The 57231-nt window shown below is 66.5% G+C and carries 49 protein-coding genes and 1 riboswitch (1 of these 50 only partly in view); of the genes, 31 read left to right on the top strand and 18 right to left on the bottom strand.

What is annotated here, in order from left to right; translation table 11 throughout:
- Together rplS and leuC are read left to right on the top strand one after the other, a co-directional pair.
- Positions 1 to 487, top strand: partial view of a 50S ribosomal protein L19 gene (gene rplS / locus CH339_RS06320; protein WP_111433493.1) — the 3' portion only. Its footprint begins 38 nt before the window's first position; 487 of the gene's 525 nt are visible here — the last part of the coding sequence; its start codon lies off the left edge, out of view; its stop codon occupies positions 485 to 487.
- A gap of 296 nt (positions 488 to 783) precedes the next feature.
- Positions 784 to 2190 (top strand): 3-isopropylmalate dehydratase large subunit, encoded by a 1407-nt coding sequence (gene leuC, locus CH339_RS06315; RefSeq protein ID WP_111433492.1) that lies wholly within the window; start codon positions 784 to 786, stop codon positions 2188 to 2190.
- An 89-nt stretch (positions 2191 to 2279) separates the two neighbouring features.
- Here leuC and CH339_RS06310 read toward each other — a convergent pair whose 3' ends face one another.
- The 3 genes from CH339_RS06310 to CH339_RS06300 form a co-directional block, all read right to left on the bottom strand.
- Positions 2280 to 4031, bottom strand: a complete 1752-nt coding sequence (locus CH339_RS06310; protein ID WP_111433491.1) for a methyl-accepting chemotaxis protein — start codon at positions 4029 to 4031, stop codon at positions 2280 to 2282.
- 196 nt (positions 4032 to 4227) lie between these two features.
- Positions 4228 to 4869 (bottom strand): LysE family translocator, encoded by a 642-nt coding sequence (locus CH339_RS06305; RefSeq protein ID WP_111433490.1) that lies wholly within the window; start codon positions 4867 to 4869, stop codon positions 4228 to 4230.
- A gap of 97 nt (positions 4870 to 4966) precedes the next feature.
- Complete coding sequence (locus CH339_RS06300; protein ID WP_111433489.1) at positions 4967 to 5605, bottom strand: 2-hydroxychromene-2-carboxylate isomerase; 639 nt, start codon at positions 5603 to 5605, stop codon at positions 4967 to 4969.
- A gap of 143 nt (positions 5606 to 5748) precedes the next feature.
- Here CH339_RS06300 and CH339_RS06295 point away from each other — a divergent pair, with 143 nt between their 5' ends.
- The 4 genes from CH339_RS06295 (at position 5749) to CH339_RS06280 (ending at position 9967) form a co-directional block, all read left to right on the top strand.
- A complete protein-coding gene (locus tag CH339_RS06295) occupies positions 5749 to 6570 on the top strand; it encodes a phosphatase PAP2 family protein (RefSeq protein ID WP_111433488.1) in 822 nt (273 codons plus the stop codon).
- A 139-nt stretch (positions 6571 to 6709) separates the two neighbouring features.
- Entirely contained in the window at positions 6710 to 7924 is a 1215-nt protein-coding gene (locus CH339_RS06290; RefSeq protein WP_111433487.1) for an argininosuccinate synthase, read from the top strand.
- Between the two features lie 76 nt (positions 7925 to 8000).
- The gene (locus tag CH339_RS06285; RefSeq protein ID WP_111433486.1) at positions 8001 to 9371 is read left to right on the top strand and encodes a TAXI family TRAP transporter solute-binding subunit; all 1371 of its coding nucleotides are present in this window, start codon (positions 8001 to 8003) and stop codon (positions 9369 to 9371) included.
- Positions 9372 to 9457: 86 nt separating this feature from the next.
- A complete protein-coding gene (locus CH339_RS06280; protein WP_111433485.1) occupies positions 9458 to 9967 on the top strand; it encodes a DUF1499 domain-containing protein in 510 nt (169 codons plus the stop codon).
- Between the two features lie 48 nt (positions 9968 to 10015).
- Here CH339_RS06280 and CH339_RS06275 read toward each other — a convergent pair whose 3' ends face one another.
- Positions 10016 to 10966 carry a helix-turn-helix domain-containing protein gene (locus CH339_RS06275; protein WP_111433484.1) on the bottom strand — a complete coding sequence of 317 codons (951 nt, stop codon included), beginning with the start codon at positions 10964 to 10966 and terminating at the stop codon, positions 10016 to 10018.
- A gap of 439 nt (positions 10967 to 11405) precedes the next feature.
- Between CH339_RS06275 and CH339_RS06270 the strand changes: the two genes are divergently transcribed.
- The 3 genes from CH339_RS06270 (at position 11406) to CH339_RS06260 (ending at position 14564) form a co-directional block, all read left to right on the top strand.
- Positions 11406 to 11927 carry a hypothetical protein gene (locus CH339_RS06270; RefSeq protein WP_111433483.1) on the top strand — a complete coding sequence of 174 codons (522 nt, stop codon included), beginning with the start codon at positions 11406 to 11408 and terminating at the stop codon, positions 11925 to 11927.
- Between the two features lie 206 nt (positions 11928 to 12133).
- Entirely contained in the window at positions 12134 to 13957 is a 1824-nt protein-coding gene (typA, locus tag CH339_RS06265; protein ID WP_111433482.1) for a translational GTPase TypA, read from the top strand.
- An 88-nt stretch (positions 13958 to 14045) separates the two neighbouring features.
- Positions 14046 to 14564: a GNAT family N-acetyltransferase gene (locus CH339_RS06260; protein WP_111433481.1), complete on the top strand. Its 519-nt coding sequence runs from the start codon at positions 14046 to 14048 to the stop codon at positions 14562 to 14564.
- A gap of 244 nt (positions 14565 to 14808) precedes the next feature.
- Here CH339_RS06260 and CH339_RS06255 read toward each other — a convergent pair whose 3' ends face one another.
- Complete coding sequence (locus CH339_RS06255) at positions 14809 to 15402, bottom strand: hypothetical protein (protein WP_201241077.1); 594 nt, start codon at positions 15400 to 15402, stop codon at positions 14809 to 14811.
- Between the two features lie 220 nt (positions 15403 to 15622).
- On the opposite strand from CH339_RS06255, the gene ppa reads away from it, so the two are divergent.
- A complete protein-coding gene (gene ppa / locus CH339_RS06250; RefSeq protein ID WP_111433480.1) occupies positions 15623 to 16156 on the top strand; it encodes an inorganic diphosphatase in 534 nt (177 codons plus the stop codon).
- Between the two features lie 10 nt (positions 16157 to 16166).
- On the opposite strand, the gene CH339_RS06245 is transcribed toward ppa, so the two are convergent.
- Entirely contained in the window at positions 16167 to 17081 is a 915-nt protein-coding gene (locus tag CH339_RS06245) for a polyprenyl synthetase family protein (protein ID WP_420825911.1), read from the bottom strand.
- A 119-nt stretch (positions 17082 to 17200) separates the two neighbouring features.
- Between CH339_RS06245 and mtgA the strand changes: the two genes are divergently transcribed.
- The 5 genes from mtgA to CH339_RS06220 all read left to right on the top strand — a co-directional run bounded on the left by mtgA (position 17201) and on the right by CH339_RS06220 (position 21694).
- Entirely contained in the window at positions 17201 to 17908 is a 708-nt protein-coding gene (gene mtgA, locus CH339_RS06240; RefSeq protein WP_245408103.1) for a monofunctional biosynthetic peptidoglycan transglycosylase, read from the top strand.
- Positions 17909 to 18061: 153 nt separating this feature from the next.
- Complete coding sequence (gene rpmF / locus CH339_RS06235) at positions 18062 to 18247, top strand: 50S ribosomal protein L32 (protein WP_111433478.1); 186 nt, start codon at positions 18062 to 18064, stop codon at positions 18245 to 18247.
- Positions 18248 to 18459: 212 nt separating this feature from the next.
- Positions 18460 to 18882, top strand: coding sequence for a hypothetical protein (locus tag CH339_RS06230; RefSeq protein ID WP_111433477.1), 423 nt, complete (start codon positions 18460 to 18462; stop codon positions 18880 to 18882).
- A 64-nt stretch (positions 18883 to 18946) separates the two neighbouring features.
- The gene (gene ggt, locus CH339_RS06225; RefSeq protein ID WP_244669189.1) at positions 18947 to 20554 is read left to right on the top strand and encodes a gamma-glutamyltransferase; all 1608 of its coding nucleotides are present in this window, start codon (positions 18947 to 18949) and stop codon (positions 20552 to 20554) included.
- Positions 20555 to 20701: 147 nt separating this feature from the next.
- Entirely contained in the window at positions 20702 to 21694 is a 993-nt protein-coding gene (locus tag CH339_RS06220; RefSeq protein ID WP_111433476.1) for an alpha/beta hydrolase family protein, read from the top strand.
- A 27-nt stretch (positions 21695 to 21721) separates the two neighbouring features.
- On the opposite strand, the gene CH339_RS06215 is transcribed toward CH339_RS06220, so the two are convergent.
- Complete coding sequence (locus CH339_RS06215) at positions 21722 to 22090, bottom strand: hypothetical protein (protein ID WP_111433475.1); 369 nt, start codon at positions 22088 to 22090, stop codon at positions 21722 to 21724.
- Between the two features lie 203 nt (positions 22091 to 22293).
- Between CH339_RS06215 and CH339_RS06210 the strand changes: the two genes are divergently transcribed.
- Positions 22294 to 24075, top strand: coding sequence for a putative bifunctional diguanylate cyclase/phosphodiesterase (locus CH339_RS06210; protein WP_170138423.1), 1782 nt, complete (start codon positions 22294 to 22296; stop codon positions 24073 to 24075).
- Positions 24076 to 24092: 17 nt separating this feature from the next.
- Here the strand turns inward: CH339_RS06210 and thiE are convergent, their stop codons facing one another.
- The 4 genes from thiE to phaR form a co-directional block, all read right to left on the bottom strand.
- On the bottom strand, positions 24093 to 24734 hold the full coding sequence (gene thiE / locus CH339_RS06205; protein WP_111433473.1) for a thiamine phosphate synthase: 642 nt from the start codon (positions 24732 to 24734) through the stop codon (positions 24093 to 24095).
- Complete coding sequence (thiM, locus tag CH339_RS06200) at positions 24731 to 25540, bottom strand: hydroxyethylthiazole kinase (RefSeq protein ID WP_111433472.1); 810 nt, start codon at positions 25538 to 25540, stop codon at positions 24731 to 24733. The genes thiE and thiM overlap by 4 nt, the downstream gene beginning before the upstream one ends.
- A complete protein-coding gene (gene thiC / locus CH339_RS06195) occupies positions 25537 to 27339 on the bottom strand; it encodes a phosphomethylpyrimidine synthase ThiC (protein WP_111433471.1) in 1803 nt (600 codons plus the stop codon). The genes thiM and thiC overlap by 4 nt, the downstream gene beginning before the upstream one ends.
- 97 nt (positions 27340 to 27436) lie before the next feature.
- Positions 27437 to 27559: riboswitch (TPP riboswitch) on the bottom strand.
- Between the two features lie 116 nt (positions 27560 to 27675).
- Positions 27676 to 28299, bottom strand: a complete 624-nt coding sequence (gene phaR / locus CH339_RS06190; protein WP_111433470.1) for a polyhydroxyalkanoate synthesis repressor PhaR — start codon at positions 28297 to 28299, stop codon at positions 27676 to 27678.
- 354 nt (positions 28300 to 28653) lie between these two features.
- Between phaR and CH339_RS06185 the strand changes: the two genes are divergently transcribed.
- The 4 genes from CH339_RS06185 to yddG all read left to right on the top strand — a co-directional run bounded on the left by CH339_RS06185 (position 28654) and on the right by yddG (position 32648).
- Positions 28654 to 29835: an acetyl-CoA C-acetyltransferase gene (locus tag CH339_RS06185; RefSeq protein WP_111433469.1), complete on the top strand. Its 1182-nt coding sequence runs from the start codon at positions 28654 to 28656 to the stop codon at positions 29833 to 29835.
- Positions 29836 to 29937: 102 nt separating this feature from the next.
- Positions 29938 to 30660: a beta-ketoacyl-ACP reductase gene (locus tag CH339_RS06180; RefSeq protein ID WP_111433468.1), complete on the top strand. Its 723-nt coding sequence runs from the start codon at positions 29938 to 29940 to the stop codon at positions 30658 to 30660.
- Positions 30661 to 30801: 141 nt separating this feature from the next.
- Positions 30802 to 31758, top strand: coding sequence for a prolyl aminopeptidase (gene pip / locus CH339_RS06175; protein WP_111433540.1), 957 nt, complete (start codon positions 30802 to 30804; stop codon positions 31756 to 31758).
- Positions 31755 to 32648: an aromatic amino acid exporter YddG gene (gene yddG, locus CH339_RS06170; RefSeq protein ID WP_111433467.1), complete on the top strand. Its 894-nt coding sequence runs from the start codon at positions 31755 to 31757 to the stop codon at positions 32646 to 32648. The genes pip and yddG overlap by 4 nt, the downstream gene beginning before the upstream one ends.
- 83 nt (positions 32649 to 32731) lie before the next feature.
- On the opposite strand, the gene CH339_RS06165 is transcribed toward yddG, so the two are convergent.
- From CH339_RS06165 to gloB, 3 genes are all read right to left on the bottom strand, one after another.
- Positions 32732 to 34018, bottom strand: coding sequence for an NAD(P)/FAD-dependent oxidoreductase (locus CH339_RS06165; RefSeq protein WP_111433466.1), 1287 nt, complete (start codon positions 34016 to 34018; stop codon positions 32732 to 32734).
- Between the two features lie 297 nt (positions 34019 to 34315).
- Positions 34316 to 34783, bottom strand: a complete 468-nt coding sequence (locus tag CH339_RS06160) for a cupin domain-containing protein (RefSeq protein ID WP_111433465.1) — start codon at positions 34781 to 34783, stop codon at positions 34316 to 34318.
- Positions 34783 to 35556: a hydroxyacylglutathione hydrolase gene (gloB, locus tag CH339_RS06155; RefSeq protein WP_111433464.1), complete on the bottom strand. Its 774-nt coding sequence runs from the start codon at positions 35554 to 35556 to the stop codon at positions 34783 to 34785. The genes CH339_RS06160 and gloB overlap by 1 nt, the downstream gene beginning before the upstream one ends.
- A 126-nt stretch (positions 35557 to 35682) precedes the next feature.
- Here gloB and CH339_RS06150 point away from each other — a divergent pair, with 126 nt between their 5' ends.
- From CH339_RS06150 to CH339_RS06135, 4 genes are all read left to right on the top strand, one after another.
- Positions 35683 to 36432 carry a class I SAM-dependent methyltransferase gene (locus CH339_RS06150; protein ID WP_111433463.1) on the top strand — a complete coding sequence of 250 codons (750 nt, stop codon included), beginning with the start codon at positions 35683 to 35685 and terminating at the stop codon, positions 36430 to 36432.
- Between the two features lie 163 nt (positions 36433 to 36595).
- A complete protein-coding gene (locus tag CH339_RS06145; RefSeq protein WP_111433462.1) occupies positions 36596 to 37438 on the top strand; it encodes a chorismate mutase in 843 nt (280 codons plus the stop codon).
- Positions 37435 to 38550 (top strand): histidinol-phosphate transaminase, encoded by a 1116-nt coding sequence (gene hisC / locus CH339_RS06140; RefSeq protein WP_111433461.1) that lies wholly within the window; start codon positions 37435 to 37437, stop codon positions 38548 to 38550. Before CH339_RS06145 ends, hisC begins: the two co-directional genes overlap by 4 nt.
- 3 nt (positions 38551 to 38553) lie before the next feature.
- Entirely contained in the window at positions 38554 to 39483 is a 930-nt protein-coding gene (locus CH339_RS06135) for a prephenate/arogenate dehydrogenase family protein (RefSeq protein WP_111433460.1), read from the top strand.
- A 16-nt stretch (positions 39484 to 39499) separates the two neighbouring features.
- Here CH339_RS06135 and CH339_RS06130 read toward each other — a convergent pair whose 3' ends face one another.
- Complete coding sequence (locus CH339_RS06130) at positions 39500 to 40528, bottom strand: GlxA family transcriptional regulator (protein ID WP_111433459.1); 1029 nt, start codon at positions 40526 to 40528, stop codon at positions 39500 to 39502.
- 305 nt (positions 40529 to 40833) lie between these two features.
- Here CH339_RS06130 and CH339_RS06125 point away from each other — a divergent pair, with 305 nt between their 5' ends.
- Positions 40834 to 42519: a formate--tetrahydrofolate ligase gene (locus CH339_RS06125; protein ID WP_245408102.1), complete on the top strand. Its 1686-nt coding sequence runs from the start codon at positions 40834 to 40836 to the stop codon at positions 42517 to 42519.
- Between the two features lie 79 nt (positions 42520 to 42598).
- On the opposite strand, the gene CH339_RS06120 is transcribed toward CH339_RS06125, so the two are convergent.
- Both CH339_RS06120 and CH339_RS06115 read right to left on the bottom strand, forming a co-directional pair.
- Positions 42599 to 44629 (bottom strand): HAMP domain-containing methyl-accepting chemotaxis protein, encoded by a 2031-nt coding sequence (locus CH339_RS06120; protein ID WP_170138422.1) that lies wholly within the window; start codon positions 44627 to 44629, stop codon positions 42599 to 42601.
- A 404-nt stretch (positions 44630 to 45033) separates the two neighbouring features.
- A complete protein-coding gene (locus CH339_RS06115) occupies positions 45034 to 47040 on the bottom strand; it encodes a HAMP domain-containing methyl-accepting chemotaxis protein (RefSeq protein WP_146610121.1) in 2007 nt (668 codons plus the stop codon).
- A gap of 525 nt (positions 47041 to 47565) precedes the next feature.
- Here CH339_RS06115 and CH339_RS06110 point away from each other — a divergent pair.
- Positions 47566 to 47898, top strand: a complete 333-nt coding sequence (locus CH339_RS06110) for an ArsR/SmtB family transcription factor (RefSeq protein ID WP_111433455.1) — start codon at positions 47566 to 47568, stop codon at positions 47896 to 47898.
- A 57-nt stretch (positions 47899 to 47955) separates the two neighbouring features.
- Complete coding sequence (locus CH339_RS06105; protein ID WP_111433454.1) at positions 47956 to 49017, top strand: permease; 1062 nt, start codon at positions 47956 to 47958, stop codon at positions 49015 to 49017.
- A gap of 23 nt (positions 49018 to 49040) precedes the next feature.
- Here the strand turns inward: CH339_RS06105 and CH339_RS06100 are convergent, their stop codons facing one another.
- Positions 49041 to 51044, bottom strand: coding sequence for a HAMP domain-containing methyl-accepting chemotaxis protein (locus CH339_RS06100; RefSeq protein WP_111433453.1), 2004 nt, complete (start codon positions 51042 to 51044; stop codon positions 49041 to 49043).
- Positions 51045 to 51501: 457 nt separating this feature from the next.
- Between CH339_RS06100 and CH339_RS06095 the strand changes: the two genes are divergently transcribed.
- Genes CH339_RS06095 through CH339_RS06080 form a run of 4 tightly spaced genes read left to right on the top strand, consistent with a single transcriptional unit; the run spans position 51502 to position 56757 of the window.
- Complete coding sequence (locus CH339_RS06095) at positions 51502 to 52752, top strand: sarcosine oxidase subunit beta family protein (protein WP_111433452.1); 1251 nt, start codon at positions 51502 to 51504, stop codon at positions 52750 to 52752.
- Positions 52753 to 52773: 21 nt separating this feature from the next.
- A complete protein-coding gene (locus CH339_RS06090) occupies positions 52774 to 53139 on the top strand; it encodes a sarcosine oxidase subunit delta (protein ID WP_111433451.1) in 366 nt (121 codons plus the stop codon).
- Positions 53136 to 56153, top strand: a complete 3018-nt coding sequence (locus tag CH339_RS06085) for a sarcosine oxidase subunit alpha family protein (protein WP_111433450.1) — start codon at positions 53136 to 53138, stop codon at positions 56151 to 56153. Before CH339_RS06090 ends, CH339_RS06085 begins: the two co-directional genes overlap by 4 nt.
- Positions 56146 to 56757 (top strand): sarcosine oxidase subunit gamma, encoded by a 612-nt coding sequence (locus tag CH339_RS06080; protein ID WP_111433449.1) that lies wholly within the window; start codon positions 56146 to 56148, stop codon positions 56755 to 56757. The genes CH339_RS06085 and CH339_RS06080 overlap by 8 nt, the downstream gene beginning before the upstream one ends.
- Positions 56758 to 57231 lie beyond the last annotated feature (474 nt).

The following is a 57231-nucleotide window of genomic DNA, read 5'->3' as shown; positions in this document are numbered from 1 at the left end:
GGCAATCGAGGACAAGCGCAAGCTTCCGGACTTCTCGGCCGGCGATACGCTGCGCGTCAACGTGCGCGTCACCGAGGGCAACCGGACCCGCGTGCAGGCCTATGAGGGCGTCTGCATCTCGCGCTCCGGCGGCGGCCTCAACGAGAGCTTCACGGTCCGCAAGATTTCCTACGGCGAAGGCGTGGAACGTGTCTTCCCGCTGTTCTCGCCGCTGATCGAGTCCATCGACGTCGTGCGCCGCGGCAAGGTCCGCCGCGCCAAGCTCTATTACCTGCGCGGCCGCCGCGGCAAGTCCGCCCGCATCTCCGAGGCCACCAACGTGCGCACGCGCCGCCTGGTCGACGCCGAGAAGCGCGTCGCCGCCGACGCCAAGGCCGCCGTCGAGGCCGAGAAGGCCGCGGCACGGGCCGCCGCCGCCGAAGCCGCCGCTGCTGCGGAAGCCGCTGCCGCCGCCGAGGCCGAGGCGGGCGACACCGCGTCCGAATAGGTCGTCTCGCCGATGCGAACGAAAAACACCCAGCCGGCCCTTCGGGGCCGGTTTTTTTGTCCGCCGATGACGAAACGCCCGCCCTGCCCCATATCTTGCCGGAGCGGCCGACGGTGACGGGGCCGTCCCGGCGACCCGCCGACCCCGCATGCGATCCGCCCCGCCAGCTTGCGCGCTTGTCCTGAGCGCACATCCTGAACGCCCGTCCCGACAGTCCGTCTTGACCGCTCCGGGCGACGTTCTTTAAGAACAGCCGGCCAGACATGTTCCGGCGTTTGAATCTGGAGAGAAAGAAAATGTCCGCCCCGAGAACCCTCTACGACAAAATCTGGGACGACCACCTGGTCGAAACGCAGGACGACGGCTCCTCTCTCATTTACATCGACCGGCATCTGGTCCACGAGGTGACGAGCCCGCAGGCCTTCGAGGGGCTGCGCATGACCGGCCGCAAGGCCCGCGCGCCGGAAAAGACGCTCACCGTCGTCGACCACAACATTCCGACCACTGACCGCTCCAAGGGCGTCGACGATCCGGAATCGGCCCTGCAGATCGAGACGCTGGCCAGGAACGCCGCCGAATTCGGCCTGGAATATTACGACGAGCACGACGTTCGCCAGGGCGTGGTCCACATCATCGGACCGGAGCAGGGCTTCACCCTGCCCGGCACCACCATCGTCTGCGGCGACAGCCACACCTCGACCCACGGCGCCTTCGGGGCGCTGGCCCACGGCATCGGCACCTCGGAGGTCGAGCACGTGCTCGCCACCCAGACGCTGATCCAGTCCAAGGCCAAGAACATGCGCGTCACAGTCGACGGCGCGCTCGCTGACGGCGTCACCGCCAAGGACATCGTGCTGGCCATCATCGGCGAGATCGGCACCGGCGGCGGCACCGGCCACGTCATCGAATATGCCGGTGAGGCGATCCGGGCGCTGTCCATGGAAGGGCGCATGACGGTCTGCAACATGACGGTCGAGGCCGGCGCCCGTGCCGGCATGATCGCGCCGGACGAAAAGACCTTCGAGTACCTGAAGGGCCGGCCGAAGTCGCCGAAGGGCGCCGACTGGGAGGCTGCCGTCGACTACTGGAAGACGCTGGTCACCGACGAGGGTGCCGAGTTCGACGCTGAGGTCCGTCTCGACGCCGGCAACCTGCCGCCGCTGATCACCTGGGGCACCAGCCCGGAGAACGTCGTCTCCATCACCGGCAGCGTGCCGGACCCGGAACAGATCGAGGACCCGGCGAAACGCGCCGCCGTGGAGCGCGCACTCGCCTATATGGGTCTTGAGGCCGGCACCCGGATGACCGACATCGCCATCGACCGCGCCTTCGTCGGCTCCTGCACCAATGGCCGCATCGAAGACCTGCGCGCCGCCGCCGCCGTCGCCAAGGGCCGCAAGGTCGCCGACCGCGTCAACGCCCTGATCGTGCCGGGCTCCGGCCTCGTCAAGGAACAGGCCGAAGCCGAGGGCCTCGACAAGGTGTTCATCGAGGCCGGCTTCGAATGGCGCGAGCCGGGCTGCTCCATGTGCCTTGCCATGAATGCCGACAAGCTGGCTCCCGGCGAGCGCTGCGCCTCGACCTCGAACCGCAACTTCGAGGGCCGCCAGGGCTTCAAGGGCCGCACCCACCTGGTGTCGCCGGCAATGGCCGCCGCCGCCGCGATCGCCGGCCACTTCGTCGACATCCGCGACTTCAAGTAGGCCGGCACGAAATAACGTTTACGGAAACGGAAAACGGGCGGAGATTTCTCCGCCCGTTTTCTTTTGTCATGTTCTATTGATGCAGAGGATCAGCCTGCCCTTTGCAGATCCCTGTCGAGCGCCGTCGAGAAGGCCTCGAGCGCCTCGATGACCTCGATGCTCGCCGCCTCCAGCCGGTCGAGGCCGGCGGCGACCGCCGCCTTGTCGCCGCGGTCATAGGCTTCCAGCGTCTCGCGCGCCGCCGCATGGACGGTCCTGTGCGGCTCGCGCATCGCCACGAAGGACGGATGGGCGCGGATCCGCTCGTCGGTGATGGCGTCGTACCACTTGCCGAGCCGGCAGGAATGGTGGTCCGGCACCTCACCGGCCCGCCACTTGTCGCGCCCGGTCACCGTGTCGACGATCCGCTTCTTGAACATCACATGGTCGATCTTGGCCATCTCGCAGAGCGATTGCGCGGAATCGGCATCGAACCAGGCCTTGGCGTCCTCCAGGAAGGCGCCGTTGGCGTGGTCCAGCGAGCCCGACATCTCGCTCAAGCGCCGTTCGTTCTCGTTGGCAAGGTCGGCAACGCGGGTGATGCTCTCGGCGATCTCCTGGCTGGCGCCGTGCTGCTGCTGCAGGATCGACGAGATCTCCTGCATCTTGTGGGAGACATCGCCGATCTGGGTGCCGACCGTCTCCATCAGGGCGTTGGCGCCGGTGATGGTCTCCTCGCCCTTCTCCACCGCGTTCTGCGAGCTTTCGATGGATTCGCGGATCGTCATCATGCCGCCCTTCAGCGCCTCGATGCGCTGGGCGATGTCTTCCGTCGCCTTGGCGGTCTGGGTCGCCAGTTCCTTGACCTCGGCGGCAACGACCGCAAAGCCCTTGCCCGCCTCGCCCGCGCGGGCGGCTTCGATGGTCGCGTTCAGCGCCAGGAGGTTGGTCTGGGCCGCGATGCTCTCGATGACGGTCAGGAACTCGCTGATCTGGTCGGACGCCTCGTGCAGTTCGGTGAGGTCGTCGGCGCTGCGCTGCGAGCTTGCGGCGATGTCCTTGATGGTCGTCGACACCGCCTGCATGGACTTCAGGCCGTCGGCGATCGCCGAATGGGTGGTGTCGGCCTCCTGCGCCGTGCCGTCGCTGGTCGCGGCGATCTGCTGGATCGAGGCCACCAGCTCCGCCGAGGCCGATGAAATCGCCTGGCCGCCGTCGCTGGCCGCGCGGATGTTGTTGGAGAGATACGCCATGTTCAGCGTCACATCGTTGATGTTGCGCACCGTCTGGGCGAGCTTGCGCAGGCTGTGGACGTCCTTTTCGCGCTCCTTCTTGTCCACCGTCTCGGCCATCATGCTGGTCTGGTAGGCGTCATAGGCCAGCACCATGTCGAGGAAGATGTGCGAGACCGCCGTCTGCAGCATCCGCGTCTGCTTTTTCGGCGACAACCGGTTGCCGGCAACCAGCGCCGGGATCATGTCGTGGAACAGCCGGCCATAGGCGGCGAGATACCACAGCGGCGTGATGCCGGCCCGCACATGGGCCTCGCCGATCTTCCTGGCCTGCTCCTCCAGGTCCGGCCCCGGGCCGTGGTCGAGCAGGAACTCCATGTGGCGCTGCTGGGTCGCCTTCAGCTCCTCGACCCGGCCGCAGTTGGCGCCGAGCTTTTCGGCAAGCTCGGGCCGGTCGGCCAGGGCGCCGTAGAAGGTTTCCAGGATCGCCGGCATGCGCGACGACAGCGCGCGCCACAGCGCCTTGCCGTTGCCGGCGGACGCACCGTTCATTTCCAGGAAATCGGAAATCGTCGCCGTCAGGTCATCGCCGGCGACGCCATTCCTGGACTGTGTTGCAAGACGAGCCATCGAGCTCTTCCCCCCGTAATTTTCCCTCTGGAAATATCCTGATGCTTGAGCAATTTGGTTATCGAAGTATTAAACCCCGGTAAAATACGAAGCGTGCCGTGTTAATACTTACTGAAAATGCGGGAAATGCGGGAAATATTGGGGGCCGACAAGGCGAATGCAACACAACTGCAACAGTCTCGCCCGTGCGAAGCGATCAGTTCGCCCGGGCGAGCGCCAGGCGCACGGCAAAACCGGCCATGACGCCGGCGAACAGCCAGTCGATGGCCCTCAGAATCCGCGGCGAGCGCCGCAGCCGTGCCGCGATCAGATCGGCGAAGGTGATCATCGGCAGGATGATTACCGAGGCGACGACGATGAACCAGGCGCCTAGGAAGACGAGCTTGGCCGCCGCCTGCGGGTCTCCCGCCGAGACGAACTGCGGCAGGAACGTCACGAAGAAGAGGATGATCTTCGGGTTGAGGATGTTGATGCCGAGGCCGGAGAGAAACACGCGCCTCAGGCTCTGGCGCTTGCCGTCGGCCAAGGCCGGATCGAAGCCGCTGCCGTGGCGGATGGCATCGACGGCAAGCCACAACAGGTAGGCCGCGCCGACCACCTTCAGTGCGGTGAAGGCGGTGGCAGACGCCGCCAGGAGCGCGGAAAGGCCGACGGCGACGAACAGGGTGTGGACGAGGATGCCGGTGATCGCCCCGCCGAAGGCGACGAAACCGGTGCGCCGGCCGGCGACGATCGCCTTGCCGAGGAAAAACGTCATGTCCGGGCCGGGGGTCAGCGCCAGGACGACGGTCGCAAGGCTGAAGGCGGCAAGCGCTGCGGGATCGGGCAGGAAGAACATCGGATGTCACCCCTCGTCGTGTCGGACCGGCAATGCGGGATGTATACCGCGCCCCACCGGACGCCTCAATGACAGCACCGGGACAACACCGGGACGGTCAGTCGCCGGGGGCACCCCGGGGCGCATTTTCCGCATGGTCGAGCGCCCAGCGGAACGCGGCCTCCATGCGGTCGTTGCCCCAGAAGAGTTCGCCGTCGGCGGTGACGAAATCCGGCGCGCCGAAAATGCCGAGCGCGCGCGCTTCTTCGGTCACCGCCCGCAGCCGCGCCTTGTTGCCGGCGCCCGTCGCCGCATCAAGGATGGGACCGGCATCAAGCCCGAGTCTTTCGAGAATTCCGGCGATCACGGCACGCTCGCCGATCTGCTCCCCGTCACCGAACTCCGCCGCAAACACCGCTTTGGCGAAATCGATTCCCCAACCCCCATCCTCGCCGAGAAGGGCGACGCGGGCGGCAAGCAGGCTCGGCTGCGGAAACGGAACGGGCGGCGCAAAGGCGAGGTCGAGGTCGGCGCAGAGCCGGGCAACGTCCCGCCACATGTAGCGTCCTTTTGCCGCCTGCCAGTTGAACGGCGAATCCGCCGGCAGGCCCTCGGCCTTGAACACCGGGCCGAGCGCGAACACCCGCCAGCGCACGGCAACGCCGAACCGCTCCGCGACCTCCTCGACCCGGAACGCCGCCGGATAGGAATAGGTCGAGGCGAATTCGTACCAGAAATCGACCGTCGGTCGGGCCATTTCGCACCAATGTCTTGAAACGGTATCCTAAAGCCAGTACCCGAATACTGCTTTTTTTGCGCCCCGATCAAGCCGGACCCGCACGCCGACACTACCACCGGGAGGCCTGCGGCCGGCCAGCGAAAACCGGAGAGCAAATCGCCTTGCGTACCAGTCTCGCCACCGCCGTTTCCGCAATCGCACAGAACCCGCTCCGCGCAGCCGTCATCGCAACGGCGCTGCTGTCGCTGTTCTTCCTTCTGCTTCCCGACGTCGATATCGCCGTCTCCAGGCTGTTTTACGAGCCCGGGGCCGGCTTTCCCCTTGCCGACGTTCCGTTCCTTCAGGACCTGCGCGCCCTCAACAGGTTCCTGATGCGCCTGATCGGCGTTTGCGCAGGCGGCGCGCTGCTCGCCTGGATGCTGATCCGCCGGCTGCGCGCCCGTTTCGACGTTCGCGCACCGGTCTTCCTGCTGTCGACGCTCGCGCTCGGCCCCTGGCTCATGGTCAACATCATCCTGAAAGGCTATTGGGGCCGCGCCCGGCCGGTCCAGACCGACGTCTTCGGCGGCGAGAGCCCGTTCTCCAACGTCTGGCAGATCGTCGACCATTGCCAGACCAATTGCTCGTTCACGTCCGGCGAGGCCGCCTCTGCCGCCTGGCTGTTCGCCCTCGTCTTCATTGCCCCCGTCGCCTGGCGCCGGACCATGAGCATCGGCATCGGCCTTTTCGCGGTCGCCGCATCGTTCAACCGCATCCTGTTCGGCGGCCATTTCCTGTCCGACGTCCTCCTGTCCTGGACGCTGATCTTTGCAGTTCTCCTGCTCCTGCGATGGGTCATCTACAAGAGGCCGCCGAAATGGCTGGAAAGGCCGCGGCTTGAGGCTGCCCTTGCCCGCGCCGGCGACGCCGTCGTCGCCCGTTCGCGGCGCGCGGCCGGAAAGCTCAGGGCCGCCCGCAAGCGCGCGTTCGACACGCTGCGCTGACGCGCCGCCCGCAACGACGGCCTTTTGCCGGGAAACGGACGGGCGCCCCCCTTGCGCCGCAACGCGTTCGCACTAAAGTGCCGCCGATCCCCGGGCGAAACGCCCGGCCCAAAGACATCCTCTTTCTCGGAGAAGACCGGTGAGCGACATCAAGAAGGTGGTTCTTGCCTATTCGGGCGGCCTCGACACCTCGATCATCCTGAAATGGCTGCAAGTGACCTATGGCTGCGAGGTGGTCACCTTCACCGCCGATCTCGGCCAGGGCGAGGAGCTGGACCCGGCCCGGCGCAACGCCGAGCGCGCCGGCATCAAGGAAATCTATATCGACGACCTGCGCGAGGAGTTCGTCGGCGATTTCGTCTATCCGATGATGCGCGCCAACGCGCTCTATGAGGGCGTCTACCTGCTCGGCACCTCGATCGCCCGGCCGCTGATCTCCAAGCGCCTGATCGAGATCGCCCACGAGACCGGCGCCGACGCCATCGCCCACGGCGCCACCGGCAAGGGCAACGACCAGGTCCGCTTCGAGCTCGCCGCCTACGCCCTCGATCCGGACATCAAGATCATCGCCCCCTGGCGCGAATGGGATTTCAAGAGCCGCACCGACCTCATCGAGTTCGCCGAAAAGCACCAGATCCAGGTGCCCAAGGACAAGCGCGGCGAGGCGCCGTTCTCCGTCGACGCCAACCTCCTGCACTCGTCTTCGGAAGGAAAGGTGCTGGAGGACCCGAACGAGGAGCCGCCGGCCTATGTCTTCCAGCGCACCATCGCCCCGGAAGAGGCGCCGGACACCCCGACCTATATCGAGATCGGCTTTGAAAAGGGCGACGCCGTCACGCTTGACGGCGAAAAACTTTCGCCGGCGACGATGCTGGCCCGCCTCAACGATCTCGGCCGCGACAACGGCATCGGCCGCGTCGACCTGGTGGAGAACCGCTTCGTCGGCATGAAGAGCCGCGGCATCTACGAGACCCCCGGCGGCACCATCCTCACCGTCGCCCACCGGGCCATGGAATCCCTGACGCTCGACCGCGAGGCCATGCACCTCAAGGACCAGTTGATGCCGCGCTATTCCGAGTTGGTCTATTACGGCTTCTGGTTCGCCCCGGAGCGCGAGATGCTGCAGGCCCTCATCGACAAGAGCCAGGAGCACGTGGAGGGCACCGTCCGCCTGAAGCTCTACAAGGGCAGCGCCGTCGTCGTCGGCCGCCGGAGCGACAAGTCGCTCTATTCCGACGAACTGGTCACCTTCGAGGACGACCGCGGCGCCTACGACCAGAAGGACGCGGAAGGCTTCATCCGCCTCAACGCCCTGCGCCTCCGCACGCTGGCCATGCGCCGCCGCAAGGGCTGATCCCGAATAGGCTTCTGATTTCGCCGCCGCTGTGCAAATCTTGCAAAAAAGAGAGCCAGCGGGGGCGGATCGACGGATGGCGGGGGAGCGAGAGGGGTTTTCAAGGCGCCTTGCCTTTGCCGCGCTGATCGGCCTTGCCATCGGCACGGCCGTCGTCCTCGCCGCCGTGCCCTTTAGCAACAAGACCGAATTCCAGCGCCTGACGGTCGCCGCCGGCCCGCGTGGCAGCGATGCCTACCAGCTCCTCAGCGAGATCGCCGAGGTCGTCGAGCGCCATTCCGAAACGCTGCGGCTCACCGTGCGCGAAAGCGGCGGTTCCAGCGAGAATGTCGGCATGATCCGCGCCGGCACCGTCGACCTTGCCGCCGTCCACGCCGACACCCCGGCGGTCAACGTCATCCGCCTCATCAGCCATCTCTACAAGGACTATTTCCAGCTCATCGCCCGCGACAAGGCCGGCATTTCCGGCATCCGCGACCTCGTCGGCAAGCGCATCGCCCTGCCGCCCTTCGGCACCGACGAGTTCCGCGCCTTCTGGATGCTCGCCCGCCACTACGACCTTGCCGTCGACGATTTCCGCTGGAAGGCGATGAGCCTCCGCGAGGCCACCGAGGCGATTGCCAAGAACCAGGTCGATGCCGTCTTCGCCCTGCGCTCCCTGCACGACCGCCTGATCCTGCACCTGATCTCCAATGCCGGTCTGGTCGGCACGCAACTCGCCTATGTCCCGATCGACCAGACAAGGGCGATCGCCATCAACCGGCCCTTCCTCGATGCCTCGGTGATCGTCAAGGGCGCCTTCGACGGCGATCCGCCGTTGCCCGCCACCGACATCCAGGCGCCGACCATCGAGCGGCTCTTGGTCGCCCGCGCCGACCTCGACCCGATGGCGATCCGCGAACTCACCGGCATCCTCTTCGAGCAGCGCCTCGACCTCATCGTCAGGACGCCGCTCGCCGACGAAATCGCGATACCGGATGCCAGCATCGGCCTTTCCGTGCCGCTGCATGACGGCGCGGATGCCTATTATCGCCGCGACGAGCCGTCCTTCATCCAGGAGAACGCCGAGCCGCTGGCGCTGCTCGTCACCGTCATCGCCATGGTCATGTCGGCCGGCTTCGCATTGCGCGCCCGGCTGGTGGCCAACCGCAAGAACAGGGCCGATTCCTACAACTACCAGCTCCTGGCGCTTGCCAACGAAGCGCGCGACGCCGAGAGTGTGGAAACCCTCGACAAGTGCCGCGACAGCCTGCACGAGATCCGCGAATCCGTCGTCGTCGCCCTAGACACCGACGACGTCACGGAAGAGGGCTTTCAGTCCTTCGCGTTTCTGTGGGATTCGGTCCGCATCGGCATCGACCAGCGCCGCGCCGAGATCGGCAGCGGCCACGCGGCGGGAGAGATGAGGAAACAGATCGCCACCAGACACCCCGAAACGGCGCAGTAGCCGAGATCGACTCGGAACCGCCGCAGTTTCGACCCGTTTTACCTTTGCAATCAGACGCTATCCTGCTTCGGCGAAAGGAACCGGCCATGACAAGTCTTGAAGGACAACGGATTCATCGGACCGGCAGTCCCTTATCTCAGAAAACCCGCGCGCCGCTCCTCGACCGCCTGTGGCAGCGCCTTGCCGGCCCGGCCGACCAGGGGCCCGTCAAATTTGCCTCCCTGCAGCGGCGCCCGACGCCCAACGACGCGCTCGCCTGCTCGCCCGGCGCCTGCGCCGTGAAGGTCGACATCGAGCTTCCGTTCTATGCGCCGGGGCCCGACGCCCTGTTGCGCCGGCTGGATTCCATCGCCCTTGACCTGCGGCCCGTCGACCGGGTCGACGGCGACGCACGGGCCGGCTACCGCCGCTACGTCTTTCGCACGACGCTGATGCGGTTTCCCGACACGCTGGACGCCGAAGCCGAGGCGATCGATGAAGGAAAGACGGCGCTTCGGCTCTATTCGCGCTCGCTCATGGGCCGCAGCGACCTCGGTGCCAACCGCAAGCGGCTGGAAAAGATCGCCGCCCGCCTGAAGACGGACGCCGCCGATTGATCGGCAAAGCAGGAAAGGCCGAAGCGTCTGCGACCGGGGCGGCGCGCCCTATCGGGCCAGCGTCTCGGACGGCAGCTCGCTGAACATCGCCCGGTAGTCGGAAGCGAACTGTCCGAGATGGGAAAAGCCCCAGCGCTCGGCGATGCCGCGCACCGTCAGCGGGGTTTTCGCCTTGACCAGTTCGCGCCGGCACTGGGCCAGCCGGTAGGCCTTCAGATAGGCCTTGGGCGAGACGCCGAAGCGCTCCTTGAAGGCGTAGTTCACGGTCCGCTCGGACACCTCCGCAATCCGGCAGAGATCGGCGTTGCGCAAGAGCCGTTGCGGATGCGCCCGCTGAAAATCGACGACCCGCTGCAGCGCCCGGTCCCGCTCGCGCGCACTGACGCGCGTGCGCGGAGCCGTCGCAAACGCAAGCGTGCGCACCACGGCCCGCGGCAGGTCCTCGTCGATCAACTGGACAAGGCTCGGGCCGAGGTCATCGGAAGATCGATCGAGAATGGTCTGGCGCGCTTCCAAAAGGCGCGCGCGCAGTTGCTGAAGTTCGTAGAACGGCGGCACCAGCGTCTCATTGCTTTCGATCAGATCGACCACCTGCGGCACGCCGAGATCCTCGGCCATCGTTTCGATGAGATCGCGTCCGATGGAGACGGCAATCCGGTCGAGCGGACCGCGGGTCACCCCCTCCCAATCGTTGCCGCTCCGGTGGATGGTCACCTCGGCGCCAGACACCTCGCGCCCGCACCAGTAGAGGGTCTGGTCGGGGTTGGTTGAGAAGCCGAATGTGAACACACCCTTGGGCGCAACGCCGATCTGGTGCAGGCGCTTTTCGAAGCGCACGGCATCGAAACCAGCCACCTGGCCACGCGCCTGGAGCAGGCGATTGATGCCGACACCCATTTCGAGAGGCACCACCTCGAGCTTCCAGTCCCGCGCTTGCGCGGCGAGCGCATCGATGTCGGTGTCGGAAATCAGCCTCACATAAGCATTCATCACGGTCATCGATTCAGTTCTTTGCGTCCGCAGGGAGGCAGCGGCACGCGAAAAAGCGCAGGTGCTGGACGAAAAAGCAATGCGACCGCCCGGGTCGGCCCCGAAAACAACGAAACAACACCCCCGAAAAGAATCATCTCGGGACGACGTTCTTTGTCCCGAACGGAGAATGCCGAACGAACGCGGACGCACACCCGAGACTATCTCCCGTATACTTATTCAGCCCCAAGAATAACTCATACCAGCATTAGGCCGAACCAATGTGTGCGAAAAGGACGCATTTGCAATAATGCTCATGTGACATGTCGTCATTTTTTGCTGAAAATGCGAAAAATGGTACCCTCCCTGCGCGCAACTCCGCGACCTGCCACGATGAAATGGTAGGCCGGAAGTCCCGAACGGCGCAATGAACGATTGCCGGAAGGACGCTTTCAACGGGGGATACGCCATGGCTGGCGACACGACGTTCCGATTCGCCCGCGCCGTCGGGCTTGCCGTCCTTTGCCTCGCCGCGGCGTCCGGTGTCCGCGCCGCCGGCTCCGGTCCCGATCCGGCCGTCGTCGATTTCGGCGTCAGCGACGTCAGGGCCGACGGCTCCGGCCGTCTCGACTTCCAGATCGCCTGCCGGGTGGAAAACCGCGGCGACGCGCCTTTCGCCTCGACCAGGCGCGGCCAGGGCATCGCCCTTTACGAGATCCGCCACGGCGAGAGCGAGGGCCACCGCCTGCGCTACCGGCGCTTTTCCGATCTCGATGCCGGCGAAGAGCTGAAACTGCACAAATGGATCAAGGACTGGGCCGTGGACGAGGCCTTCCCGTCGAGCTTCGAATGCAAGCTTATCTACGACGTGGAGAAACGCAGCGATCAGGATTCGCGCAACGACGACGCCGACCTCACCAACAATCGCATGGTCGTGCGCGGCATCGACATCCTGAAGCGGCTGAAGGACCGGCAACCGGCCGCCGAATAGGAAAACCGCCGAAAAACGGTCCGGATCCGGTTTTTTTGCCATTCGGCCGGCTAACTCGGCCCCAAACGTACGATTTCACTTGATTCCGTCGTCGCCCTGACACAATTGGGGGCGATCACGAACCCCGTTATTCCAGATCGAACGACATCAGGATCGAAGCAGGAACGGCCCTCCGGCCGCACCGGCGCCGGATAAGGACGTCCCCAATGAAGCTCCGCAATATCGCCATCATCGCCCATGTCGACCACGGCAAGACAACGCTGATCGACGTCCTCCTGAAGCAATCCGGCTCGTTCCGCGACAACCAGCGGACCGAAGAACGGATGATGGACTCCAACGACCTGGAGCGCGAGCGCGGCATCACCATCCTCGCCAAGGTGACCTCCCTGGTCTGGAAGGACACCCGCATCAATATCGTCGACACCCCCGGCCACGCCGACTTCGGCGGCGAGGTGGAGCGCATCCTGCACATGGTCGACGGTGCCATCATCCTCGTCGACGCCTCCGAGGGGCCGATGCCGCAGACCAAGTTCGTGCTGTCGAAGGCCCTGAAGATCGGCCTCAAGCCGATCGTTGCCATCAACAAGATCGACAAGCCCGACGAGCGCCACGACGACGTCCTGAACGAGGTGTTCGACCTCTTCAGCGCCCTTGAGGCCAACCACGAGCAACTCGATTTTCCGGTGCTCTACGGCTCCGCCAAGCAGGGCTGGATGGCCATGGAGCCGACAGGTCCGAAGGAGAGCGTCGGCCCGCTGCTCGACCTCGTCGTCGAACACGTCTCGGCACCGACGGTACGGCCCGGCCCGTTCCGGCTGCTCGCCACCACCATCCAGGCAGATCCGTTCCTCGGCCGCATCCTCACCGGCCGCATCGCCTCCGGCACCGCGACGCCGAACATGAGCGTCCATGCCATCTCCCGCGACGGCAAGGTGATCGAGCGCGGCCGCATCTCCAAGGTGCTCGCCTTCCGCGGCCTTGAGCGCCAGGCGATCGAGGCCGGCGTCGCCGGCGACATCGTCTCGATCGCCGGCCTGCAGGAGGCGACCGTCGCCGACACCCTGGCCGACCCCTCCGTCACCGAGCCGATCGCCGCCCAGCCGATCGACCCGCCGACCCTGTCCATGACGTTCAAGGTCAATGACGGCCCGCTCGCCGGCCAGGACGGCGACAAGGTCCAGAGCCGCGTCATCCGCGCCCGGCTCCTGAAGGAAGCCGAGGGCAACGTCGCCCTGCAGGTGCGCGAGACCGGCGACGCCGACGCGTTCGAGGTCTCCGGCCGCGGCGAACTGCAGCTCGCGATCCTCATTGAGACCATGCGCCGCGAGGGCTTCGAGCTCAATGTCGGACGCCCGCACGTCGTCTACCAGATCGACGAGAACGGCGACAGGCACGAGCCGATCGAGGAAGTGATCATCGACGTCGACGACGAATATTCCGGCAACGTCGTGCAGAAGCTGCAGGAGCGCCGCGCCGACCTGATCGAGATGCGCCCCTCCGGCCACGGCCGCACCCGCCTCGTCTTCCACGCCCCGACCCGCGGCCTCATCGGCTACCAGTCGGAGCTGATGTCCGACACCCGCGGCACCGCCATCTTCAACCGGCTGTTCTTCGAATACGGGCCGCACAAGGGCGAGATTTCCAGCCGCCACACCGGCGTCCTGATCTCCAATGGCGACGGCGACTCCGTCGCCTATGCGCTGTGGAAGCTGGAGGATCGCGGCCCCATGCTGATCGAGCCGGGCGTCAAGGTCTATGAGGGCATGATCGTCGGCGAGCACACCCGCGGCAACGACCTTGCGGTCAACGTCCTGAAGGGCAAGCAGCTCACCAACATCCGCTCCGCCGGCAAGGACGAGGCCGTGGCCCTGACGACGCCGATCAAGCTGACGCTGGAAAAGGCGCTCTCCTACATCAACGACGACGAACTGGTCGAGGTGACGCCGAAGTCGATCCGCCTGCGCAAGGCCCATCTCGATCCGCACGAGCGCAAGCGCGCCGAGCGCGCCAAGGGCAGCGACGCGGCCTGATCTCAAGCGGCCCTGCGGACGACGATCTCCTTGAGGAAAATCTCGGCCGGGGCTTCCCCTCAAGGCGCCGCTGGCATAGGATTCGCCTATGTCGCTGAAGACCTCTGAAATACGGCCGGCACGGCCGGGAGACGCGGACGGCGTTGCCAGGGTGCACGCCGGTTCCTGGCGCTATGCCTATAGCGGGATCATCGAGGGAACCCACCTGGAAAAGATGATCAACCGCCGCGGCAGCGTCTGGTGGGACGGCGTCGTGCGCCGGCGCGGCGGCATGCTGGTCACCGAGTTCGACGGCCGGATCATCGCCTATGCGACCTTCGGCCCGAGCCGGCTGAAGGACCTGCCCTACACCTCCGAGATCTACGAGCTCTACCTGCTGCCGGAATATCACGGCCTCGGCTTCGGCCGCGCCCTGTTCGATGCCTCGCGGGCCAAGCTCGCCGGCAGCGGCTTCCGCAGCCTTGCGGTGCGGGCGCTCGCCGACAACGTGCTCGCCACCGGCTTCTATGCGGCCGTCGGCGGCATCGAGGTTCGCCGCAGCGCCGAGATGGTCGGCCAGTCCTGCCTTCCCGCCGTCGTCTTCGGCTGGGGCAAGGGCGCGCGGTAGTCGGCGGGTCCGTTTCCAATCTCCTGAGCAAAATGACATGCCCGCTACGTGAAGCGGCAAGCCGGAATAGGATTTTGCCGACTCAGCTCTGGATTGCTTCGCTGCGCTCGCAATGACGGTTTCATTAATATTATCAACGTCATTGCGAGGGTTCGAAGGACGGGGAGCGGCGCGTGGCGCGAGCCTAGCGAAGGCCGACGCGGCAATCCAGGGGCCCGCCTTGCGGAACCTATGGTCGGCCCCCCTACTCCCCGAGGCTCGGCCCCGGCGTGCCGACCCGCTCAGGCGTATCGTTGCAGTCGAAGGACCCGGCGAGCCGATCTGCCGCATCCCGCGCCAGCGCATTCGCATCCGGATTCGTGCGCGCGTCCACATAGGCGATGTGGCAGGTGGCGCCGGGCTGAAGCTGGCTGACCACCAGCACCTCGCCCTGGTCCTGGTCGTCGTTGAGCGAGGTGCGGTAGCGCAGGATCGTCGCGAATGCCTGCCATTCCCCGCCGACCCGGCGTAGCCGCCATTCCGTCGTCTCGCCGATGGTGTTGAAGGGGCCGAGGGTCTGCGACGCCAGCGGCTCGTCGCTTTTCCGCTGATCGAACCAGACGAAGAACCGGAGGTCCCCCTCGCCGACGAATACCGGCCGGCCGCGGTATCCCGCGCAGCGTACCAGCGTCCAGGAGCCTTCCTCAAGGTTCTGGTCGACGATCGGACAGGCATTGAGGTCGAGCTTGGTATAGGCGCTGTCGATCTCGGCCGCCCAGGCCGCAGTGATCCCGGCAAAGACCGCCATCGGCAGCACCAGCCAAGCAATCCCGGCACCGATCCTTGAAAGCCCGGCCATTTCCATTCCTCCCCGTTGCGGAGGGATCGCCCCCGGCTTTTGCTGCACCGCACAACAACCGCTTGCACGCATTCATTCTAGCGTTTATGACCCCGTGCAACGAAGCACAAAACGTCGGTTCACCGGCAAAACCGCAACAATCGCGCGCGCTTGCCCCGGCTGGCGCGCTGCCCGCCCGCTTCGCGGCAGCCGCCGGACGACCAAGGAAAGGCCAGACACCATGCGTATCGATGCGATCGCGATCGGCAACAACCCGCCCCACGACATCAATGTGGTCATCGAGGTCCCCGTCGGCGGCGAGCCGATCAAATACGAGATGGACAAGGCGTCCGGCGCCCTCGTCGTCGACCGCTTCCTCTACACCCCGATGCGCTATCCCGGGAATTACGGCTTCGTGCCCCACACGCTGTCCGACGACGGCGATCCGATCGACGTTCTGGTGCCGAACCAGCGGCCCATCGCGCCGGGCGCGCTGATGAACTGCCGCCCGATCGGCGTCCTGATGATGGAAGACGAATCCGGCCATGACGAGAAGGTCATCGCCGTTCCCTCCCACGCCCTCACCAAGCGCTACGACCGCATCAAGTCGGCCACCGACCTGCCGGAAATCACGCTGCACCAGATCGAGCACTTCTTCGAGCACTACAAGGATCTGGAGCCCAACAAATGGGTGAAGATCGTCGGCTGGGAAGACGCGAGCGCGGCCGAACGGCTGATCATGGAAGCAATCGAGCGGGCCAAGACCGGCGCCTGAGGCGCGCGCCTCAGCTCTTCCGCTCCGCAATGAACCGCGCGGCGGCGGCGAGCACCGCGGCCTTGTCGCCGAACGGTGCCAGGCACGCATCGGCCGTTTCGATCAGTTCGTCCAGCCGCGCGTGGGCAGCGTCGACGCCGAGCAGCGAGACCAGCGTCGCCTTGCCCCGCTCCGCGTCCTTGCCGGTCGCCTTGCCCATGTCGGCGGCCTCCGATTCCACGTCCAGGAGATCGTCGGCGAGCTGGAAGGCGTTGCCGATCGCCCCGGCGTAGCGGTCGAGCCGCTCCCTGGTCTCGGCATCCGCACCGCCGAGGATGGCCCCGAGGGCGACGCCGGCGCGGATCAGGTAACCGGTCTTCATCGCCTGCATCTGCAGGATCTCATCTTCCGACAGCGCCCGCCCCTCGGCCGCCAGATCGAGCATCTGGCCGCCGGCCATGCCGCCGAGGCCCGAGGCCCGGGCAAGGCAGAGGACGAGATCGGCACGCACCGTCCCGTCGTCATGGGTCGCCGGATCGGCGAGGATGTCGAAGGCGTAGGTGAGGAGCGCATCGCCGGCAAGGATCGCGGTCGCCTCGTCGAACGCCCTGTGGACGGTCGGCCGGCCGCGCCTGAGGTCGTCGTCGTCCATCGCCGGCAGGTCGTCATGGACGAGGCTGTAGCAATGGACGCATTCCAGCGCCGCCGCACTTCTCAGCACGCCCGGCCCCTCGACGTCGAAGAGTTTGGCCGTCTCCACCACCAGGAACGGCCTCAGCCGCTTGCCGCCGTCGAGGCTGGCATGGCGCATCGCCGCCACGAGCCGCTCCGGCCGCACGATCTCGCCGTCAAGCGGCGTGGATCCAAGCAGCGCCTGGAGCGTTTCCTCCATGCGGTCGGCGACCGCGGTCAGTCGTGCGACAAATTCCATGGCGACCTCGTCGATGGCCGGTGGCATTGGTGCAAAACCGCTCGCCTCCGCCCCGTCCGGTTTGGTAGGAAAGACGGCCCTGTGCTCTTTGCGCCGCCGCCCGCGACCCGGCATATGGCACAGGACCAGCGCCCATGGGAAGGCCGATCCGCATGCGACTGAAGCCCACACGCCGCCTCCTGAAACGCCTTGTTTTCGTCGTCGCGGCCCTCATCCTGCTTCCGTTCCTGCTGATCCCGCTCTACCGCTTCATCAACCCGCCGGCCTCCACCCTGATGCTGCGCGACTGGGTGACCGGCGCCAGCGTCACGCGCGAATGGGTCTCGCTGGCGGCCATCTCGCCGAACCTGGTGCGCGCCGTGGTGATGTCGGAGGACGCGCGGTTCTGCGAGCACGACGGCATCGACTGGGAAGAGGTCCAGAACGCGCTTGAAGACCTTGAGGACGGCAAGCCGCGCGGTGCCTCCACCCTCAACATGCAGCTTTCCAAGAACCTCTTCCTGTGGTCGTCGAGGAGCTACCTGCGCAAGGTCGTGGAGGCCCCGCTGGCGCTCTACATGGACGTCGTGCTGCCCAAGCGCCGCATCGTCGAGCTCTATCTCAACGTCGTGGAATGGGGGCCGGGCGTGTTCGGCGCCGAGGCCGCGGCGCAGCGCTATTTCAAGCGGCCGGCGGCCAAGCTCACCCGCCACCAGGCCTCGCTGATGGCCGCCGCCCTGCCGAACCCGATCGCCCGCAATCCGGCGAGCCCCGGCCAGGGCCATGCCCGCATCGCCCGGCGCATCGCCGGACGCGCCGCCAAGTCCGGCGCCTACCTGGAATGCGTCCTCGGCAAGAAATAGGTGCGGGCCGAAACGCCAGCTAAAAAACCGCCTGTGCGGGACTGGTCAAGCGCACCGCTTGCCTGTATAAGGCGCCCGATCAAGAAATGCCTTGCGCACCGCGCCGGGAGGTGTCCCGGCGTGTTTTTGTGTGTTGAGATCTGGAGACCTGACATGGCTGTCCCGAAGAGAAAAGTGACGCGGATGAAGCGCGGCTTTCGCCGCTCGGCCGACGCGCTGCGCCAGCCGAGCTATGTGGAAGACAAGGAGTCCGGCGAGCTGCGCCGGCCGCACCACGTCGACCTGAAGTCCGGCATGTATCGCGGCCGTCAGATCCTGGAGCCGAAGGAAGACATCTGAGCCTTCCGGCACCCCGCATCTGGCGAACCACCCAAAAACCCCCGGCCGTCCGCGACCGGGGGTTTTCTTTTGGACGGCGGCGGGACCACGTCGCGCATGGACGCCGACCCGCCGGCGGGTTACTTAGGGTGGGGACCGGGAGCAATCCCGTCAGGATACGGATTTCAATGCGGCAGGCGACGCGGACCGTCGCCCCTTGAAGGGTTTTTCCGATGCTGATCAACATTCCCCTGACCGTCATACCCCTCATCGTCTACAACATCATTGCCTTCGGCCTTCTCGGCGCCTTCCCGGGCGATCCCTGGGTGGCGCCGGTGTTCACCGTGGAGATGATCTCCGATGCGCGCTGGACCATGGTCATCGGCGACCTGATGATCGCCGTCGCCATCGTCTTCCTGTTCTTCGAGATCCTGAAGGCGACGCGCACGACCTCCGGCTCCATCGTCGACCACGGGCTCTCCACGCTCGTCTTCATCCTCTATCTCATCGAATTCCTGCTCGTTGCGGCCTGCGCCCATTCGGTGTTCTTCATCCTGACGGTGATCGCGCTCGTCGATGTCGTCGCCGGCTTCAGCATCACCATCACGGCGGCGCGGCGCGACTTCGGCTGGGGCGGACCGAACGGCGGCATGTAACGGCACAAGACGCATAAACGGACCGGCGCCGTTTCGGAAAAAGGCACCGGCGGGAGGAAACCAAATGACCGGCGCGACGCTTCGCGACTTCCACCAACCCGGCCGCTCGCCCGCCTATGCGACGGGCGCCATGGCCGCAACCTCGCACCCGCTGGCGACGGCAACGGCGCTCGACGTCCTGCGGCGCGGCGGCAACGCGGTCGATGCGGCGATCGCCGCCGTCGCGGTGCTGGGGGTCGTGGAACCGCACATGACCGGCATCGGCGGCGACTGCTTCGCCATCCTTTCCGACAAAGACGGCAAGCTCACCGGCCTCAACGGCTCCGGCCGCGCGCCGATGGCGGCAAGCCTCGACCGCCTGCTCGATCAGGGCACTACTGAGATCGGCCCGGATTCGGTCCATGCCGTCACCGTGCCGGGCGCCGTCGCCGCCTGGCAGAAACTGCTGTCCGAGCACGGCACCTGGAGCCTTGCCGACGCGCTCGCGCCGGCCATCGCCTATGCCGAGGACGGGTTCCCCATCACCCCGCGCGTCGGTGCCGACTGGGCCGAGGAGGCCCCGCGCCTTGCCCGCGACAAGGGTGCGGCAAAACACTTCCTCGTCGACGGTGCCGCCCCCGCGGTCGGCTCGGTGCACAGCCTGCCGGCGCTTGCCGAAACGCTGCGGCGCATCGCCGAAGAGGGCCCGAAAGGCTTCTACGAAGGCCCGGTCGCCGAGGAGATCGTCGCAACCCTTGCCGCTCGCGGCGGCTGGATGAGCCTCGACGACCTCGCCGCCATGGAGCCCACATCGGAAGTGCCGATCACCACCGACTACCGCGGCTACACGGTCGCCGAACTGCCGCCCAACGGCCAGGGACTGACGGCGCTCATTCTCCTCAATATCCTTGAGCACTTCGACCTTGCCGGCCTCGACCCGCTCGGGCCTGAGCGCTTCCACCTGGAGATGGAGGCGGCGCGCATCGCCTATGCCTGCCGCGACGCCTATATCGCCGACCCGTCCGCCATGACCGAAACGGTCGAGGCGCTGTTGTCCTCGCGCTATTCGGAACGCCTTGCCGACGGCATCGACCCGGGACGGCGCGGCGAACGGCCGGCCGCCAGCGATCTGGTGCCGGACGCCGACACGGTCTATCTCACCGTCGTCGACAGCGACCGCCGGGCGATCTCGCTGATCAACTCCGTCTATCATGGCTTCGGCTCGGGCATCGTCACGGAAAAATCGGGCATTGCGCTGCAGAACCGCGGCGCCTGCTTCGTCGTCCAGAAGGGCCACCCCAACACCATCGACGCCGGCAAGCGGCCGATGCACACCATCATCCCGGGGTTCGTTACGAAGGACGGCGCGCCCTTCATGAGCTTCGGCGTCATGGGCGGCGCCTACCAGCCCTGCGGCCACGCCCATTTCCTCACCAACATGGTCGACTACGGCATGGACGTGCAGGCCGCCCTCGATTGCCCGCGCCTGTTCTGGGACGACGCCAACGGACCCTTGTCGGCCGAGACCACGATTCCCAAGGCGACGCTCACCGACCTTGCCGCGCGCGGCCACGAGGTGACGATGGCCGCCAGCCCCCATGGCGGCGGCCAGGCCATCCGTATCGATAAAGACACGGGCGTTCTCATCGGCGGCTCGGACCCGCGCAAGGACGGTTGCGCCATCGGCTTCTGATCGGGCAAAGCTCCGGCATTACCTGCGACGCCGTTTTGCGAACGGACCCGGCGACGACGCTTGCGCACCGCACCCCCCGACCACATCTGAAAGGCTCACGGGGAACACGCCGCACCGGCGCACCGATCGGGGGCTTCTGGAATGGGTATGATCCACCGCGCAGGCAGCCTGTTTGCCGTCGCCGCGCTGACCGCCAGCCTGGTCGCAGCGACGGCGGGAGCCGGATCCGCGGCCCAATCGACGGCCTACAATGCCGGCGTCACGCGCATCACCCTTGATGGCGCGCAAAAGCTCGACGTCCTCGTCTGGTATCCCACGAAAGACGCCGAGGCGCCCTTCAAGGCCGGGCCGTTCACCGTCCCGGCCACGCGGGACGCGGACATCGCTGAAGGAAGATTCCCTGTCGTACTGCTATCCCATGGCGGCGGGCCGACCGGCGGCAGCCCGATGATCCTGAAGGATTTTTCCGCCGCGCTCGCCCGGCAGGGCTTCCTCGTCATCGCGCCCATGCACCGCAAGACGCCGCTGGTCGCAAGGCTCGCGCAAATCGACGCCGCGCTCGCCGGCGTGACCGCCGATCCGCGCTTCTCCGGCCACGCGGATGCGCAGCGCCTCGGCATGGTCGGCTTTTCGCTCGGCGGCGCGGTCGCCATTGCCCTTGCCGGCGGCGTTCCGAACCCTGCGGCGCTTACCGCCTATTGCGGGAAACATCCTGAGGACGTGCGGTCCTGCGAGGCCGGCCCCGGCAGTCGGGCCGGAAAGTCAGGCAGAGAACGGAACGCGGCGGCGGGAAAGCGACCGCCATTGCCGCGCCTGCCGGTAAAGGCGCTGGCGCTGCTCGATCCGTTCGGCGTGCTCTATGACGAAAAGGGACTTTCCGGGGTTACAGCGACAACGCTGCTGATCCGCCCGCAGGACAGCTCCCTCGGCATTGCGAATACCGAGGTCCTTGCCGCCGGCCTGCCGTCCGCCCATCGGGAAACCGTGCCCGGCGGCCATTTCGTCTTCACCGACGACTGCCCCGACGCCTTGAAGGCTGAGGCCGAAGCGCTCTGCACGGACGCACCCGGCATCAACCGCACGGCGATACGGGCAGGGATCGCAGGAACAATCGTCGACTTCTTCAGAAAGACGCTTTGACCGGCGCGGCGGCGCCATGAGCGGAGATCAGGAAACGACCGCCATCAGTTGGCCGGCTTCCGGGGCCGTGCGGGCCTCGCGCGCATCGCCATAGGCGGCGGCGGCATCGCCCGGTTCGGCGCGGCGCCGGGCGCGGGTCTGCGGCAGGTCCTGCTTCGTGGCGATGAGCTGGGCAAGGGCCGGGGCATAGGGCCGGTAGAGCCAGGCCGTGCCGCCCGTCTCCTTGCGGCGGCGGCTGCGTTCCGGCCGTGCCGGCACCAGTGCCGTGCCGGTCCGCTTCTCGGCCGGCTCCTCGCGGCGCTCGTCGCTGCGGATGGATTGCGAGGCCTCGACACGGCGCCGCGCAGCGTCGACATCGTTTCGAACCGAACCGCTTTTTCCGATCGCCGAGATCATTGGTTGCCAGAGCCTTACACTTTGTCCCTGAGCGGGACGGTTTCGACTGTAACGCCGAAAACCCCGCAAGCGCCATGCCAGACGGTCACGTTTTGTTAACCAAGAAATGGTGTCGTTGGGCGAAAATTCGCAAAATGCGCTGCGTTCCGGGCCGCGCGGCGATCTTCAGGCGGTACCATGCACCGCCACAAGGGGTGGGTCGGATGACCAGCAACGAAACATCGCGCACCGCGGCCGGTGCCGCGCCGGACGAGTCCGCGGACCCGGCCTGTCCCGACACGCTGAATGCCGAAGAGATCCTGACCGCCGTCGGCGAGGCCGTCTACGAATGGACGATCGCCGATGATCGTGTCCGCTGGAGCGCCAATGCCGCCGAGGTGCTGCCGGTCAAGAACGCCGCCGCGCTCCATGAGGGCCGGCGCTTTGCCGCCCTCATCGATCCCGACAGCCCGCTCACCCGCTTCGATGCCGTCGCCGGCAGCGGCAAGAGGGACCATGGCGACGGCCAGCCCTATTGCGCCCGCTACTGCCTGAAGGGAACGGCGACCGCCACCGGCGAGGCGATCTGGATCGAGGACACCGGCGTCTGGTTCGGCGACGGCGAGGGCCTGCCGGCCCGCGCCCGCGGCATCGTCCGGAAGGTGACGGAGCGCCACGCCGCCGAGGTCGAACTCAGCTTCTTGTCGCAGCACGACGCCCTCACCGGGCAACTGAACCGCGCCCATCTGATGAAGCGCCTGGCGGAGGCGATCGCCACGGCGCGCGAGAAATTCGCCTCCTGCGCCTTCCTGATCGCCGGCATCGACAACCTGGCCGTCGTCAACGACACCTATGGCTACGAGGTCGCCGACCGGGTCATCGCCACCGTGGCGACCCGCCTGCAGCGCCAGTTGCGCAGCGGCGACTCCCTCGGCCGGCTGTCCGGCAACAAGTTCGGCATCGTCCTCAATGCCTGCTCGGAAGCGGAAATGGAGGTCGCCGCCGAGCGCCTTCTCGATGCCATCGCCTCCGAAGTGGTCACCACCGAGCTCGGCCCTGTCAGCGTCACCATTTCCATCGGCGGCGTCTCCTCGCCGCGCCACGCCACCTCGGCCACCAAGGCGCTGGGCATGGCCCATGAAGCGCTCGACCACGTCCACCGCCGCCAGTCCAACGGCTTTGCCATCTACCAGCCGAGCGAAAGCCGGGCCGCCGCGCGCCGCCGCAACGTCGAAATGGCCGACGCCATCGTCAAGGGCCTGAACGAGCGCCGCTTCCGCCTCGCCTACCAGCCGATCGTCGAAGCGGCGACCGGAAAACCCGTCTATCACGAGTGCCTCCTGCGCCTCGACACGGCCGGCCCGGTGGAACAGAGCGGCGCGCTGATCGCCGCCGCCGAACGGCTCGGCCTGGTGCGCCTCATCGACCACCGGGTGCTGGAACTGGCCGTGGAGACGCTCGCCCGCTATCCCGCGGCACGCCTGTCGATCAACATTTCGGCCGAATGCATCGGCGACCGGAGCTGGATGCAGAAGCTCGTCGCCACCCTTGCCCGCCGGCCGCAATTCGGCAGGCGGCTGGCCGTGGAACTCACCGAGACCGCCGTCGTCCGCAATGTCGGCGAGGCGGCACGCTTCATCGCTGCCCTGCGCGATCTCAGCGTCAAGACGGCCATCGACGATTTCGGCACCGGCTATTCGTCGTTCCACATCCTGAAGGAACTCTCCGCCGACCTCGTCAAGATCGACGGCTCCTTCATCACCACGCTTTTGACCGACGAGCGCCACGAGGTCTTCGTCACCGCGCTCGTCGAAATCGCCAAGACCTTCCATCTGGAAACCGTCGCCGAATGGGTCCGCGACGAGGAGACGGCCGCAAGGCTGCGCGCCCTCGGCGTCGACTTCTTCCAGGGCGAGCTCTACGGCCTTGCGGCATCCGAAGCGCCCTGGCCGGAGGACGAGCGCCTCAAGGTGCCGATCGGCAACGCCTCCGCCGCGCAGCGATAGACCTGAGGCCCGAGCGATCAGGCCCGGCCCCGGCTCCCCGCAATCTCTTCGGCAAGGGCCCGCGCCGCGGCCTCCGGGTCCGGCCGGCCGCAAATGGCCGAGACCACGGCGAGGCCCATTGCCCCCGCCGCAAAGACCTGCGCCACATGCTCCACCTTCAGCCCGCCGATGGCGACGGCCGGAACCGGGCTCGCGGCGACCTGCGCGGCGAGCCCCTCGAAGCCCACGGGGCGTTCGTGGTCGGACTTGGTGGGCGTGGCAAAGACAGGGCCCGCACCGACATAGTCGACCAGCGCCGGGTCGACGGCGGCCGCCAGCTCCGGCGTCTCCACCGACAGGCCGAGGATGGCGTGCGGCCCGACGAGGGCGCGCGCCTCGGCAACGGACATGTCGCCCTGCCCGACATGGATGCCGTCGGCGCCGATCTCGGCCGCCGCCGCAACGTCGTCATTGACGATGAGACGCGCCCCGGTGCCGGCTAAAGCCGCCTTCAGGGCCCGCCCGGTCTCGATCATCCGGGCGGTGCCGCCCTCCTTGTCGCGCAACTGCACCATCGTCGCCCCACCGGAAACGGCCCGGCGCGCCGTTTCCACCATGCCGATGCCGGCGCAAAGCTGCGGGTCGAGCACAAGGTAGAGCGACAGGTCGAACGCCTTCATGAGGTCACCTCGCCGACATTGTTGATGATCGCCTCGGCATCGAGGATTTCCGGAGAGACGGCCTGCAACGCATCGAGGAAATGCGGCCCGAAAGTGCCCGCCCCCTCCGCCTTGCCATGGGCGCGGGTCCCCGCCACGGCGAAATGCGCCAGCGCCCCAACAGCAGCGTCGAACGGATCGCCGGCCACGGCCGCATAGGCACCGCACAAGCACGTCAGCGAACAGCCGAGCGCGGTATTCATCGGCATCAAGGGCGAGCCGCCCTCGATCCGCACCGACCGCACCCCGTCGGTGACGAAATCGACCGCGCCGGTCACGGCAACCACGCAGCCGCTCTCCTTTGCCAGCCGCCGCGCGCCGTCCTCGGCGACAGTTACGGGATCGCGCCCGTCGACGCCCTGGCCCTGGCTCGCCTCTCCGGCGAGCGACAGGATCTCCGAGGCATTGCCGCGGATGATCGCCGGGCCGAGCGCGACGAGGTCTGCGGCGACCTGGCGCCGATAGGCGGTCGCCTGGCAGGCCACCGGGTCGAGCACCCAGGGCCGCCCCGCCGCCCCGGCCCCGGCGATGGCGGCCTTCGCCCCGGCCACGAAAGTCTCGGAGAGTGTGCCGATATTGACCGTCACCGCCCCGGCGATGCCGGCGAATTCCTCCGCCTCCTCGATGTCGGCGACCATGGCGGGCGATGCCCCGGCCGCCAGCACCACATTTGCCGCGATGTTCATGGCGACATAGTTGGTGAGGCATTGCACCAGCGGCGGCTCGGCCCTGAGGGCGGCCAGAAGGGTTCCCGGGGTTTCGGTCATATCGCATTCTCCTGCGGCAGGTAGAGCGCGCCGCCTTCGCGGAATTTCTCGGCCATCTTCGCCATGCCCTCCTTCTGGGCCTCGGCGCGAATGTCGTGGGAGATGCGCATGGAGCAGAATTTCGGCCCGCACATGGAGCAGAAATGCGCCACCTTGTGCGCCTCCTTCGGCAGCGTCTCGTCGTGCATCGACAGCGCGGTCTCCGGATCGAGCGCGAGGTTGAACTGGTCCTCCCAGCGGAATTCGAACCGGGCCCGCGAGAGCGCGTCATCGCGGGTCCGGGCGGCGGGATGGCCCTTGGCGAGATCCGCAGCATGGGCGGCGATCTTGTAGGTGATGACGCCGGTCTTGACGTCGTTGCGGTCCGGCAGGCCGAGATGTTCCTTGGGCGTCACATAGCAGAGCATGGCCGTTCCGAACCAGCCGATCATCGCCGCCCCGATGCCAGACGTGATGTGGTCGTAGCCGGGCGCGATATCTGTCGTCAGCGGCCCGAGGGTGTAGAACGGCGCCTCGCCGCAGACCTCAAGCTGCTTGTCCATGTTGGCCTTGATCTTGTGCATCGGCACGTGGCCCGGACCCTCGATCATCACCTGGCAGTCCTTGGCCCAGGCGATCTCGGTCAGCTCCCCCAGCGTCTCCAGCTCGGCGAACTGCGCGGCGTCGTTGGCATCGGCGATGGAGCCGGGCCGCAAGCCGTCGCCGAGGCTGAACGAGACGTCATAGGCGCGGGCGATGTCGCAGATCTCGTCGAAATGCTCATAGAGGAAGCTCTCCCGGTGGTGGTGCAGGCACCACTTGGCCATGATCGAGCCGCCACGGCTGACGATCCCCGTCACCCGGTCGACCGTCATCGGAATCATGTGCAGCCGGACGCCGGCATGGATGGTGAAGTAGTCCACCCCCTGCTCGGCCTGCTCGATCAGCGTGTCCCGGAACACCTCCCAGGAGAGGTCCTCGGCGACGCCGGAAACCCTCTCCAGCGCCTGGTAGAGCGGCACGGTGCCGATGGGCACCGGCGAATTCCGCAGGATCCAGTCGCGGATATTGTGGATGTTGCGGCCGGTCGACAGGTCCATCACCGTGTCGGCGCCCCAGCGCGTCGCCCAGACCATCTTGTCCACCTCCTCGGCCATCGACGAGGTGACGGCGGAATTGCCGATATTGGCGTTGATCTTGACGAGGAAGTTGCGCCCGATGGCCATCGGTTCGGCTTCCGGGTGGTTGATGTTGGCGGGGATAATCGCCCGGCCTCTCGCCACCTCGTCGCGCACGAATTCCGGCGTGATGACATCTGGAATTTCGGCGCCGAAGGCCTCGCCGTCGCGCGCCGGCGCCTCTTTCGCCGCCTGCCGGCCGAGATTTTCGCGGATGGCGACGAACTCCATCTCGGGCGTGACGATACCGGCCCGGGCATAGGCCATCTGCGTCACGGCCCGGCCGCCGGTTGCCCGAAGCGGCCGGTGGCGGACGGGGAATTCCGGCGTCAGACGCGCGCCGTCGGCAAAGCCGTTGTCCTCGGGCTGCACATGGCGGCCCTCATAGGTCACGGTATCGCCCCGCGCCGCAATCCAGTCGGCGCGCAGGCGCGGCAGGCCGCGGTCGATGGCGATCTCCGCCTCCGGATCCGTGTAGGGGCCGGAGCTGTCGTAGACCGTCACCGGCGGCTCGCCCGCGGTCGGGTGCAGGTCGATCTCGCGCATGGGAACGCGGATATCGGGGTGCAGGGTGCCGCGATGCCAGACGCGGCGCGAAGCGGGCAGCGGACCGGTCGTGACGGTGGGGGAAAGGTCGGTCATCGGTCGGAGCCTCCAGAGCTCGAAGCGTTGGAGACCCAGTTCCGCGTTGAATGGAGGAGGACCGCGAGGACGACGCCTCAAACGTCTCGGCCGAAGCCGCGCAGCCGGTGCACCATCCCTACGCCAGTATGAACTGGATCAGGTTCGTCGGGTCACTGCGCTGCGCCGGTCGGCGCCATCAGCATCTCAGCCCCTTGTCGGGACCCCCCGGGTGAAGGCGCCCAGACTGCGCGCCGGCCGGAGCGTTGTCAATCGCCCAGGCAAGCGACGTCCGGCACCGGTCGCCGAACGATCCAAGCGTTCCGGAACAGCGCCAGGGGCCGCAACCTGTCGGTCTCAGTCGTCTTTCTTGTCGGAAAGCGCGTCGAGCTGCTTCTGCATCTGCGAAAGCTGTTTCTTCAGGTCGGAAATGTCGGCGGGATCCTCCGGCTTGGCGTCTTCGGCCGGACGGGCGGTCTCGCCGCCCGTGCCGGTGGCGCCGAAGCTGCCGGTGCCGATGCCGCCCGCGCCAGGGCCGAACGGCAGGAACATCCGCATCGCCTTTTCGAACATGTCGGTGTTGCGCCGCACCTGGTCCTCGAGCGCCTCGAAGGCGGTCTGGCCGATCGAGGCCGTCATCTGCTTGCGCAGCTTCTCCTGCTCCTTGGCAAAGGAGGACATGGAGAATTCCAGGTAGCTCGGCACCAGCGTCTGCATGGAATCGCCGTAAAAGCGGATGAGCTGCCTGAGGAAGGCGATCGGCAAAAGGTTCTGGCCCTTGCTCTCCTGCTCGAAAATGATCTGTGTCAGCACCGAACGGGTGATCTCGTCGCCGGATTTGGCGTCGAAGACGACGAAATCGTCCTCGTTCTTCAACATCTCGGCGAGATCTTCGAGCGTCACATAGGTGCTCGTGCCGGTGTTGTAGAGCCGGCGGTTCGCATATTTCTTGATGACGGTCGGTTTTTCTGTTTTCGCCATCCGTTCCCTGCCCCTTGGATTTGCCTTGTTGTTTAGCGATCGGCCGCACCGCACAACCACTTGCGGCATCCTATGCGCCGCAAACGGCCGCTCGCAAGAAATAGATTTGCCCGGCGACGGAAACCGGGCGATTTCGGCCGCTCCGAAAGGCGCCGCGCGGCGCGGAAATCCGTGCCGTGCTGCAGCATCCACCACGTCAGCGGGAAGGTTCGCATCACCGAATAGTACGGTTGACTCAACCGGAACCGATAGGTCTATTCCGTGTATCCGGCATCGGGACGGTGGGTTTTAACCACCGCCAGATACGCCCATTATTGCAAGCATGCCCCAAGACCAGACACCCGGGAGGAACGGATGGGTCAGACCAGTGAAGTTGTAATCGTCAGCGCCGCGCGCACACCCGTTGGAAGCTTCAACGGATCGTTTTCCAACACCCCTGCGCACGAACTCGGCGCGGTCGCCATCAAGGCCGCCCTGGAGCGCGCCTCCGTTGCCCCGCAAGACGTCGACGAGGTGATCTTCGGCCAGGTGCTGACCGCAGCACAGGGTCAGAACCCGGCCCGCCAGGCGTCCATCGCCGCCGGCCTGCCGAACGAGACCACCGCATGGATCGTCAACCAGGTCTGCGGCTCGGGCCTTCGCACCGTCGCCCTCGGCATGCAGCAGATCCTGTGCGGCGACGCCGACATCATCGTTGCCGGCGGCCAGGAGAACATGACGCTCGCCCCGCACTGCGCCAACCTTCGGGCCGGCCACAAGATGGGCGACTACAAGATGATCGATTCCATGATCAAGGACGGCCTGTGGGACGCCTTCAACGGCTACCACATGGGCAACACGGCCGAGAACGTCGCAACCCAGTGGCAGCTCACCCGCGACGAGCAGGACGCCTTCGCCGTCGCCTCCCAGAACAAGGCCGAGGAGGCCCAGAAGGCGGGCCGGTTCAAGGACGAGATCGTCCCGGTCACCGTCGTCGAACGGCGCAAGGAGCGCGTCGTGGAGGACGACGAATATATCCGCCTCGGCGCCACCATCGACGGCGTCGCCAAGCTGCGCCCGGCCTTTTCCAAGGACGGCACCGTGACCGCCGGCAACGCCTCCGGCATCAATGACGGCGCCGCCGCCATCGTCCTGATGTCCGCCGCCGAGGCCGAAAAGCGCGGTCTGGAGCCGCTGGCCCGCATCAAGTCCTGGGCGACCGCCGGCGTCGATCCGGCGATCATGGGCACCGGCCCGATCCCGGCCTCCCGCAAGGCCCTGGAAAAGGCCGGCTGGTCGGTCGACGACCTCGACCTCGTCGAGGCCAACGAGGCCTTCGCCGCCCAGGCCTGCGCAGTCAACAAGGACATGGGCTGGAACACCGACATCGTCAACGTCAACGGCGGCGCCATCGCCATCGGCCATCCGATCGGCGCCTCCGGCGCCCGCGTCCTCGTCACCCTCTTGCACGAGATGAAGCGCCGCGACGCCAAAAAAGGCCTTGCCACCCTTTGCATCGGCGGCGGCATGGGCGTCGCGCTCTGCCTCGAGCGCTGATCTCCCAATGATAGCGCCCGCGGCGGTCGGCCCGCCGCGGGTTTTCTATTTCGACGGGCCGGCACAATCACAAACACAAAAACGAACAGTGAGGAAACAGATATGGGTAAAGTTGCAATCGTCACCGGCGGCACCAGGGGCATCGGTGCCGCCATTTCCAAAGCCTTGAAGGACGCCGGCTATTCCGTCGCCGCCACCTATGCCGGCAATGACGAGGCCGCGTCCAAATTCCACGAAGAAACCGGCATCCCGGTCTACAAGTGGGACGTCTCCGATTTCGACGCTTGCGCCGAAGGCGTCGCCAAGGTCGAGGCCGATCTCGGCCCGGTCGACGTGCTGGTCAACAATGCCGGCATCACCCGCGACGGCATGTTCCACAAGATGACGCCCGAGCAGTGGTCCGCCGTCATCGACACCAATCTGAACGCGCTGTTCAACATGACGCGCCAGGTCTGGGAAGGCATGCGCGAGCGCAGCTTCGGGCGCGTCATCAGCATCTCCTCCGTCAACGGCCAGAAGGGCCAGATGGGCCAGTCCAACTATTCCGCCGCCAAGGCCGGCGAGATCGGCTTGACCAAGGCGCTGGCCCAGGAAGGCGCCCGTAAGGGCATCACCGTCAACGCCATCTCCCCGGGCTATATCGGCACGGAGATGGTCCGCGCCGTGCCGGAAAAGGTGCTGGAGTCCATCATCGGCATGATCCCGGTCGGCCGCCTCGGCGAGCCCGAGGAAATCGCCCGCTGCGTCGTCTTCCTCGCCTCCGAGGATGCCGGCTTCATCACCGGCTCGACGCTGTCCGCCAATGGCGGCCAATATATGGTCTGACGGCCGTCTACAAAGCCTTGCGTGATCGAGCGGGAGCGGCCCCGGCCGCTCCCGTTTCTTTTTGGCGGCATCGTTTGGCGGCTGGCGGCATCCTCTGGCCATGTTATGAAGGGCCGGATTTCAGAACCGACGGATCCCGCCATGCGACACCGGCCGCTCTATCCACCCATCGAGCCTTACGCCTCCGGCATGCTGGAGACCGGCGACGGCCACCAGGTCTATTGGGAGGCCTGCGGCAACAAGGAGGGCAAGCCGGCGGTGTTCCTGCACGGCGGGCCGGGCGGCGGCTGCAATGCCCAGCAGCGCCGCTATTTCGACCCCGAACGGTACAACGTCATCCTGTTCGACCAGCGCGGCTGCGGCCGCTCCACGCCCCATGCCTCGCTCGAGGCCAACACCACATGGCACCTCGTCGCCGACATCGAGGCGCTGCGCGAACTGCACGGCATCGACAAATGGCTCGTCTTCGGCGGCTCCTGGGGCTCGTGCCTGGCGCTCGCCTATGCAGAGAAACACCCCGACCGCGTCAGCGAGCTGATCCTGCGCGGCGTCTTCACCCTGCGCGGCTCCGAACTCGCCTGGTACTATCAGAACGGCGCCTGCTGGCTCTTTCCGGATTACTGGAACGACTTCCTCGCGCCGATCCCGGAGGACGAGCGTGGCGACCTCATCGCCGCCTATCACCGGCGCCTCACCCATGAAGACCGCGCCGTCCAGATCGAGGCGGCACGGGCCTGGTCGATCTGGGAAGGCCGCACCATCACGCTCCTGCCCAACCCGGATTTTGCCGCGGACTTCGGCGAGGAAAATTTCGCCCTCGCCTTTGCCCGCATCGAGAACCACTATTTCGTCAATGCCGGCTTCCTGGAGGAAGGCCAGCTCCTGCGCGATGCCGGCCGCCTGAAGGACATTCCGGGCGTCATCGTCCAGGGCCGCTACGACGCGGCAACGCCCATGCGCACCGCCTACGACCTGCACAAGGCCTGGCCTGAGGCCGAGTTCACGATCATCGACGACGCCGGCCATGCCTTTTCCGAGCCGGGCATCCGCTCCGCGCTGATCGAGGCGACCGACCGGTTCGCCGGCCACGCGGAATGAGCAAGGCGACTGCCACTCTGATCGGCTTCACCGCCGTTCTTATGTGGGCGCTGCTTGCGCTCTTTACCGCGGCCAGCGGCAGGGTGCCGCCGTTCCAGCTCCTGGCGCTGACCATGGGGCTCGGCGGGCTGATCGGCGTTGCCTCCTGGGCCTGGCGGCCCGGCGCCGCCCGGGCACTCGTACAGCCATGGCCGGTCTGGCTCCTCGGCGTCGGCGGGCTCTTCGGCTACCACTTTTTCTACTACACGGCGCTCAGGAACGCGCCGCCGGTGGAAGCCGGCCTCATCGCCTATCTCTGGCCGCTCCTGATCGTCGTCTTTTCCGCCCTGTTGCCCGGCGAGCGCCTGCGCTGGTTCCACATCGCGGGATCCCTCCTCGGCCTCTTCGGCACGGCCCTCATCGTCACCGGCGGCAGGGGTTTTGCGTTCAACGCCGAATACACCACCGGCTATCTGGCAGCCGCCGTCTGCGCGCTGACCTGGTCGACCTATTCCGTCGTCTCGCGGCGCTTCGCCAGCGTGCCGACCGATGCGGTCGCCGGCTTCTGCCTTGCCGGCGCGATCCTCAGCGCGCTTTGCCATGTGGTGTTCGAAGAGACCGTCTGGCCGGCCGATGCGGGGGAGTGGCTCGCCGTTGCCGGGCTCGGCCTGATGCCGGTCGGCGCGGCCTTCTATGTCTGGGACATCGGCGTCAAGAAGGGCGACATCCAGGTGCTCGGCGCCGCCTCCTACGCCGCGCCGCCGCTGTCCACCCTGATCCTCATCGCCTTCGGCTTCGGCCAGGCCACCTGGCCCGTCGTCATCGCCTGCCTCGCCATCACCGGCGGCGCCGCCCTCGCCGCCAAGGACATGCTGAAGCGGCGGTCGGCGGTCCGGGCGGCGCAGCAATAAGTCTGTGCAGCATGCATACAGCAAAAAAACCGCGCCCGGAGGACCGGACGCGGCGCTGATATTCGCAACAGAGTACCCCGGAACTACCCGAGCACCTTTTCCTTCAGCTTGCCGATGTCGAGAAGCTGCAGCACGACCTTCTCGTAGTAGGGTTCGGTCGAGCCCTTGCGCACCTTGCGCAGGAAGTACTTCTCGAAGGCGATCTTGGCCAGATGCACCCAGCGCCCGCTCGACGACCAGTTGACGTTGCGCGGCGGGTTCTGCGGCAGCGCCACGAAGGCGATGCCGGTGTCGCCGAAATCGGCGAGACAGATCGCGTTCCACGACGCCTCGTGGGTCGGCTGCTGGCCGGCGATGATCTCGCCGATATTGAGGGCGGTCGCCGTCACCATGCTCTCGATCATGTAGCCGGTCTTCGGCACGCCGACCGGAACCGCGGTCGCCTCCAGCGGCGCAATCGCGATGCACACGCCGACGCCGAAGACGTTCGGATATTTCGGGTTCCGCTGGTGCTTGTCGACGACGATGAAGCCGCGCGGATTGACCAGGCCCTCGATGTCGCGCACGGCGCCGATGCCCCGGAACGCCGGCAGCATCATGGAGTATTTGAACGGCAGCTCGTGCTCCTTCTTCACCGAGCCGTCGTCGTTGTGCTCGATGACGTGTATTGTGCCGTCTTCGACCTTGGCGACCTTGGCGTTGCAGATCCAGCGGATGTGCCGCTCGCGCAGGCCCGATTCCAGGAGCCCCTTGGTGTCGCCGACGCCGCCGAGGCCGAGATGACCGACATAGGGCTCGGCGGTGACGAAGGTCATCGGCACCTTGTCGCGGATCTTCTTCTTGCGCAGGTCCGTGTCCATGATCAGCGCGAACTCGTAGGCCGGGCCGTAGCAGGACGCACCCTGCACGGCGCCGCAGACGATCGGGCCGGGATCGGCGCAGAATGTGTCCCAGGTCTCCGAAGCCGAGACCGCGTGGTCGACGTCGCACACCGACTGGGTATAGCCGCCATGCGGGCCGAGGCCCTCGATCTCGTCGAAGGCCAGTTCCGGACCGGTCGCGATGATCAGGTAGTCGTAGGAGACGTCGGCGCCGTCTTCCAGGACGATGCGGTTCTCCTCCGGCAGGAGCTTGGCGGCCGGATTGCAGATGAAGTCGATGCTGTGCCGCTTCAGCACCGGCTCGAGCTCCACGGTGATCGCCTTCTTGGTGCGCCACTTGACGGCGACCCAGGGATTGGACGGGGTGAATTGAAAGAAGGAGTTCTTGGAAACGACGGTAACCTTGTGCTCCTTGCGCAGGGCCTGGCGAACCTCATATGCCGCCGAAACACCGCCCAAGCCTCCTCCCAGGACAACTACATGTGCCATTTTTTTCTCCGTTATCAACGCGGCACCCTTTTCAGCGGGTGCAACTACGGACATCCTTGTCGATAAACGGAGAGAAGACCAGCAAGACGTTTGCAGGGAGCCCGTCCGGCTCCCTTTCAGTTGAAACAGGTATTTCTAATATTCGGATGTATGCCGCCGTTTTCCGCGCCCACCTATGTCAAAATGTCGCAGGCTGAAAAAGAGCGGAAATCCGGCCTGAATCGCGCTTGCCTGCGGTGGATTGACGCTGTCCATCGTAGTTTCAACGATTACGCTTACGTCAACGATCTAAGCAGTTTACCGGGGTTTCGGCGCGCGCGGTTCGGGCCGCCAGTCCGCCGGCGCCATCTCGAAGCCCTCGAACAGGAAACCGGGCGCCACCGTGCAGCCGACCAGGGTCCAGGCGCCGAGCGAGGTCGCCGTCTGCCAGGCATGCCGCGGCACCACGATCTGCGGCCGCTCGCCGCTGGCGATGCCCGCGCCGAGATGGGCGGCCGCCGCGTCGTGGCCATTTTCCGAGATCGTCAGCACCAGCGGCGCGCCCGCGTACCAGTGCCAGACCTCCACCGCATCGACCCGGTGCCAGGCCGAGACGTCGCCGGCGCCGAGCAGGTAATAGATCGCCGTCGACTGCGCCCGTCCGTCCCGCGCCTCGGCATCCCGGAAGGTCTCGCGGAAATAGCCGCCCTCCGGGTGCGGCGCCAGATCGAGCATGCGCGCGACGTCTTCGGCGGAAAGCCCGCGATAGGGGTCGCGGAGGGTCATTACGCATTGTCCTTGCGCGAGCGGATTTCGCCGAACACCGCCGCGTCCTCGGCGGACGCCATCTTCAGATGCGAGCGGATCGCCGGATCCTTCGCCCGAAGGAACGGGTTGGTCGCCTTTTCCCGCGCCATCGTCGTCGGCAGGGTCGGCACGCCGCGCTTGCGCAAGTCCTCGACCTCCGACAGCCGCTCCTTCAGCGCCGCATTGTCCGGATCGACGGTGATGGCGAACTTGGCGTTGGCCAGGGTGTATTCGTGGCCGCAATAGATCTTCGCCTCATCCGGGATGCGCTGCATCAGGCGCTGCATGGAGCCCCACATCATCGTCGCATCGCCCTCGAACACCCGCCCGCAGCCGAGCGAGAACAGCGTGTCGCCGGTGAACGCGACGCCCGGCTCCGGCAGGTAGTAGGAGATCTGCCCGAGCGTGTGACCCGGCGTTGCGACCGCCCGGACCTCGATGCCGCCCGGATGGATGACGTCGCCGTCGCCCACCGTCTCGTCGAGGGTCTTGATCTTGGCCTCTTCGGCTGCCGGTCCGATCACCGCGCAGCCGGTCTCCGCCTTCAGCGCCGCGATGCCCTGCGTGTGGTCCCAGTGATGGTGGGTGACGAGGATGTGGGTCAGCGTCCAGCCGGTCTCGGCCAGCGCCGCGCGGACGGGCCCCTCCTCCGGCGCATCGATCAGGAGCGTTGCCGCCGTTGCCGGATTGTGAACCAGCACCGCGTAATTATCTGACAGGCACGCAAACTGGTGAACCTCGATTGCCGACATCGTCGCCCCCTTCGTCGTTGTTGGTGAGGGCGCCATGGTGACCTGCGCCCGCCGGACTGTCCACCTCTTGCGCAGTCGGGCGTGCCGGGTAATGTCGTAGGGTTCTTGGCAGCGGACGGTCCAGCGATGTATGTCGATGTCCTGCACATGAAGGGCTTTTACGAGCAGCCGCTCGGGCGCATGGTACGCTCGGTGGTGAGCGCCCGGCTGCGGGAAATCTGGCCCAAGGTTGCCGGCGACCGCGTCCTCGGCATCGGCTTCGCGACGCCCTATCTGCGCCCGTTCCTGGCCGAATCCGAACGTGTCATCGCCTTCATGCCGGCACCCCAGGGCGTCATTGCCTGGCCGCCGGAAGGCCCCAACGTCGCCGGCCTCGTCGACGAGGACGCCTGGCCGCTGCCCGACGGCTCCATCGACCGCATCATCGCCGTCCATGGCCTGGAAATGGCCGACAATCCGGGCGCCGTGCTGCGCGAGGCCTGGCGCGTGCTGGTGCCGGGCGGGCGCCTCTTGATCGTCGTGCCGGCGCGCCGCGGCCTGTGGGCGCAGACCGAAGGCACCCCCTTCGGCTACGGTCGTCCGTTCAGCAGCGGCCAGCTCACCGCCTTCCTGGAGGACGCCATGCTCACCCCGGTCGCCTGGAGCGAGGCGCTGCATTTCGCGCCCTCCTCACGGCGCCTGCTGCTGCGCTATGCCCGCACCAGCGAACGGCTCGGCCAGAAGCTCTGGCCCGCCCTTGCCGGCGTCCTCGTCGTGGAGGCGGAAAAGAAGGTGATGAAGGGCATCAAGCTGAAGCCGTCGCGGGCCAAGGCCGTGTTCCGCCCGGTCTTTGCACCCCAGGCCGCCCCCCGCGGCGCCTCCCGCTCGAAAGGCTGAGCCGACCGGAGCCGCCCCGCCGCCCGGCCGTCGGTCGGTTTTTTTTGATTTTCGGCGCGCATCTGCCTATGACTTGGCGCTTGGCGGCGACCTCGTCCCCGCCCGTCCCTTCACCCCCAAGAACGGCGGCGATTCCGGCAAGGGATCGCGACGAACCGGTTACATGAGCGACGACACACGCGATACGGCATCCGCGACCGACCGCCAGGCGAGCCTGGCGCGCCTGCGCCAGCGCATCGACACCATCGACGCTGAGATGCACGATCTCCTGATCGAGCGCTCCTCGATCATCGACGAACTGATCGCCGCCAAGCAGGGCGGCCGCAAGGGCGCCGCCTTCCGCCCGGCCCGCGAGGCGTCGATGATGCGCCGCTTCGCCGGGCGCCACCACGGCACCCTGCCGCTGGTGACGGTCGAATATCTCTGGCGCGAGATCATCTCCACCTTCACATTCCTCCAGGCGCCCTACCGCCTGCACATGCCGACCGACCGCCGGCCGAGCGAGCTGCGCGACGTCGCCCGCTTCTATTTCGGCTTCAACGTGCCGCTGCTGGAGGCGCTTGATGCCGATGCCGCGATAGCGTCGGTCGCGGCATCCGAAACCGATCTCGCCCTCGTCCCCCTGGTCGATGGCGAGACGCCCTGGTGGCAGGGCCTCACCCGGCCGGACGGCCCGCGCATCATCGCGCGGCTTCCCTTCTTCACCTCAAACGACCGGCCGGCGGACCTTCCCGCCGTCGTCATCTCCAACCCGCTCGACGATCCGACGCCGCCGGAATGGCGCTGCTATGCGACCGCGGCCGGACCGGAAGCCCTTGACGCCCTTTCCGGAGTCGACATCCTCGCGGCGACACCGGCCGGCACGCTCTTTGCGCTTGCGACCGACCGCGACCCGGAGACCTTCGCAACGGACGCCGGCCTCCCCCCGCTCAAACCCGCCGGTGGCTTTGCCGCGCCCCTTTCCATCGACGGCGACCCGAGCCAACAAAAAAGCCAGACCGAATGACCACCGCACCCGACCGCTCCCGACCGGCGCCGCGCCCCGGCGTCCTGGACATCGCGCCCTACGTCCCCGGCAAGTCCAAGGGCACCGGCAAGACGCTTTACAAGCTTTCCTCCAACGAGACGCCGCTCGGCCCGAGCCCGGCCGCCGTCGCCGCCTACACGGCCTGCGCAGAGCACCTGGAGCTTTATCCGGACGGCGCCTCCACGGCGCTGCGCGAGGCGATCGCCGACGTCCACGGCCTCAACCCGGACCGCATCGTCTGCGGCGCCGGCTCCGACGAGGTCCTGAACCTCCTCGCCCAGGCCTACCTCTGCCCCGGCGACGAGGCGATCCACACCGAGCACGGCTTCCTGGTCTACCCGATCGCCACCCGCGCCGCCGGCGGCGTGCCTGTGGTCGCGCCGGAAAAGGACCTGACGGCCGACATCGACGCCATCCTGGAACGGGTGACCGACCGCACCCGCATCGTGTTCCTCGCCAACCCGAACAATCCGACCGGCACCTACCTGCCCTTCGACGAGATCCGCCGCCTCCATGCGGGCCTGCCCGGCAACGTCATCCTCGTCCTCGATGCCGCCTATGCGGAATTCGTGCAGAAGAACGACTACGAGGCCGGCATCGAACTCGTCGGCAGCGCGGAAAACGTCGTCATGACGCGGACCTTTTCCAAGGTCTACGGCCTTGCGGCGCTGCGCGTCGGCTGGGTCTACGGCCCGGCCGCCATCATCGATGCGGTGAACCGGATCAGGGGCCCGTTCAATCTCGGCGCCCCGTCGATCGCCGCCGGCGTTGCCGCCATCCGCGACCGCGCCTTCACCGAGGCGGCCGTGGAGCACAATGCACGCTGGCTGCCCTGGCTGACGGCGGAGCTGGAAAAGCTCGGCCTCAAAGTCACCCCGAGCGTCGGCAACTTCATCCTCATCCATTTCCCGGATGCGCCCGGCCGCACCGCCGCCGAAGCCGATGCCTACCTCCTTTCCGAGGGCATCGTGCTCCGCCGTGTCGACAACTACGGCCTGGCGGATGCCCTGCGCATGACCGTCGGCAGCGAGGAGGCCAACCGCGCCACCGTCGCCGCCATTGCCGCGTTCCTCGAACAGACGGAGCGGTAAGCGATGGCAGAGCCCCTCTTCGACCGTCTGGCGCTGATCGGCATCGGCCTCATCGGTTCCTCGCTCGCCCAGGTCGCCCGCCGCGAAGGCCTGGTGGGCGAGATCGCCATCTCCACCCGCTCCAAAAAGACCCTGGAGCGTGCCCGCGAACTGAACCTCGGCGATGTCTACACCCTCGATCCGGCGGAAGCCGTCTCGGACGCCGACCTCGTTGTCCTCTGCATCCCCGTCGGCGCCTGTGACGCCATGATGCAGACGATCGCCGGCAGCCTGAAACCCGGCGCCATCCTCACCGATGTGGGATCGGTCAAGATGTCGGTGATCGACCAGATCGCCCCGCACGTTCCGGACACGGTCCACTTCATTCCCGGCCACCCGATCGCCGGCACCGAGCATTCCGGCCCCGACGCCGGCTTTCCGGACCTGTTCCAGAACCGCTGGTGCATCCTGACCCCGGACAAGAGCACCAGCCAAGACGCCATCGACAGGCTGGCCGCCTTCTGGCGCGGCTGCGGCTCGGATGTGGAACTGATGGAGCCCGGCCGCCACGACCTGGTGCTGGCGATCACCAGCCACCTGCCGCAGCTCATCTCCTACAACATCGTCGGCACGGCAGACGATCTGGAGACGGTGACGAAGTCCGAGGTGATCAAATATTCCGCCGGCGGCTTTCGCGACTTCACCCGGCTGGCGGCGTCCGACCCGACGATGTGGCGCGACGTCTGCCTGCACAACAGGGACGCGATCCTGGAGATGCTGGGCCGGTTTTCCGAGGATCTTTCGGCCATGCAGCGGGCAATCCGCTGGGGCGACGCGGGGGTCCTCTACGACCTTTTTTCGCGCACCCGCTCGATCCGCAAGTCGATCATCGAGGCGGGCCAGGAAACCCCGGCACCCGACTTCGGCCGGCCGCACGAAAAGACCCGGGACTGAGGCGGGTCGCGCTCGCTCAAAGCGGCGCCGACCGCCCGCCCTTCGGGCCGGCGGCCCGCTCCGTCAGGCTGGCCTGCCGGTCGGCCTGGGGCGACCGGCCGTAGAGCTCGCGGTAGCACTTGGAGAAATGCGAGGCGGAGACGAAGCCGCTGGCAATCGCCACGTCGACGATCGCCATGTCCGATTGCAGGAGAAGCTGCCTTGCGCGGTCGAGCCTGAGGTCGAGATAGTAGCGCGCCGGCGAGCGGCCGAGGAGCTGGCGGAACAGCCGCTCCACATGGCGCCGCGACAGCCCGGTGCGCCGGGAGATCTCGGCCAGCGACAGGGGTTCGGCGAGGTTCTGCTCCATCACCTCGATCATCGCCAGGAGCTTGGAATTGTGCACGCCCACCCGCGCGTTGAGCGGCAGTTTCTGGCGGTCGTTCTTGGTCCGCACCCGGTCGACGAGGCACTGCTCGGAGATCCATTCCGTCGCCTCATCGCCGATCTCGTCGGCAATGAGATCCAGCATCATGTCGAGCGAGGCAACACCGCCGGCACAGGTATGGATGTTGCCGTCGACCTCAAAGAGGTCCGGCTGCACGTCGACGTCCGGGAACCGCTCGGCGAAGGTGTGCAGGAGTTCCCAGTGGATGGTGCAGCGCCGGTCCTCCAGGATGCCGGAACGGGCGAGGAACCAGGACGACGTACAGATGCCGGCGATCCGGGTGCCGTTCCCGGCGAGTTTCCTCAGATAGGCGGAGAGCTCGGCATTGGTGAAGCTCTCCACGTCGATGCCGGCGCAGACCACCAGCGTGTCGACCTTGTCGAACTCCATCCGCCCGAGCCGGAGATCCCCGAGCGAGCCGTCGGGCCGAACCGTCAGGCCGTTGCTGGCCGCCACGTCGTTGCCGTCGCAGGTCACGCAGCGCCAGTCGTAGATCTTCCTGCCGAAATAGCGGTTGGCGAGGCGCAACGGCTCGATCGCCGCGGAAAAGGCGACCAGCGTGAAGTCGGGAATGAGCACGAAGGCGAAACGCTTCGCCGGGGGGTCGCTGTCACCCACGTCGTCACGCACTTTCTCGAAAACGGCGCCGCAGCATTGGAGGGTCCGCGGACGCCTTGCTTAACCTGCTCAAAAACGACAATTACTTTTCCGGCAGGGCGACGGCAATCAAAACTTTCATTGCGGGGCCAAGGTTTCCCGTTTCGGCCGGTTTCGCAATGCCGGTGTCGCAGGTAAGACAGGTTTGGTCGAACCGGGCCGCGTGCCCCGGCCGGCCGGCCGCCATGGTCGGGCCCGCCCCAAAAAGGCGCGCTCAATCGGCCGACGACAAAGAGAGCCGGGAGCGACATCGAGGAGGAAAGCCCGTGCCCACAACACCCGTCAAATCCGACATCGAGATCGCCCGCGCGGCCGACAAGAAGTCGATCTGGGAAATCGGCAAGACGCTCGACATTCCCGGCGAGGCCCTGCTGCCGTTCGGCAACGACAAGGCCAAGATCTCCGCCGACTTCATCAAGGAATTAGAGGGCCGGCCGGACGGCAAGCTGATCCTCGTCACCGCGATCAACCCGACGCCGGCCGGCGAGGGCAAGACGACGACCACGGTCGGCCTCGGCGACGGCCTCAACCGGATCGGCCGCAAGGCGATGATCTGCCTGCGCGAGCCCTCGCTCGGCCCCTGCTTCGGCATGAAGGGGGGCGCTGCCGGCGGCGGTTATGCCCAGGTCGTCCCCATGGAAGACATCAACCTCCACTTCACCGGCGATTTCCACGCCATCACCTCGGCTCACAATCTGCTGTCGGCGATGATCGACAATCACATGTACTGGGGCAACGAGCTCGACATCGACCAGCGCCGCATCACCTGGCGCCGGGTCATGGACATGAACGACCGGGCGCTCCGCGAAGTCGTTGCCGCGCTCGGCGGCGTTGCCAACGGCTTTCCGCGCCAGGGCGGCTTCGACATCACGGTCGCCTCGGAGATCATGGCCATCCTCTGCCTGTCGAACGACCTGAAGGACCTGCAGAAGCGCCTCGGCGACATCGTCATCGGCTACCGCCGCGACCGCACGCCGGTCACCTGCCGCGAGATCAAGGCCGACGGCGCCATGACCGTGCTGCTGCGCGATGCCATGCAGCCGAACCTGGTGCAGACGCTGGAGAACAACCCGGCCTTCATCCATGGCGGCCCGTTCGCCAACATCGCCCATGGCTGCAACTCCGTCGTCGCCACCAGGACGGCCCTGAAGCTCGTCGACTACGTCGTCACAGAAGCCGGCTTCGGCGCCGACCTCGGGGCGGAGAAATTCTTCGACATCAAGTGCCGCAAGGCGGGCCTGCACCCCGACGCGGCCGTCATCGTCGCCACCATCCGCGCCCTGAAGATGAATGGCGCCGCCGCCCGCGAGGACCTCGCCACGGAGAACGTCGCCGCCGTCACCGAGGGCTGCCTCAATCTCGGCCGCCACATCGCCAATGTGAAGCAGTTCGGCGTGCCGGTGATCGTCGCCATCAACCACTTCCTCACCGACACCGAAGCCGAAATCGCCGCGGTCAAGGAGTTCTGCGAAGAAGAAGGGACGGAGGCTGTGCTCTGCCGGCACTGGGCGGAGGGTTCGGCCGGCGTTACCGAGCTTGCCGAAAAGGTGGCCGAACTCGCCGACGAGGGCCATTCCCAGTTCGCCCCGCTCTACCGCGACGAGATGGGCCTCTTCCAGAAGATCGAAACCGTCGCCAAGCGCATCTACCGCGCCGACGAGGTGCTCGCCGACAAGACGATCCGCGACCAGTTGCACCAGTGGGAGGAAGCCGGCTACGGCCACCTGCCGGTGTGCATGGCCAAGACCCAGTATTCCTTCTCCACCGACCCGAACCTGCGCGGTGCGCCGACCGGCCATGGCGTGCCGATCCGCGAGGTGCGGCTCGCCGCCGGCGCCGGCTTCGTCGTCGTCATCTGCGGCGAGATCATGACCATGCCCGGCCTGCCGCGCCATCCGGCGGCCGAGACCATCGGCCTCAACGAGGACGGCGAGGTCGTCGGCCTGTTCTGATCGTCCGGGCGACCGAAAAGAAAACCGGGCGGGAAAGCCCCGCCCGGCACTGTGCGTGATCGGGACTTGAACTTGAGCCTCAGGCGGCGCGGACGCCCCTCAGGAACTGCTCCACCTCGGTCTTCAACTGCAGCGACTTGGCGTTGAGGTCGCCGGCGACGCCGGTGACCTGGGTCGCCGCCGCGCCGGTTTCGCCGGCCGCATGGGTCACTTCCACGATGTTGGAGGACACCTCCCGCGTGCCGATCGCGGCCTGTTCCACGTTGCGGGCGATCTCCTCCGTTGCCGCATTCTGCTGCTCCATCGCCGAGGCAATGCCGGTGGTGATCTGGTTCATCTCCTGGATGGTCGCCTCGATCTGCTGGATCGCGCCGACGGCCTCCTCGGTCTCCGTCTGGATGCTGAGGATCTGGGCGCGGATGTCGTCCGTCGCCTTGGAGGTCTGGTTGGCCAGCTCCTTGACCTCGGCAGCGACCACGGCAAAGCCCTTGCCGGTTTCGCCGGCCCGGGCCGCCTCGATGGTGGCGTTGAGCGCCAGGAGGTTGGTCTGTGCGGCGATTTCCGAGATCAGGCTGACCACCTCGCCGATCCGCTGTGCGGCCTCGGCGAGGTTCTGCACCTGGCCGTCGGTGTGGTCGGCCTGCTTCACCGCCCGTTCGGCAATCTGGGACGATTCGGCCACCTGGCGGACGATTTCCTGGATCGAGGAGGAGAGTTCCTCGGTCGCCGACGACACCGTCTGCACATTGGTCGAGGCCTCTTCCGCAGCGCTGGCGACGGTGGTCGCCCGCTGGTTGGTGCCGTTGGCGATTTCCGACATGGAGGCGGCCGTGTTCTCCATTTCCGTCGAGGCCGCGCTCAGCGATTGCAGGAGTTCGGAGACGTTGCGGTCGAAGTTCGAGGTCATCTCCTCGATCTCCTTCGCCCGTTTCTCGCGGACCTTCACCGCCTCCATCTCGCGGGCGGCCATCTCCTCGTTGCGAATCATGTTCTCCTTGAACACTTCCACGGCGCCGGCCATCGACCCGACCTCGTCCTTGCGCTCGAGGCCCGGAATGTCGACGGTCTTGTCGCCGTCGGCGAGCGTGCGCATGACATCGGTGATCGCGATGATCGGCCGGGAGATCCCGGTGCCGATGAGCCAGGCGGAAACAAGGCCGAGGACGACGCTGATCGCCCCGACGGCGGCGGTGATGTAGACCGCGTTTTCCATCATCCGGGTGGTTTCCGGGCCGATCGTGTCCTGCTCGGTCTCGATCGCCGTCTTCAGGTCTTCCATATCCGCAGCGATCTTCGGGCCGACCGTGTTGAGCGTGTCGCTCACGATCGCGTTGCGCGCCAGGGCGATTTCGTGCACCTCCCTGAAGCCCGTCTCGTAGCTCGTCTGAAGCGCCGCCACCTGCCGGACCTGCTCGCGCAGCGCCGGGGTCCGGAACTCGGACATCAGCCGGTCCGAAACGTCGCGTGCCGCGGCCGCGTCCCGCATCACGGCCTCGAACGAGGCCTGCCCGTTATCGTTCAGGAACTTCGCCACGTTGAGGCGCATCGACATCAGGTGCCGCTGCACCTCGTCGGTCAGGAACACGGCATCGGCGTTCTGGTCCGCCCTGACCTGCCGCGCGATTTCCGTCAGCCGCTCTTCGATCTTCGGCCCGACATCGTAGAGCGTGTTCCGGACCAGGTCCTCGCGCCGCTGCTGCAGCCGGACGGCCTCCTCGAAACCCTCCAGAAAGGCCTTCAGTTCGGTCTCGGCCCCCCTGATGATCGCGATCTTCGAAGCGCTCTTGACGAGATCGTCGAACGTATCGACGAGCCGGACCGTCTCCGCCGCCCGCTTGCGGGCGGTTGCGAGCCGTTCCGCGGACGGGTCTTCGAGATAGCGCAGCGCCCAGAGCTGGGTTTCCAGGAGGTTGTCCCGCACCGCGCCCGCATGGCTCGTCTGGTCGGTGATGTGCCGATAGCGCTGGAACCCGCCATTGCTCTGCAACAGGCTGAAACCGGCCGTGAGGCCGATCAGCACGAGAAAGGCAAGGACCACGGCAAATCCACCGAAAACCTTGGTTGAGATCTTGAAGTTCTTGAACACCGGCATCGCCCTGATTGAAAGCATGTCTTTGTCGTCGGCAAGTCGCAAAACTTCGTAATTTTTATTACTGCGTACTTTTGTTTTACGTGCCATCTGCTTGCAGACAACTTGTTCCGTTCTGGGGCGAAAACGTTAACGGCGTGTTAACCATAAACTAAAACGTGCAATTTTATCGTCGCCACGCATTTTTCGGGAAATCGCGGGGTCGCTGTTTCTACAGGACCGGGCGAAAAAAGGCGGATGGAAAGGCCCTCAATCCCGACCGCCGAAAAAGAAAACCGGGCGGGGAAACCCCGCCCGGCGTTTTGTTCGATCCGGCATTGACCTCGCCCCATGGAGCGACGGGAACAGCCGGGTTCTCCCTATTCGTCGTCCGTCCCGCGGCGAAGGTCCTCAATGCCCTTCACGTTGCGGAGCGTGCGTGAGCCTCAGGCGGCGCGGACGCCGGCGAGGAACTGCTCCACTTCCGACTTCAACTGCAGCGATTTGGCGTTGAGGTCGCCGGCAACGCCGGTGACCTGGGTCGCCGCCGCGCCGGTCTCGCCGGCCGCATGGGTGACCTGGACGATGTTGGAGGAGACCTCCTGGGTGCCGATCGCGGCCTGTTCCACGTTGCGGGCGATCTCGTCGGTCGCCGCGTTCTGTTCTTCCATCGCCGAGGCGATGCCGACCGTGATCTGGTTCATGTCCTTGATCGTCGAGCCGATCTGCTGGATCGCGGCGACCGCGTCCTGGGTCTCGGTCTGGATGCCGAGGATCTGGGCGCGGATGTCGTCCGTCGCCTTCGCCGTCTGGCTGGCCAGTTCCTTGACCTCGGCCGCGACCACCGCGAACCCCTTGCCGGTCTCGCCGGCCCGGGCCGCCTCGATGGTGGCGTTGAGGGCGAGGAGATTGGTCTGTTCCGCGATTTCCGAGATCAGGCTGACCACCTCGCCGATCCGCTGCGCGGCCTCGGCAAGGTTCTGCACCTGACCGTCGGTGTGGTCGGCCTGCTGCACCGCCTTTTCGGCGATCTGCGAGGACTGGGCCACCTGGCGGGCGATCTCCTGGATCGAGGAGGACAGCTCCTCGGTCGCCGACGACACCGTCTGCACGTTGGTCGAGGCTTCCTCCGCCGCGCTGGCGACGGTGGTTGCCCGCTGGTTGGTGCCGTTGGCGATTTCCGACATGGAGGACGCGGTGTTCTCCATCTCGTTGGCGGCCGCGCTCAGCGCCTGCAGCAGCTCCGAGACGTTGGAATCGAACCCCTTGGTCAAATCCTCTATCTTCTGGGCGCGCTGCTCGCGGGCCTTGCGTTCCTCCGCCTGGCTCGCGGCCAGTTCGTCGGCCTTGATCATGTTCTCCTTGAACACCTCCACGGCGCCGGCCATCGAGCCGACCTCGTCCTTGCGGTCGAGACCCGGGATGTCGACGGTCTTGTCGCCGCCGGCGAGCTTGCGCATGACATCGGTCATGGCGGCGATCGGGCGGGAGATGCCGACGCCGATGAACCAGGCGGCGAGGATGCCGAGGACGACGCCGACGAACGCCACGCCAGCGGCGACATAGACGGCGGTTTCCATTGCCTGGCTCGCCGCGGGACCGAGTACCGCCTGCTCCTTCTCGACCGAAGCCTGCAGACCTTCCATCTCCTTGGCGACCTTCGGACCGATGATGTTGAGCCGGTCCTGGACCAGCGCATTGCGCGCCAGGATCGCCGCATGCATGCCCTTGAAGGCCTCCTCATAGGCTGTATGCAGCTCTATGACCTCATTGGCGAGGCGGCGGCGCATCGGGTTCTGCAATTCACCCAGCAACGACTGGAGATTCTTCGTCGTCTCCGCCGATTCGGCAAGCGTGCGGTTGTAGGCCGTCTCGTCGTTCGACTCCATGAACTTCAACAGGTAAAGGCGCATCAGGAGCAGATTGCGCTGCACCGCGGCCGCATGGTAGGCGGCGCCGGCATCGTTGTCCTGATAGGCGCTCTGCATGATCTTGGTCAGGTTCCGCTCCATCTGCGGACCCTTGACGTTGAGCACGCTGGTCAAAAGCGCGTCGCGCGTCGCCTGCGCCTTGGTGACGTCCTCGAAAGCGGCCAGATAGGTCGTCATGTCGCCGACCGTACCGGCAATGACTTTCTTCCTTTCTTCGGAGGTCACCAGCGCATCGAACTGCTCGCTGAGTTCGAGCGTCGTGCCGGCACGGGCCTTGACCGTGGCGATGTTCTCCTCGGAGGGAGCCCGCAGGAAGTTCAGCACGGCAACACGGGTTTCCAGAAGGTTGGTCTGGACGTTGCCGGCTTGCAGGCTCTGCCTGGCGATGTCGCGATAGCGCTTGAAGCTGTCGTTGCCGTCCATGAGGTTGATGGCGCCGGTCAGGCTGATCAGGACGAGAAGGGCAAGGACGATGGCGAATCCGCCAAAGACCTTGGTGGAAATCTTGAGGTTCTTGAGCACCTTGTTATCTCGCTTGGGTTTGAGAGGTGGCCGATTGTTTATTTTGTTGGGTACCTGACTCAAAAACGGGTTTCCCAACCGCTTGGGATGGCATGTGCAGAATCCGGGCGTTCCTCCGCCTGCTAAAACTGCGTAGTTAGAATCTCCAGGAATGGATAATGAACCGTTAACTACGTATTTTATCGGCGACCCTGAAAACGGCCGTCAGGGATACGACGAACCGCCAGCCTCTTGAGCGAGCCCGCCGGAAGTGTTCCAATAAATAATTGAATTAATTGCGAAAAATATCTGAACTTGATGCCCGTCCCTGCCGGCGGCGGTTGTCTGCGGCAACGCCCGGCCGGATCGCCCCGCCCGCAAAAGCCCTGCGACAGCTCGACGCATTCACATATATGCATTGAATACATCCGCAAACGGCAATCCAAGACCGAATCACTCGACATATCTAGAACACTAGTGATATAGTTTCTTTTGAGAAGGGCCGCCGCGCCGCGGTCGCCGAATGACCCGTTTCCGGACCGCTCCATGCCCGCTGATTTTTCCGAAAAGAACGCCGCCGACGCCTTTGCGGCGCTCGGCAACCGCACCCGGCTCGGCCTCGTCCGCCTGCTGGTGCGCGCCGGCCCGGACGGCCTTGCCGTCGGCGAGATCCAGCAGCGCCTGAAGGTGCCCGCCTCGACGCTCGCCCACCATCTGGCGACACTGTCGCGCGCCGGCCTGGTCGCCCAGCAAAAGGCGGGGCGCGAGGTCCGAACCACGGCAAATTTCGATCGGCTTCGCGGCCTCGGCGACTTCCTGTTCGAGGCCTGCTGCCGCGGCGTCGATGTCACCGAGGCGAAAGCCGACGACGTCGCCTGACGGCGAAAACACCTCATCCTTCCTCCGCCCCAAGCGGAGCCCGAGCGGAGACGGAAAATGTCCGACGGCCTGGAAATCCTTCACCGCCCGCGCGGCTGGTTCGCCCGCGCCTCGCGCATCGCCGATATCCGGCGCATCGACAGGGTCTGGCTGCTGCTGGCGGCGGCGCTCGCGCTCCTCGCCCTCATCGACACCGACCAGGCCGCCCGCTCCGTCGCCTTCACGGCCGATGCCCTTCTCGGCGTCGCCGTCTTTCTGCTTCTGTCCATCGGCGTTGCCGCCTACGCCAAGGCCTCCGGCGCCGACAGCCTGATCGCCCGCGCCTTTTCCGGCCGGCCCGCAGGAATGATCCTTGCTGCCGCGCTGATGGGTGCGCTCTCGCCGTTCTGCTCCTGCGGCGTCATCCCCCTGATCGCCGCGCTTCTGGCCATGGGCGTGCCGCTGCCGGCGGTGATGGCGTTCTGGCTCGCCTCGCCGATCATGGACCCGTCGATGTTCGTCCTGACCGTCGGCACCCTCGGCACCGGCTTTGCCGTCTACAAGACCTTTGCCGCCGTCGCCATCGGCCTTCTCGGCGGTTTCGGCACCTGGGCGCTCCAGTCGGCCGGGGCATTGCAGACCCCTTTGCGCGACGGCGTCGGCAATGGCGGCTGCGGCGCGAGTGCCGTGCGCGCACCGAAGGCAGTCGTCTGGCGCTTCTGGGAGGAGAAGGAGCGGCGCAAAAAATTCCGCGCCAATGCCCTCTTCAATCTTAACTTCCTCGGCAAATGGCTGACGCTCGCCTTCTTCCTGGAAAGCCTGATGGTCGCCCATGTCCCGGCCGACCTGGTCGTCGGCCTCGTCGGCGGCGACAGCGTCCTGCCGGTCGTCATCGCCACCCTCGTCGGCGTGCCGGCCTATCTCAACGGTTATGCCGCCCTGCCGCTGGTCGGCGGCCTCCTCGACCAGGGCATGGCGCCGGGCGCCGGCATGGCCTTCCTGCTCGCCGGCGGCGTCACCTCGATCCCGGCAGCGATCGCCGTCTACGCGCTCGCCCGCCCGCCGGTATTCGCCGCCTATCTCGGCTTTGCCCTTGTCGGCTCGCTCTTGCTCGGACTTCTCTTCAACGCCCTTGCCTGACCGGCGAGCCAACCGCTATCGCGTCACGCGGCGCGCACGCTCCTCAGGAAGGTCTCGACCTCGGCGCGCAACTGATCCGACTTGGAGCCGAGGTCGCCGGCAACGCCGGTGACCTGCGTTGCCGCCGCCCCGGTCTGCCCGGCCGAGCGGGTCACTTCCAGGATGTTCGAGGAGACTTCGCGGGTGCCGATCGCGGCCTGCTCCACATTGCGGGCGATTTCGTTCGTCGCCGCGTTCTGCTCCTCCACGGCCGAGGAAATCCCGAGCGCGATCTCGTTCATGTCCTTGATCGTCGCGCCGATCTGCTGGATGGCGGCGACCGCCTCCTCGGTTTCGAGCTGGATGTCGCTGATCTGCTTGCGGATGTCGTCCGTCGCCTTCGCCGTCTGGCCGGCAAGCGTCTTGACCTCCGCAGCGACCACGGCAAAGCCCTTGCCGGTCTCGCCGGCGCGCGCCGCTTCGATCGTCGCGTTCAGGGCCAACAGGTTGGTCTGCTCGGCGATCTCCGAAATCAGCGCGATGACCTCGCCGATATGCTGCGAGGCCGAGGCCAGGCGCTGCACTTGCGCATCCGTGGTGTCGGCCTGCGAAACGGCCTTGTCGGCGATCTGCGACGACTGCGTCACCTGGCGCGATATTTCGTGGATGGAGCTTGAGAGTTCCTCGGTCGCCGCCGACACGGTCTGAACGTTGGTCGAGGCCTCCTCCGCCGCGCTGGCGACGCTCGTCGCGCGATCGTTGGTGGTGTGGGCGATCTCGGACATCGAGGTGGCCGTGCTTTTCATCTCCTCCGAAGCGTTCGCAAGGCTGCCGAGGAGGTCGGAAACCGCGGCATCGAAAGCCTGGGTCACCTCCTCGATGCGCCGGGCGCGCGCCTCGCGGGCGGCAAGCTCGGCGGCCTCGCGGGCCGCCATCTCGTCGGCCTTGATCATGTTCTCCCGGAACACTTCGACCGCGCCCGCCATCGACCCGACCTCGTCCTTGCGGTCGAGGCCCGGAATGTCGAGCTCCTTGTCGCCATTGGCAAGCCGGCCCATGGCCGACGTCATCGCCCGGATCGGCCGGGCGATGCCGGTGCCGATCACCCAGGCGGCCACGAGGCCGAGCAGGATGCTGACCACCGCGACCGCGACCGTGATCATGACCGCGCGGTCCATCGCCATGCTCGCCTCGGGTCCGAGCGTGTCCTGCTCGGTCTTGATCGCGAGCTTGAGGTCTTCCATGGAGCCGGCGATCGCCGGGCCGATGACGTCGAGACGGTTCTTGATGATGTCGTTGCGCGCGCCGATCGTGTCATGAACCTTGCGGAAGGCGGCCTCGTAGGTGGCGTGCAGCGCGCCGACCTCTTCGGCGAGCTGGCGCCGCCCCGGATTCTGCAGTTCGGCCAGCATCGCCTCGCGGTGCTTCGCCATCTCCGCCGATTCCTGCAGCACCCGGGCAAATGCTTCCTCGCTGTTCTCCAGCAGGAACTTGACCACATAGAGCCGCATCAACAAGAGACTGCGCTGCACCGTTCCCGCCTGGTAGGCGGCCATGACGTCCTTGTCGTCAAAGGCGCTTTGCATGATCTCGGTGAGCTTGCGCTCCATCTGCGGGCCGACTTCGTCGAGCGTGTTGACCACCAGATCCGAACGCTCCGCCTGTAGCCGCACGACCTCTTCGAAGTTGCTGCCGTACGTCGTCAGCTTGTCGCGAACGTCGCCGACGACCTGCTTTTTTTCCGCGCTGTTGACGAGGGTGCCGAGGGTGTCGTTGAACGCGCGCGTCTTGCCGGCGCGGTCGTTGAACGCGGCAACGCTGTCGGGCGACGGCGCAATGATGAAATTCTTCACCGCCAGCCGCGCCGTCAGAAGGTTTGCCTGCACCCGGCCGGCCTGGTTGGTCTGCAGCGCGATGGCCCGGTAGCGCTTGAAGCTGTCGTTGCCCGATTCCAGGTTGAGCGCGCCGGTCGCGCCGATGACGACGAGCAGGACAAGGACGATGGCGAAACCGCCGAAGACCTTGGTGGAGATCGCGAAATTCTTCATCTTGAAGTGTCCCACATGCACGCCCTGAAGGGCGGCGTTGCGTTGTTGCGCGAAGGCCGGCTTGCAGGCCCCTGTCGCAAGAACAGCCGGCGCGACCGTAAGCAGGCTTGCACGCCCAAGATATACTCAATAGTATATCTGTGATTCCATACAAAGATCGTCGCCAATAACTAATAACAAGATGTTAAGTACATTCCTTGGCGCATATGAATACATTGGATTACTGAATCCGGGCGGCCGGCGGCGTCGGACTGCCACATCGTCCGGCATCCCGAGCCAGTGGCCAGCGGCGACGCGCCGCAGGCCCGAAAGGGCCGAAAACCCGCTGAATGCATGTCGCAATTAGAAAGGCCGATGTCTGCAACCGGATCGATCTGGACGTCGCCTGCGGTTAATGTCATGACCGACAGGGGCCGGAGACCGCCGGTGCCTTCCAGCATGAGCAGGGGTCGGCGCGATGGGCAACTATTCGCTGTTTTCGATTGTCCGCGAGGGGCTTCGCGGCAACACGGGCTGGACGCCGGCCTGGCGGGACCCCGACCCCAAGCCATCCTATGACGCGGTGATCATCGGCGGCGGCGGCCATGGCCTCGCCACCGCCTACTATCTCGCCAAGATCCACGGCATGAAGAACATCGCCGTCGTCGAGAAGGGCTGGATCGGCGGCGGCAATTCCGGCCGCAACACCACCATCATCCGTTCCAACTACCTCTACGACGCGTCCGCCGCGATCTACGAGCACGCCCTGAAGCTCTGGGAGGGCCTGTCCCAGGAGCTCAACTACAACATCATGATGAGCCACCGCGGCGTCCTCAACCTCGCCCATGACGACAACGAGGCGCGTCAACTCAAGCGCCGGGTCGAGGCCAACCGGCTGAACGGCGTCGATGCGGAATATCTCGGTCCCAAAGAGATCAAGGAATTCTGCCCGATCCTCAACACCTCGCCGGACATCCGCTATCCGGTGATCGGCGCCACCCTGCAGCGGCGCGGCGGCACCAACCGCCACGACGCCGTCTGCTGGGGCTATGCCCGCGCCGCCGATGCCCTCGGCGTCGACATCATCCAGAACTGCGAGGTGACGGAAATCCTCACCGAGCGCGGCCAGGTCACCGGCCTCCGCACCTCGCGCGGCGACATCAGGACGGAAAAGGTGGCGAGCGTCACTGCCGGCCACACCAGCGTCATCGCCGGCATGGTCGGCGTCCGCCTGCCGATCGAAAGCCATCCGCTGCAGGCGCTGGTGTCGGAGCCGTTGAAGCCGGTCAATCCGTGCGTCGTCATGTCGAACGCGGTGCACGTCTACTGCTCCCAGTCCGACAAGGGCGAACTGGTCATCGGCGCCGGCATCGACGGCCACACCTCCTACACCCAGCGCGGCTCGCTCGACATCATCGAGCACCAGATGGCCGCGATCGTCGAGCTGTTCCCGATCTTTTCCAGGCTCAGGATGATGCGCCAGTGGGGCGGCATCGTCGACGTCTGCCCGGACGCCAGCCCGATCATCTCCAAGACCGAAATCGGCGGCTTCTACGTCAATGGCGGCTGGGGCACCGGCGGCTGGAAGGCGACCCCCGGTTCCGGCCACGCCTTTGCCGACCTCGTCGCCAACGACGCCCCCAACGCGATTGCCGCGCCCTTCACCCTGGAGCGCTTCGTCACCGGCGACCTCGTCGCCGAACACGGCGCCGCCGCCGTCGCCCATTGACCCTGTCTTAAGGCATCCGCCATGTTTGTCATCACCTGTCCCTATTGCGGCGAGCGCGACCAGAGCGAATTCGCCCATGCCGGCGAAGCCCACATCTCGCGCCCGAGGGAAAGCGAGACCATGACCGACGCGGAATGGGCCGAGTTCCTGTTCATGCGCGACAACACCAAGGGCATCCACGCCGAGCGCTGGATCCACGCCGCCGGCTGCCGCCGCTTCTTCAATGCGCTGCGCAACACCGCCACCGACCGTTTCCTCGCCTTCTATCGGATCGGCGAAAAGCCGCCCGAGATCGACGACGTGGTGCCGGCGACCCCCTGCGGCGAGGCCGTCGGTTCCGGCAACGACGCGGTCAAGGTCGAGCGCCCGCCGGAGGCCGGACGATGACCAGCCAACCCTTCCGTCTTAACGAAGGCGGGTCGATCGACCGCAGCCGCGAGATCTCGTTCTCCTTCGACGGCAAGAGCTATGCCGGCCATCCGGGCGACACCCTCGCCTCGGCGCTGATCGCCAACGGCGTCCACATGGTCGCCCGCTCGTTCAAGTACCACCGCCCGCGCGGCATCGTCGGCGCCGGCGCGGAGGACCCGGCCGGCCTCGTCCAGATCGGCTCCGGCGCCACGGCCGACCCCAACACCCGCGCCACCGAGCAGGAACTCTGGGACGGCCTTCAGGCCCACGCCCAGAACTGCTGGCCGTCCCTGAAGCACGACCTCTACGCCGCCAACGACATCGTCTCGCGGTTCTATTCGGCCGGCTTCTACTACAAGACCTTCATGGGCCCTCCGGGCAACTGGATGACCTTCGAGCCGATCGTCCGCTTTGCCGCCGGCATCGGCAAGACGCCGGACGGACCGGACCCGGACGCCTATGAGACGATCAACCGGCACTGCGACGTGCTGATCGTCGGTGCCGGCCCTGCCGGCCTGATGGCGGCGCTGAGCGCGGCGCGGAGCGGCGCCCGCGTCATCCTTGCCGAGGAAACCGCAGAGGCCGGCGGCCAGCTCCTCTCCCTGCCTGAATCCGGTGACGGCGCGATCACCATCGACGACAAGACCCCGCGCGACTGGATCGCCGGCGCCCTTGCCGAACTGGCATCGAACGACCGCGTCACGGTGCTGCCCCGGACCTCGGCCATCGGCTACTACGCCGACAATTTCGTCGCCCTGTGGGAGAAGGTCTCCGACCACCTGGCGCCGAAGGACCGCAATCCGCTGCTGCCGCGCCAGCGGCTCTGGCGCATACGCGCCAAGGAAGTGGTGCTCGCCACCGGCGCCGTGGAGCGCTCCCTCGTCTTTCACGAAAACGACCGCCCCGGCATCATGCTGGCGAGCGCGGCGCGCACCTATCTGCACCGCTACGGGGCGCTGGGCGGCCACTGCGCGGCCGTCATCGCCAACAACGATGCGGCCTGGCAGACGGCCTTCGATTTGCAGGCCGCCGGCGCCACCATCTCCGTCATTTCCGACAGCCGCCACCAGCCCGACGATGCCCTTGTCAACAAGGCGGCCGAGCGGGACATCCCGGTCCGCCTTGCCCACCAGGTCGCCAGCACCGGCGGCCGCCACCGGGTCAAGGAAATCACCATCGAGAGCGAGACCGGCAACATCGAGGGCTTCGATGCCGACCTCGTTGCCATATCCGGCGGCTGGATGCCGAATGTCGCCCTGTTCTCCCAGTCCCGCGGCCAGCTTCGCTACGACGACGACCTTGCCGCGTTCCGGCCCGGCTGGCACTGGCAGCGTACCCATGTCTGTGGCAGCGCCGACGGCGCGATGACCATGGCCGAGTGCTTTTCGGGCGGCGCCCGCGTCGGCGCCTGGGCGGCCGAGGCCGCCGGCTGCACCGCCAACGCGGCGCCCGTGCCGGAGCTCGCCAATGTCGGTCCCGAGCCGACCGGCATCTCGCCGATCTGGCAGATGGTCACCACCGAGGGCGGCAAGAAGGCCTTCGTCGACCTGCAGGACGACGTCAAGGCGAGCGACCTGGAACTGGCCGTGCGCGAGGGCTATCGCTCGGTGGAGCACGCCAAGCGCTACACCACCGTCGGCATGGGCAACGACCAGGGCAAGATCTCCAACCTCAACGCCTTCGGCATCATTTCCGGCGCGCAAGGCAAGTCCCTGCCGGAACTCGGCACCACCACCTTCCGCCAGCCCTGGAAGCCGGTCACCTTCGGCGCGATCGCCGGCCAGTTCGTCGGCGCCGACTTCGAGCCGCGCCGGACGACCCCGATGCACGACTGGCACGTGCGCGCGGAAGCCATCTTCGAGCCGGTCGGCGACTGGCTGCGCGCCAGAGCCTATCCGCGCCCCGGCGAGACCTTCGAGGACGCCGTCCAGCGCGAGGTGAAGGCCGCCCGCACCGACGTCGCCGTGCTCGATGCATCGACGCTGGGCAAGATCGACATAAGAGGCAAGGACGCCCGCACTTTCCTCAACCGCATCTACACCAACGCCTGGTCGAAGCTCGCCCCCGGCCGCTGCCGCTACGGCCTGATGCTCGGCGAGGACGCCATGGTCTTCGACGACGGCGTCACCTCCTGCATCGCCGACGACCACTTCCACATGACGACGACGACCGGCGGCGCCGCGCGCGTGCTGACCTGGCTGGAGGACTACCTGCAGACCGAATGGCCGGACCTCGACGTCTTTCTGACCACCGTCACCGAGGAGACCGCCGTCGTCTCCCTGTCGGGCCCGAAGAGCTACGACGTCGTCAAGGCGATCTGCGACGATGCCGGGGACCTCGCCCCCGACGACTTCCCGTTCATGAGCTGGAAGGATGCCGCGATCGACGGCGTTGCCTGCCGCGTCTTCCGCATCTCCTTCACCGGCGAGCTCTCCTACGAGATCAACGTGCCCGCCAGCTACGGCCTGTGGCTGTGGGAAAAGGTGATGGAGGCCGGCGCGCCCTTCGGCATCACGCCCTACGGCACCGAAGGCATGCACCTGCTTCGCGCCGAAAAGGGCTTCATCATCGTCGGCCAGGACACCGACGGCACCATCACCCCGTTCGATCTGCGCATGGACTGGATCGTCAGCCAGAAGAAGGGCGACTTCGTCGGCAAGCGCTCGCTCTATCGCTCCGACACGGTGCGCACGAACCGCAAGCAACTCGTCGGCCTCCTCACCGAGGATCCCGCGACGGTGCTGATGGAAGGCGCCCAGATCATCGCGACCCCGGACGAGCCGGCCCCGCCCGTACCGATGCTCGGCTATGTGACATCGAGCTATTTCAGCCCCAATCTCGGCCGCTCCATCGCCATGGCGCTCGTGGAGTCCGGCGGCGCCCGCATCGGCGAGACGGTCTACATCTCGCGAAAAGGGGCAAAGCCGCTGGCCGCCACCGTCACCGAAACCGATTTCCTCGCCCATTTCGCGGAGAAGGCCGATGGCTGACGATCGCCGCCGCTCGCCCCTCGCCCACCGCCGCCCGCTTGAAGCCGACGGCGGCGCCTTCGGCCTTGCCGAACGACCCTTGCTGGCAAAGCTCATCCTGCGCGCCGATGCCGAAACGGGTGGTGCCGCCGTGGAAAAAGCCCTCGGCGTAAGCCTTCCGGGCGCTTCGAAGATTGCCGCCTCCGGCGACGTCTCCCTGCTCTGGCTCGGCCCGGACGAGTGGATGGTCGTCGGCGCGCCAGAGGCCGAGGGCGACCTTGCCGGCCGACTGGAAGAGGCGCTTTCCGGCATGCCGCACCAGGTCGTTCGCGTCAGCGACTACTACACGACCATCGCCATCTCCGGCACCGGCGCGCGGGCAGCGCTGGCAAAACTCACCACCCTCGACCTCGACCCGGTCGCCTTCAAGGCGGGCGAGGTGCGCGGCTCCAACTTCGCCAAGGCCGTCGCCGTGCTGGCTTTGCCCGAGAGTGACGAGGAGGTCTTCGACCTCCACATCCGCGCCACCATGGCCGACTATCTCTGGTGTCTCCTCACCCGCTCCGGCCGCGAATTCGGCATCGCCCAGGATGTCCCCCGCAGCGGCGAGCGTCTGGTGGTGTGAAGCGACGGCGCGGTCTCGCCACCCCGGCTCGGCAGTTTGGCGCTGTCCGGCCGCATTCTCGCCCGGTCGCCCCTGGCCACAGGCAAGGAGTCGCCATCCAGTCGGCACGGCCGAACTGGATTGCTTCGCTGCGCTCGCAATGACGTTTTCCTCAATAGTTTCAGCGTCATTGCGAGGAGGCCGATAGGCCGACGCGGCAATCCATAGGGCGTTGGCAACAAGCTCCGCATTCGTTTGAACCCGCTCCCGCTGGTCAAAACACTCCGTCGTCACCCCGGCCCCCGAGCCGGGGCCTATTGCCCCCATCCACCCGGTATGCCCTGGGTGAGGAGCCATGGACAATCGCGACGAGTCAGACAGGAGCCGCGACGGCATACCGTGCCGACATGGGCAATGGGTCCCGGCTCTCCGCTTCGCTCCGGCCGGGATGACGGGAGAGGGTGAGACGAAACCAACCGAGCCCGGTGGGCTCGC

Source organism: Rhodobium orientis (genome assembly GCF_003258835.1).
In the GTDB taxonomy this organism is placed as follows: Bacteria; Pseudomonadota; Alphaproteobacteria; order Rhizobiales; family Rhodobiaceae; genus Rhodobium; species Rhodobium orientis.
The sequence above is the reverse complement of the archived record's forward strand: the minus strand, read 5'-3'. Positions and strand labels throughout refer to the sequence as shown.

Bases quoted from the DNA above. Each gene is read 5' to 3' on its own strand.
- leuC (WP_111433492.1), top strand. From the start codon at position 784: ATGTCCGCCCCGAGAACCCTCTACGACAAAATCTGGGACGACCACCTG.
- CH339_RS06310 (WP_111433491.1), bottom strand. From the start codon at position 4,031: ATGGCTCGTCTTGCAACACAGTCCAGGAATGGCGTCGCCGGCGATGAC.
- CH339_RS06305 (WP_111433490.1), bottom strand. From the start codon at position 4,869: ATGTTCTTCCTGCCCGATCCCGCAGCGCTTGCCGCCTTCAGCCTTGCG.
- CH339_RS06300 (WP_111433489.1), bottom strand. From the start codon at position 5,605: ATGGCCCGACCGACGGTCGATTTCTGGTACGAATTCGCCTCGACCTAT.
- CH339_RS06285 (WP_111433486.1), top strand. From the start codon at position 8,001: ATGGCGGGGGAGCGAGAGGGGTTTTCAAGGCGCCTTGCCTTTGCCGCG.
- CH339_RS06280 (WP_111433485.1), top strand. From the start codon at position 9,458: ATGACAAGTCTTGAAGGACAACGGATTCATCGGACCGGCAGTCCCTTA.
- CH339_RS06275 (WP_111433484.1), bottom strand. From the start codon at position 10,966: ATGACCGTGATGAATGCTTATGTGAGGCTGATTTCCGACACCGACATC.
- CH339_RS06270 (WP_111433483.1), top strand. From the start codon at position 11,406: ATGGCTGGCGACACGACGTTCCGATTCGCCCGCGCCGTCGGGCTTGCC.
- typA (WP_111433482.1), top strand. From the start codon at position 12,134: ATGAAGCTCCGCAATATCGCCATCATCGCCCATGTCGACCACGGCAAG.
- CH339_RS06260 (WP_111433481.1), top strand. From the start codon at position 14,046: ATGTCGCTGAAGACCTCTGAAATACGGCCGGCACGGCCGGGAGACGCG.
- CH339_RS06255 (WP_201241077.1), bottom strand. From the start codon at position 15,402: ATGGCCGGGCTTTCAAGGATCGGTGCCGGGATTGCTTGGCTGGTGCTG.
- ppa (WP_111433480.1), top strand. From the start codon at position 15,623: ATGCGTATCGATGCGATCGCGATCGGCAACAACCCGCCCCACGACATC.
- mtgA (WP_245408103.1), top strand. From the start codon at position 17,201: ATGGGAAGGCCGATCCGCATGCGACTGAAGCCCACACGCCGCCTCCTG.
- rpmF (WP_111433478.1), top strand. From the start codon at position 18,062: ATGGCTGTCCCGAAGAGAAAAGTGACGCGGATGAAGCGCGGCTTTCGC.
- CH339_RS06230 (WP_111433477.1), top strand. From the start codon at position 18,460: ATGCTGATCAACATTCCCCTGACCGTCATACCCCTCATCGTCTACAAC.
- ggt (WP_244669189.1), top strand. From the start codon at position 18,947: ATGACCGGCGCGACGCTTCGCGACTTCCACCAACCCGGCCGCTCGCCC.
- CH339_RS06220 (WP_111433476.1), top strand. From the start codon at position 20,702: ATGATCCACCGCGCAGGCAGCCTGTTTGCCGTCGCCGCGCTGACCGCC.
- CH339_RS06215 (WP_111433475.1), bottom strand. From the start codon at position 22,090: ATGATCTCGGCGATCGGAAAAAGCGGTTCGGTTCGAAACGATGTCGAC.
- CH339_RS06210 (WP_170138423.1), top strand. From the start codon at position 22,294: ATGACCAGCAACGAAACATCGCGCACCGCGGCCGGTGCCGCGCCGGAC.
- thiE (WP_111433473.1), bottom strand. From the start codon at position 24,734: ATGAAGGCGTTCGACCTGTCGCTCTACCTTGTGCTCGACCCGCAGCTT.
- thiM (WP_111433472.1), bottom strand. From the start codon at position 25,540: ATGACCGAAACCCCGGGAACCCTTCTGGCCGCCCTCAGGGCCGAGCCG.
- thiC (WP_111433471.1), bottom strand. From the start codon at position 27,339: ATGACCGACCTTTCCCCCACCGTCACGACCGGTCCGCTGCCCGCTTCG.
- phaR (WP_111433470.1), bottom strand. From the start codon at position 28,299: ATGGCGAAAACAGAAAAACCGACCGTCATCAAGAAATATGCGAACCGC.
- CH339_RS06185 (WP_111433469.1), top strand. From the start codon at position 28,654: ATGGGTCAGACCAGTGAAGTTGTAATCGTCAGCGCCGCGCGCACACCC.
- CH339_RS06180 (WP_111433468.1), top strand. From the start codon at position 29,938: ATGGGTAAAGTTGCAATCGTCACCGGCGGCACCAGGGGCATCGGTGCC.
- pip (WP_111433540.1), top strand. From the start codon at position 30,802: ATGCGACACCGGCCGCTCTATCCACCCATCGAGCCTTACGCCTCCGGC.
- yddG (WP_111433467.1), top strand. From the start codon at position 31,755: ATGAGCAAGGCGACTGCCACTCTGATCGGCTTCACCGCCGTTCTTATG.
- CH339_RS06165 (WP_111433466.1), bottom strand. From the start codon at position 34,018: ATGGCACATGTAGTTGTCCTGGGAGGAGGCTTGGGCGGTGTTTCGGCG.
- CH339_RS06160 (WP_111433465.1), bottom strand. From the start codon at position 34,783: ATGACCCTCCGCGACCCCTATCGCGGGCTTTCCGCCGAAGACGTCGCG.
- gloB (WP_111433464.1), bottom strand. From the start codon at position 35,556: ATGTCGGCAATCGAGGTTCACCAGTTTGCGTGCCTGTCAGATAATTAC.
- CH339_RS06150 (WP_111433463.1), top strand. From the start codon at position 35,683: ATGTATGTCGATGTCCTGCACATGAAGGGCTTTTACGAGCAGCCGCTC.
- CH339_RS06145 (WP_111433462.1), top strand. From the start codon at position 36,596: ATGAGCGACGACACACGCGATACGGCATCCGCGACCGACCGCCAGGCG.
- hisC (WP_111433461.1), top strand. From the start codon at position 37,435: ATGACCACCGCACCCGACCGCTCCCGACCGGCGCCGCGCCCCGGCGTC.
- CH339_RS06135 (WP_111433460.1), top strand. From the start codon at position 38,554: ATGGCAGAGCCCCTCTTCGACCGTCTGGCGCTGATCGGCATCGGCCTC.
- CH339_RS06120 (WP_170138422.1), bottom strand. From the start codon at position 44,629: ATGCTTTCAATCAGGGCGATGCCGGTGTTCAAGAACTTCAAGATCTCA.
- CH339_RS06110 (WP_111433455.1), top strand. From the start codon at position 47,566: ATGCCCGCTGATTTTTCCGAAAAGAACGCCGCCGACGCCTTTGCGGCG.
- CH339_RS06105 (WP_111433454.1), top strand. From the start codon at position 47,956: ATGTCCGACGGCCTGGAAATCCTTCACCGCCCGCGCGGCTGGTTCGCC.
- CH339_RS06100 (WP_111433453.1), bottom strand. From the start codon at position 51,044: ATGAAGAATTTCGCGATCTCCACCAAGGTCTTCGGCGGTTTCGCCATC.
- CH339_RS06095 (WP_111433452.1), top strand. From the start codon at position 51,502: ATGGGCAACTATTCGCTGTTTTCGATTGTCCGCGAGGGGCTTCGCGGC.
- CH339_RS06090 (WP_111433451.1), top strand. From the start codon at position 52,774: ATGTTTGTCATCACCTGTCCCTATTGCGGCGAGCGCGACCAGAGCGAA.
- CH339_RS06085 (WP_111433450.1), top strand. From the start codon at position 53,136: ATGACCAGCCAACCCTTCCGTCTTAACGAAGGCGGGTCGATCGACCGC.
- CH339_RS06080 (WP_111433449.1), top strand. From the start codon at position 56,146: ATGGCTGACGATCGCCGCCGCTCGCCCCTCGCCCACCGCCGCCCGCTT.